The sequence below is a fragment of the Kitasatospora sp. NPDC002543 genome (genome assembly GCF_053594915.1).
The window spans coordinates 1-57,671 of sequence record NZ_JBSFWR010000014.1 but is presented as its reverse complement, the minus strand read 5'-3'; the positions used below and the strand labels follow the sequence as shown (position 1 = coordinate 57,671).

Here is a 57,671-nt window from a genome sequence, read left to right as displayed (position 1 = left end):
CTCGCTGCTCTTCATCCGGGTTCCGGAGGGCAAGTCGGTGAAGAACCGGGTCCACCTCGACCTCCAGCCGCAGGACCGCAGCCGGGACGAGGAGGTGGAGCGCCTGGTCGCCCTGGGCGCCACCGTGCTGGACGACCGCCGCGGCCCGGACGGCAAGGGCTGGGTGGTCCTCTCCGACCCGGAGGGGAACGAGCTGTGTGTCGAGCGCAGCGGGGCCGAGCGGATCGTCACCGGCGAGGCCTGAGCCCGCGGGACGCGCCCTGATCGGGCCACTCGCCCATGGCCGCCCGCCAGGTCCACGAGGACTTGCGCGGGCGGCCGTTCAGTTCCCCGCGCCCGGTGCACCAGAGCAGCACCCGCGCCGGGTGGGCGGCGGGCTCCTGCGGTGCGTGCGGGAAGAGCCGGTCGAGTGCGAAGCGGCAGAGTTCGGCGGGCGGCTGCCAGGGCAGGCCGAGGCCGCTGGTGATGTCGTGGGTGTGGAGCAGGGTCTCGGCGACGCCCATGGCGGCGAAGCCGAGCGGTTCGCAGGGGCCGTGGTGGTAGGCGCGCAGCTCGGGCGGGGCGGCGTCCAGGGCGGTGGCGAGGAGCCCGGCGGCGGCGGTGACCACGGTGAGCACCTGGGCCGGGTCGGCCTCGGGGCGGACGGTGAGGTCCAGCGGCAGGTAGCGGTCCCGGGGGCGGGCGGCGAGCTGGCCGGCGTAGGCGAGCAGGTCGTGGGCGATGTGGGCGGCGGTGTCGCGGCAGCTCCACTCCAGGAGTCCGGCGGGTGCGTCCCAGTCGCGGTCCCCGGCGTGCGGGGCGAGGACGGCCAGCGAGGCGTCCAGGGCGGCCCGTACGGCGTCTCCGTTGCGCACGATCACTCCTCCGGCGTCGGTTCATGCTGCGACGGAGCGTCACACGACAGGGCCGGTGTCCGGGCCCGCGCCGCGAGTTCGTCCGATAACCGACCCTGTCTGGCGCGACCCGTCCCGTCGGCGCCTGCCGGAGCGCATCGGCGGGCGCTTCATCTGCGGCTCCCGGTGACGGCCCCGGGCTCGGGGCCGTCACCGGCCGGCCGGGTTCAGCCCAGCTGGACGGAGCGCTTGGCCAGGCCCATCCAGAACCCGTCGATGACGCTGCGCTGGCTGTCCAGGTCGGCCTCGCCGGCGCCGAGGGTGACGAACAGCGGGGCGAAGTGCTCGGTGCGCGGGTGGGCCAGCCGCCCGGCCGGGGCCTTGTGCTCGAAGTCGAGCAGGGCGTCCAGGTCGTGGGCCTCCAGGGCGCGCCGGCCCCAGTCGTCGAACTCGGCCATCACCGAGGTGACCCGGCCGTCGTTGCTGAGCGCCCGCAGGTTGTGGGTGAAGAAGCCGCTGCCGACGATCAGCACGCCCTCGTCGCGCAGCGGGGCGAGCTTGCGGCCGATCTCCATCAGCCGCTGCGGGTCGAGGGTGGGCAGCGAGATCTGGAGCACCGGCACGTCGGCCTCCGGGTACATCTCCACGAGCGGGACGTACGCGCCGTGGTCGAGCCCGCGGTCGGGGATGTCCTGGACGGGCGTGCCGGGGGCGCGCAGCAGCTTGCGCACGCGCTCGGCGAGCTCCGGCGCGCCGGGGGCGGCGTACTGGACCTCGTAGTAGTGCTGGGGGAAGCCCCAGAAGTCGTAGACCAGGGGGAGGGTGGTGACGGCGCCGAGGGCGAGCGGGGCCTCCTCCCAGTGGGCGGAGACCATCAGCACGGCCTTGGGCCGGGGCAGGTCGGCGGACCAGGCGGCGAGCTGGCCCGGCCAGACGGGGTCGTCGGCCAGCGGCGGCGCGCCGTGCGACAGGTACAGAGCGGGCATGCGCTCGGGGGTCGCGGTGCTCATGGCGTCCTCCTCGGGACCGGTTCGACCTGTTTCGACCAGCAGGTAGTTCAAATTTGAACGTCTACTCCGATCGACGGTACACCTTTGTTCGAATTTGAACAACAGGAGTAGGCTGCAGCCATGTCCTCTCTGAACGAACCCCGCTGGCTCGACCCGGACGAGGCGGCCGCCTGGCGGGGCTTCGTCGTCGCGAGCAACCTGCTCAACCGGCGGCTGGAGCGCCAGCTCAAGGAGGACTCCGGACTCTCCCACCAGCAGTACGAGATCCTGGTGCACCTGTCCGCCGCCCCCGGCCACTCGCTGCGGATGACCGAGCTCGCCGACAAGCTGGTCACCTCCAAGAGCGGCCTGACCTACCAGGTCACCCAGCTGGAACGGACCGGCCTGGTCGCCCGCCGCTCCTGCCCCAGCGACATCCGCGGCGTCTTCGCCGAACTCACCGACCAGGGGCGGGAGGCGCTGCGCCAGGCCGCACCCGGACACGTCGCCCTGGTGCGCGAGCTGCTGATCGACGTGCTCACCCGGGAACAGCTCGCGGTGCTCGCCGAAGGCCTCGGCGCGGTCAGCGCCCGGCTGCGTCTGGAGGACTCCTAGGGCGTGTCTGACAATTCCCGCCGGGCGTGCGACGCCAATTGTCAGACACGCCCTAGGGATCGTCCCCGCCCTCCCGCCGGGCCGGACGGCCCTCAGCCGCCCCCGCCGAGCGACGCCGCCCGCTCCAGCAGCAGCTCCCGCTCCCGCTCGTTGCGGGTCAGCCCCGCCGCCCGCTCGAACTCCGCCCGGGCCTCCGCCGTCCGCCCCAGCCGGGCCAGCAGGTCGCCGCGCACGCTCGGCAGCAGGTGGTAGTCGCGCAGCGCCGGCTCCCGCGTCAGCCCGTCCACCAGTTCCAGCGCCACCGCCGGGCCCCGGGCCATCGACACCGCTACCGCCCGGTTCAGCGCCACCACCGGGGACGGCGACAGCGCCAGCAGCCGCTCGTACAGCGCGGCGATGGTCGTCCAGTCGGTGTCCTCGTAGCGCCGGGCCTTGGCGTGGCAGGCGGCGATCGCGGCCTGGACCGAGTACGGTCCGGTGCCCGCCCGCTGCAACGCCTCGAACCCGCGCCGGATCAGCAGCCCGTCCCAACGGGCCCGGTTCTGCTCGGCCAGCAGCACCGGGCGCCCGTCCGGGCCGGTCCGGGTGGCCGTGCGCGAGGCCTGGAGCTCCAGCAGCGCGGCCAGCCCGTGCGCCTCCGGCTCGGCCGGCATCAGCGCCGCCAGCACCCGGGCCAGCCGCAGCGCGTCCTCGCACAGCTGCGGGCGGAGCAGGTCGTCCCCCGCGGTCGCCGCGTAGCCCTCGTTGAAGATCAGGTAGATGACCTCCAGCACCGAGGAGAGCCGCCGCGCCCGGTCCTGCCCGTACGGGACCTCGAACGGCACGTCCGCCGTCGCCAGCGTCCGCTTCGCCCGGACGATCCGCTGCGCCACCGTCGGCTCGGGCACCAGGAAGGCGCGGGCGATCTCCGGGGTGGTCAGCCCGCCGAGCAGCCGGAGGGTGAGCGCGATCCGGGCCCGCGCCGACAGCACCGGATGGCAGGCGGTGAAGATCAGCCGCAGCAGGTCGTCGTCGATGGACTCCGGCCCGTCCGGCTCCGGGGGCGGCACGTCCCGCGCCGACCGGCCGACCTCGGCGAGCTTGCGGGCGTACACCTCCCGGCGGCGGACCAGGTCGACCGCCCGGTGCTTGGCGGTGGCCGTCAGCCAGGCGCCCGGGTTGTCCGGGACGCCCTCCCGCGGCCACCGCTCCAGCGCCGCCACCAGCGCGTCCTGCGCCAGCTCCTCGGCGATGCCGACGTCCCGCACGATCCGCGCGGCGGCGGCGATGATCCGCGCGGACTCGATCCGGAACACCGTCTCGACGGCCGTGGCCGCCTCCCTCTCCGTCACGGCCACCCATCAGAGCAGTCGGCGCGGGAGGAGGCAAACGCTGCCACGGTCGTCGACCGGGATGTCCGGGCCGCTACTTCGGCGGCTCCGGCATCTCGTCGATCCGCCGGACCTCCGCCTCGACCTGCCAGTGCGCGGGGTGGACCCGCAGGAAGCGCCGGGTCCACTCCAGGGCCTCGGCCTGGTCCTTGCACTGGAGGATGGCGTAGCCGCCGACGACCTCCTTGGTCTCGGTGAACGGCCCGTCCGTGCAGCCGATGTCCCCGTCCTTCCAGGTCAGCCGGGTGCCCTGGGAGGTCGGGGTGAGGCCGGCGGTCTCCAGCATCACGCCGGCCTTGGTGATCTCCTCGAACAGGGCCCCCATCCGCTGTTCGAAGCCGGGGTCCGGCTCCCAGCCCCCGCGGGCGTTCTCGTCGATGCGGATCAGGGTCATGAAGCGCGGCATGGTGACTCCTCGGTCGTGCGGGCGGGGCCCCTCCCCGCCTCTCACCCCTGCGTCGAACGGGCCGGTGCCGGATCGACATCCGCCGCGAAGAATTCTTCCGACTTTTCCCGTCCTTCGCCCGGAAGCCGCAGCTGCGAGCCGATGTCCACCATTTCCCTCGTATCTGCGAATGCCGGGGCGGTCGTTCGGGTAGTCCTCCTCGCGGGCCGCAGCGCCGCGGCCCGCGAGGAGGGAGCGCCCCCATGACCCCCATGACCCCCGTGACCCCCGTGAGACCCACCGTCCGACTGCACGGCCACCTCGACCGCCCCGCCGAACTGACGGTCGCGCAACTGCGCGACCTCCCCGCCCGCCGGGTGGAGGCCGGCTTCGACTGCCGGACCGCGGGCGAGCGGCGCCACGGCTACGAGGGCCCGGCGCTGCTGGACGTGCTGCGCTCGGCCCGGCCCCGGATCGACTTCTCCGGCCGCAAGCAGCGGCTGCGCTTCCTGCTCTCCGTGGTCGGCGCCGACGGTCACCGGGCGGTGGTCTCCTGGGCCGAGATCGACCCGGACTTCGGCGGCCAGGAGATCCTGCTCGCCACCAGCGTGGACGGCGCCCCGCTGGACGCCGCGGGCCCGCAGCTCGTCGTCCCCGACGACCACTGCGGCGCCCGCTACGTCAGCGCCGTCACCGCCGTCTGGCTCGGTCCCCTCGGCGATCCGTCGCGCCCCGCGGCCTGATGCCCGGGCGCCCGCCCGGCGGGCTGGCCGCCGCCCTGCCGCCCCGGCCCCGGGTCCGCACGCCGGAACCCGTCGGAAGGGGCCGGACGGCGGTTCGAAAACACTCGCCGGAGCCGGGTTTCCGTGCCAACATGCCCCATATGGGGACGATTCTGCACGGCACCTTGGTCACGCTCCGCCCGGCCACCGGCGAGGACATTCCGGCACTGGCGGCCATCCGCGGAACGCCCGAGGTGTTCTCCCGCTGGCGGGGCGGCGACGACCTGGCCGGCGAGGTCGCCAACGACCTGGAGTCGCCCGGCACCGAGACCTTCGCGATCGACCTCGGCGGCAAGGTGGTCGGCGCCATCCAGTGGTACGCCAACAACGACGACGAGTACCGGCACGCCGGGATGGACCTCTACCTCGACCCGACGGTGCACGGCCTCGGCCTCGGCACCGACGCGGTGCGCACGATGGCCCGGTACCTCGTGCACGAGCACCACTACCACCGGCTGGTGATCGACCCGGCCGCGGACAACCTCGCCGCGATCCGCTGCTACACCAAGGTCGGCTTCCGCACCGTCGGCACCATGCGCCAGTACGAGCGCGGCGCGGACGGCAGCTGGCACGACAACCTGCTGATGGACCTGCTCGCGGACGAACTGCTCGAAGACTGAGGGGGGTGGCGCGCCGGCCCGGGCGGCAGGCCCGCCCCACGCCCGGGCCCGGTGCCGGACCGGGCCCGTGCCGCCCGTCAGCCCCGCTCCACCGCCGGCGGGCAGCCGCAGGAGCGCCGGACCACCAGGCGGGCCGGGAAGATGCGGGCGCCCCGGGCACGGCGCTCCGGCCCGCCCAGGACGAGTTCCACCGCGGCCCGGGCCATCTCGTCCTGCGCCGTGGTGACGGTCGTCAGCGCGGGCCCGGCGATCACCGCTTCGGCGATGTCGTCGAAGCCGGCCACCGCGAGGTCCTCCGGCACCCGTATGCCGAGGTCGTCGGCGGCCCGCAGCAGGCCGATCGCCTGGTCGTCCGTCGCGCAGAACACGGCGGCGGGCCGGTCGGGCCGGGCCAGCAGGGCGAGCGCCTCGGCGTGCGCCCGGACCCGGTCGAACGGCGCCGGGGTGAGCCGTCCCGCGGTGGACAGCCCGGCCTCCTCCATCGCGGCGACCCAGCCGGCCGTCCGCCCGGTGACCGGGTCGTGCGGGCTGAGCGCGAGGGTGCCGCCGAAGCAGTGCACCTCGGTGTGCCCGTGCCCGAGCAGGTGGCGGACCACCTCGCGGGCGCCGCCCTCGTCGTCCGCGACCACGGCGACGCCCTCGGTGGTCTCCGCCCGGTGGTGCAGCAGCACCACGGGGGTGCCGTCGGCCACGTCGAAACCGGTCAGCCCGGGGGTGGCCGGGTCCTGGGTGACCAGGATCAGACCGTCCACCTGCATCCCGAGGAAGGCGCGGATGTAGTGCGCCTCGCGCTCGTCGGCGTAGTCGGAGTTGCCGATCAGCAGCAGTCGGCCGTGCTCCGCGGCGGCCTGCTCGACGGCGTGCGCGAGCCCGGCGAAGAAGGGCTGGCGGGCGTCCGGGACGACCATCCCGAGCAGGTCGGTCCGCCGTCGGGCCATCGCCTGGGCGACCCGGTTCGGCCGGTAGCCGAGCTCCTCGACCGCCGCGAGCACCCGCGCCCGGGTCGCGGCCGCCACCGGCCGCGGTCCGTCGTTGATCACATAACTCACGACCGCCGTGGACGTCCCCGCCACCCGCGCCACATCGTCCCGCGTCACCCTCGCCATGACCGTTGAGCCTACACAGCCCCTCCGACCAGCGTATTTGTCGAGTCTCCGGCGGCGCCACCGTCCGTTCACCCGCCCGTGCGGCCGGGCCCGCGCCCCGATCGGCCGCCTGCGGTTGCGCACCGGCCGCGCCCACCCGGAGGGTGGCTGGACAGGCGGCCCCGGAGCCGCCACCGCCGAGCGTGGGAGCAGGCCGATGAGCGCGCCGCCGCACCGGCGGGCCGTCCGGCGCACACGCCCGGCGGCCCGGCCGCGGGTCCGCATCCACGCCCGGGTGCGGGCCGCCCGGGCCGCGCCGCCGGTGCCCAGGGTCGCGCCCTGGCGCCCGTACGCCGTGCTGGCGGTGATCCTGCTGTTCTGCGCGGCCGGGCTGCTGCTCTACCTCAACGAGCGGTCCAGCCGCAGCCACGCCCAGGTGGTGGGCGCCGCGCCCGGGCCGGACGTCCTGGAGGTGGACGTGACGCTCCAGCGGGTGGACGCGGCCTCGCAGACGCTCACCGCGAAGATCCTGGTCCAGCCGCACGGCGCGCTGGCGCGGCCGGAGAGCCTGCTGGTCCCGGCGGGGGACGTGGTGCTGGAGACCACCTCGCTGGAACAGACCACGCTCAAGTACCCGGCCGGCCAGCAGATCGGCTCCAGCGTGGTGACCTTCAACCTCCTCGACGGGCGGGTCTCGGACTACCCGTTCGACCACTACAACGCGTACGTCGGGTTCCAGGCCACCGTCGGCGGGCAGCCGGCCCCGGTGGTGATCGGCCTGACCGAGGCCGACCCCTTCTTCGTCTTCCGGCGGGCGAACGAGGAGGACGACGGCCTCGGCGTCGTCGTGACCGAACGGATCAGCCGCTCCCGCAGCACCTTCATCCTGGCCTGGTTCATGATGGCCGCGATGTGGGCGCTGGCGCTGTCCGTGCTGGTCGCGGCCTGGCTGATCGTCCGGCAGCGGCGCGGCATCGTCTGGCCCGCCCTCGGCTGGATGGCGGCCACGCTGTTCGCCCTGGTCGGCATGCGCAACGCCGCGCCCGGCAACCCGCCGATCGGCTCGCTGCTGGACTACGCGGCGTTCTTCTGGGCGGAGCTGCTGGTCGCGGTCGGCCTGACCATGGTCGTGGTGCGCGGCGCCCGCGTCGAGGGAGGGCACAAACAGTGAGCGGGCCTCAGTACGCGTAGTCCGCGGTGACGTCCGCCGACAGGCCGAGGGCGCGCTCGGCGCGGGGCCCGCGCAGGGCGAGCAGGGTCTGGGCGAGGGCGTCCACGGCGGCCAGGTGGGCGAGCCGGCTGGCGGTGGTCTCCAGCCCGAAGACCAGGTCCTGCCCGCCGGCGACCAGGGCCAGGGTGGACGTCTCGGTCAGCGGCGAGCGGGCGTAGCTGGTGAGCGCCAGCACCTCGGCGCCGGCCTCGCGGGCCAGGCGGGCGGCGTCCACCACGCTGCGGGTGGCTCCGGTGTGGCTGACGGCCAGGCAGGCCGTGCCCGGGCCCAGCCCGGCGGCGGCCAGCTGGGCGGTGATCGGGTCGGCCGGGGCGTCCACCAGCAGGCCGAGCGCCCGCAGCCGGTACGCGAGGTCGAGGACCACCGCGCCGGACAGGCCGGCGCCGAGCAGCACCACCCGGCTCGCGTCGTCCAGCGCCGCCGCGGCCGCCCGCAGATCGGCCGCGGAGAGGGTGGCGGTGAGGCCGTCCAGGGCGGCCCGGGCGGCGCGCAGCGTCTCGGCGAGCGCCCGGGCCGCCGGGTCGTCCTCGTCGCCGGCGGGGGCGGGCGCGGGGGCGGGGGCCTGCCGGGCGGCGGCGATCTTCAGCTCCTGGTAGCCGCGGAAGCCCAGCCGCTGACAGGCCCGGACCACCGAGGAGGGGGCGGTGCCGGCCAGCGTGGCGACGTCGCTGACGCTCAGGTGCACCAGGTCGGCGCCCCGGTCGAGCACCACCTGGGCGACGCGGGCCTCGGTGCCGCGCAGCTCGCCGAGCCGGGCCCGGATCTGCGCGGCCAGCCGGGATTCCAGGGGCGTGAAATATTCGGAACGCTCTTCCATGGATCCAGGGTATCGTGGAATCCGGTTCCAGGCCTGCCGATTCCGGGCGGGCCGTTCGAGGGGAGGTCCGTGATGGTCGGAGGCGTCCCGGCGGTGCCCGTGGCCGTGTTCACGGCGGCCGTGCTGCACGCCGTCTGGAACGGGCTGGCGCACCGGATCCCGGACAAGCTGGTCGGCTTCACGCTGATCAACCTGACGTACACGGCCTGCGCGCTCGTCCTGGTGGCGCTCAACCCGCTGCCGGCGGCCGGCGCCTGGCCGTACCTGCTGGCCTCGGTCGCGGTCCAGGTGACGTCCACGGTGCTGCTGCTGCGGGCCTACCAGCTGGGGGACTTCGGCCAGATGTACCCGATCGCGCGGGGCAGCGCGCCGCTGCTGGTCGCCCTCCTGTCGGCCACCCTGCTCGGCCAGCGGCTGGGCCCGGGCGAGCTGCTGGGCGTGCTGGTGATCTCCTGCGGGCTGTTCGGCCTGGCCTTCGCCCGGGGGATACCCGGGCGGGCGCAGCTGCCCGCCCTCGGGGCCGCCGCCGGAACGGGCGTGATGATCGCGGTGTACACGGTGCTGGACGGCAGCGGCGTGCGGGAGTCCGGGACGGTCGGCGGCTACGTGGCCTGGCTGTTCCTGCTGCAGGGGCCGGTGCTGGCGCTGATCGTCCGGGTCCGGCGCGGCCCCGGCCTGCTCGCCGGGGCGGGCCGTGCGGTGCCGCTGGGCATCGTCGGCGGTGTGCTCTCGCTGACGGCGTACGGGCTGGTGGTCTGGGCCCAGGCCCGGGGAGACCTCGCGACGATCGCGGCGCTGCGCGAGACCAGCATCGTGATCGCCGCACTGATCGCCGCGGTGGTGTTCCGCGAGCGCCTCGGCAGGCTGCGGCTGACGGCGGCGTTCACCGTGCTGGGCGGGATAGCCGTCCTGGAACTCGCCCGGCCCTGAGCCGCCGGGTCGCGGCCGGGCTCAGGGGTGCGGGCGCGGGCGAGGTCCGGGCTCGGACCTACTCGGCGTCGGGCACGACCACCGTCAGGGAGGTCTCCTGGTGCAGGAAGCCCAGTGACTCGTAGAGGCGGCGGGCCGGGTTGCCCTCGGAGACCACCAGGGTCATGTCGGCGAGCCCGCGGGCGGCGGCGTCGCCGACGGTGCGGCGCAGCAGGTCGGCGCCGAGGCCGCGGTAGCCGCGCTCCGGGTGGCGGAAGACGTCGGCGATCCAGGGGCGGCCGTCGCGGTCGGTGAGGACCAGCCCGGCGACCACCCGGTCCTCGGTGTCCACCGCGAGCAGGCTGGACGGCAGCACCGGGCCGATGACCTCGCCGGCGAGCAGCGGGAGGAGGCGCTCGGCCAGCACCTGGGCGTCCTCGCCGGGGTAGTGGTCGACGTGGTCGACGGGGAAGGCGGCCCGCCAGGCCTCGTACAGCTCCTCGGGCGCGCGGTCGCAGGGCACCGCCCGCAGGCCCTCGCGCAGCGGCGTGGCCGCCCAGTCGGCGGGCGGGGGATCGGCGCGCAGGTCACGGCGGAAGGTGTGGGCGTGCCGCAGCACCCGCGCACCGTCCGCCACCAGCTGCTGCCCGAGCCCGGGCGGACCGGAGACCACCCAGCCGGGCAGCTCGGCCCGGATGAAGCCGGCGGCGTCCGCCGACTCGTCCAGGACCTCCAGCAGGTCGGCCCAGGGACGCCCCTCCCGTTCGTCCAGCAGGTAGCGCAGTACCGGCTTGCCGTCGGCGTCCTGCCTGACCACCCAGTCCTCGGCCATGGCCCACCCCACAATCCTGTGATCGTTCGTCGGCGGCCCATGCTCACCGAGGCCCTGCCCTCCGGCAACCGGTTATTTCCGGCCACCAGGGCGCCTGGTGCGCTGCGCACCGCACCCCGCGCCCCGCGCCCGGCCTTCCCGCCTCAGGCCACCACCGCGGCCCGGAGGCAGAGCACGTCCGGCAGGTGGGAGACCAGCAGTGACCAGCTCTCGCCCTCGTCCCGGCTGCCGTACACGTCGCCGGTCCGGTTGCCGAAGTAGATCCCGGCCGGGTCGGCGTCGTCGGTGCGCAGGGCGTCCCGCAGCACGATGCCGTAGTGGTCCTCGCCCGGCAGGCCCTGGGCGAGCTGCTGCCAGCTGGTGCCGCCGTCGGTGGTGCGGAAGACCCGGCAGCGGCGCCCGGGCGGGATGCGGTCGTCGGCGCCGCCGAGCGGGAAGAGGTAGGCGGTGTCGGCCCGGCGCGGGTGGGCGGCCACGGCGAAGCCGAACTCGGCGGGCAGCCCGTCCACGATCGAGCGCCAGCTGCCGCCCCAGTCGTCGCTGCGGTAGACGCCGCCGTGGTTCTGGAGGTAGAGCCGGTCCGGGTGGACGGGGTCCGGCGCGATCTTGTGCACGCACTGGCCGAACTCGGGGTACTGGCGTTCCTCCGGGAAGAACTCGGCGCGCAGGCCGGTGTTGGAGGGCTGCCAGCTGTCGCCGCCGTCCTTGCTGCGGTAGACGCCGCCGCTGGAGACGGCGACCAGCAGCCGCTGCGGGTCGCGCGGGTCGGTCAGGATGGTGTGCAGGCCCTGGCCGCCGTAGCCGGAGCCCCACTGCGGCCGCTGCGGGTGGTTCCAGAGCGGCTCGACCAGCGCGAAGGTCTCGCCGCCGTCGGTGGAGCGGAACAGCGCGGCCGGCTCGGTGCCCGCGTAGACGACGCCGGGGGCCTCCGGTCCGGCGGGCTGGAGCTGCCAGACCCGGGTGAGCGAGGCGCCGGTGGTCTCGGGGAAGCGGATGGCCGGCCGCGGCGGTTCGAACCAGCTCTCGCCCAGGTCGTCGGAGCGCCAGACCGAGGGCCCCCAGTGGCTGCTGTCGGCGCCGGCCAGCACTCTGGTCCGGCCGTCACGGCGGTCGACGGAGACGGAGTAGATCGCGTTCATCGGGAAGTGCGGCCCGCTGAACTCCCACGCCAGCCGGTCGCGGCTGCGGCCGAGAAAGAGGCCCTTCTCGGTTCCGACGGCCAACAGCACCTCGGTCATGCCTCACACCACCTGATCACGAGCACGGCCCCCCGGGACGGCCCCCGACTGCCAGTGTCCCGCCGTCCACCGGTGGTCACATCTCGCCGCGCCGGTCACCCGGGCAGCCGACGGGCGGCTTCGCCGCTCCCGCCGGCTGCCCGCCGCCCGCCCGGGACTACCCCCGGCAGTCCTCCAGCAGCCGCAGCCAGACCTCGCTGATCGTCGGGTACGAGGGCACCGCGTGCCAGAGCCGGTCGATCGGCACCTCGCCGACCACCGCGACGGTCGCCGAGTGCAGCAGCTCGGCCACCCCGGGGCCGACCAGGCAGGCGCCGACGAGCACTTCGCGGTCCAGGTCGAAGACGACCCGGGCCCGGCCGCGGTAGTCGTCGCCGTAGAGCGAGGCCCCGGCGACGGAGCCGATCTCGTGGTCGACGGTCTTCACCCGCAGCCCGGCCGCCTCGGCGGCCGCCCGGGTCAGGCCGACGGCGGCCACCTCGGGCTGGGTGAACACCACCTGGGGCGCTCCCGCGAGGTCCGCGGACGCGGCGTGCGCGCCCCAGCGCGCGGTGTCCAGCGGGCGCCCCTGGGCGCGGGCGGCGATCGCCGCACCGGTGATCCGGGCCTGGTACTTGCCCTGGTGGGTGAGCAGCGCCCGGTGGTTGACGTCCCCGGCGGCGTAGAGCCACTCCCCGTCCACGCCGAGCACCGTGCAGCTGTCGTCCACCTCCATCCAGTCGCCCGGCTTCAGGCCGACCTGCTCCAGTCCGACGTCGGCGGTGCGCGGGGCCCGGCCGGTCGCGTACAGCACCTCGTCGACGGTCAGCGTCCCGTCGCCGTCCTGGTCGCCCCGGGCCGCGAGGGTGAGGGTCACCGGTCCGGAGCCGTCCGCCCGCTCCAGCGCGGTGACCTCGGTGCCGAAGCGCAGGTCCACCCCGGCGGCCCGCAGGCCCTCCGCGACCAGCTCGCCCGCGAACGGCTCCATCCGCGGCAGCAGCGCGTCCCCGCGTACCAGCAGCACCACCTCGGAGCCGAGCGCCCGCCAGGCGGCCGCCATCTCCACCCCGACCACCCCGCCGCCGACCACCGCCAGCCGCCCGGGGACGGTCTTCGAGGCGGTCGCCTCCCGGTTGGTCCACGGGTGGGCGTCGGTGAGCCCGGGTACGTGCGCGGGCAGGACGGGGCGGCTGCCGGTGCACACGACGACGGCGTGCCGGGCGGTGAGCACCCGCTCGCTGCCGTCCTCGGCCTCCACCGTCACCGTCCGCACCCCGGCCAGCCGGCCGTGGCCGCGCACCAGCTCGATGCCGGTGTCCCGCAGCCACTGCACCTGGCCGTCGTCCTTCCAGTCGGAGGCGAAGGAGTCGCGCCGGGCCAGCACCGCGGCCGGGTCCAGTCGCCGGTCGCCGACCGCCTCCCGGGAGCCCGCCACCGCGCGGGCGTCGGCCAGCGCGGCCACCGGCCGCAGCAGCGCCTTGCTGGGCATGCAGGCCCAGTACGAGCACTCGCCGCCGACCAGCTCGGCCTCCACGATCACGGTGCGCAGCCCGGCGGCGACCGTCCGGTCGGCCACGTTCTCGCCGGTCGGACCGGCTCCCAGGACGATGACGTCGTACTCCTCGGCGGTGCTGGTCATGCCCTGTCCTCCGTGGTCTCGATGGCCGCCCCGGCCCGCCGGGCGGGGGTGGCGGGCGTGTGCTCGCGGATGCGGATGCGGAGCGGCTGGAGCGGCCGGGCGTGCCGGGCCCGGTCGCCGGTCGGGGCGGCCTCGCGGGGGAGCGTGCTGCGGCCGCCTCCGGCTCCGTACCCGAGCCTGGCCCGGACCACCCGTCGCGGCCACTTCGCGTGCTCGCCGCGCGCCTGCGGGGCGAGCGGGGTGAGCGGGGCGCGGGGGCCGGACGGCCCCGGACCGTGGCCCGGCCGGAACTCCGGCACGGTGTCCGGCGGTTCGGTACGGCTGGGCTGCTCGGGCACGGGTCCTCGCTCGTCGCTCGGGTACGGCGTGGGCCCCATCCTGCCCGTCCGCGCGCGGTTGCGCGACGGACGGACACGCGGAGGGCGCCGTCGGGCGAACGGCCGGGCACTGTCGGGACAGGGCCCGGCCGGAGCCGAGGGCATGGAGCCGAGGGCATGGAGCCGAGGGCATGGAGCCGGCGGGCCGACCGGGCCCGCCCGGTGCCCGCGCAGTGCCCGGGTGGGCTCAGAGCGCGGCGAGCTCCGCCAGCAGCGCCGCCGTCTCGGCCGGGCTGGAGAACATCGGCCAGTGCCCGGTGGGCAGTTCGCGCAGCTCCCAGTTCGGCCCGGACATCCCGGCGAAGTACGGGTGACCGGCGGCGATCAGCTCGCGCACCTGGGCGAGCGGGAAGGAGCAGGAGACCAGCGCCTGCGGCAGCGCGGCCCCGGCGCCGGTCAGCCGCAGCGGGTCCCGGAAGGCCCCGGCCGGATGCGGGGTGGCCCGGGCGCGGACGCGTGCCAGGGCGGCCTCGTCCAGGCCCGCCGTGCTGGTGCCCTGCTCGGCCAGGTACTCCCAGGACGGCAGGGGGAGCCGGCCGTCGACCACCGAGGCCTCGGCGGTCTCCCGGTAGCCGGGCTGCCAGAGGTCGCGGACCGCGATGCCGTCGGCGAGCGGACCGCTGTCCAGGTAGACCACCCGGCGGATCCGCTCCGGCATCCGGTCCGCGAGCCCGCCCACCGGGGCGGTGGCGCCGCTGTGCGCGACCAGGACGACGTCCGACAGGTCCTCCCGGACCAGCAGGTCCGTGAGGTCGGCGATGTGCTCCTCCAGGCCGAACTCGCCCTCCTCGGAGGCTCGTTCGGCCACTCCGGGCAGGCTGACGGCGTACACGCGGTGCCCGGCCTCGCGCAGCGGCGCGGCCACCTCGTCCCAGGCCCAGGCGCCGATCCAGAACCCGGGGACCAGTACGAACGTGCTCATGGCGGATCACTCCATTCGTCGGGGGATGGCGGGGGAGGCACACCGGGCCGCGGAGGCCTCGACCGGCCCGCGGGGGGCTCCGCCGCGGTGGGGCCTCCTCCACCGCCGACTCTAGGATCGGATCAGGACAGAAGTCGCCCGGATTTCCTCCGCCCCGCCGCCGGGCATCCCGTAGGGCGGCGTGGAGACGGAAAGGAGTACGCGGTGGAACACCCGGTCAGCCGCGTCCTCGCCCTGCTGGAACTGCTCCAGGACCGCCCCGGCCTGACCGGCGCCGAACTGGCCGCCCGGCTCGACGTGGACGAGCGCACCGTCCGCCGCTACGTCGCCCGGCTGGCCGACCTCGGCATCCCCGTCCAGGCCGACCGCGGCCGTTACGGGGGCTACCGGCTGCGCCCCGGTTACCGGCTGCCGCCGCTGATGCTCAACCCGGACGAGGCGGCCTCCGTCGTGCTCGGCCTGCTGGCCGGTCGCAGCTCCGGCCTGTCGGTGGGGGAGGGGGCGACCGAGACCGCCCTCGCCAAGATCCAGCGGGTGCTGCCGCCGCCGCTGCGGGACCGGGTCTCCGCCGTCGAGCAGACCCTCGGCCTCACCGCCGTCCCCGCCGCCGGCCCCGGCCCGGCCGCCGCCGCGCTGTTCACCCTGGCCGAGGCCGCCCGCCGGCGGCGCCGGGTGCGGCTCGCCTACCGGGACCGCGAGGACCGGCCCAGCGAGCGCGAGTTCGACCCGTACGGGCTGGTCTTCCACTCCGGGCGCTGGTACACCACCGGGCTCGACCACCGCAGCGGCGAGTCGCGCACCTTCCGGCTGGACCGGATCACCCGGGTCGAGCAGGGCCAGGTGGGCTTCGAGCCGCCGGAGGACTTCGATCCGGTCCAGCGGGTGGTGGAGTCCCTGGCCGGGGCGCCCTGGCGGCACCGGGTGGAGGTGGAGCTGGAGACCACGCTCGCCGAGGCCCGCCGCCGGCTGCCGCCCGCCGCCGGGACGCTCACCGCCCTCGCCGGGGACCGGGTGCTGCTGCGGGCCCGGGCGCAGAACCTCGACGGCGTCGCGGTGCTGCTGGCCGGTCTCGGGTGGCCGTTCACCGTCCGGGAGCCCGCCGCCCTGCGCGCCGAGGTGCGGGCGCTCGCGGCCAGGCTCGCCGCCTGGGGCGCCGAACCGGAGTGACGGCGGGCGCAGCGGGTGCCGGAGGCGGGCGCGGTGCCGGGCCCGGGGGTGCGCCCGGCGGGCGGCAGGTGGCGGGCCGCGGGCACGGCGAGGGCCCGGGGAGACGGTGCTCCCCGGGCCCTCGGGCGCCGGTACCGGGCCGGGATCAGGCCTGGCCGCCGGCCGCCTTCTCCTCGGCGACCTTGCGCTTCACCTCGGTCATGTCCAGGTTGCGGGCCTGGCCGATCAGGTCCTCGAACACCGCCTCCGGCAGCGCTCCGGGCTGCGAGAAGACGACCACGCCCTCGCGGATGATCGCCAGTGTGGGGATCGACCGGATGTCGAACGCGGCGGCCAGCTCCTGCTGGGCCTCCGTGTCCACCTTGGTGAAGACCAGGTCCGGGTGGCGCTCGGCCGCCTTCTCGTACACCGGGGCGAACTGGCGGCACGGCCCGCACCACCCGGCCCAGAAGTCGATGAAGACGAAGTCCTTGCCCTCCGGGCCCGGGACGATGTCGTCGAAGTTCTCCTTGGTCAGCTCGACCGTGCTGCTCATCTCGTGATTCCTTCCCTTCCGGAGGTGGCGGTTCAGGCCATGTGCCCGCCACAACGGTCCCGGTCGGCGGGGTATTCCGAGGTGGTTCCCGGGGCGTTTCCCGAGGTGGTCCCGGTTCTTCCCGGTGCCCCGGTTGAGCAGCAGGCGGTCCCCGCACGTACTGCGGGGTGTCCGGTCCGTCCCGACCCCTTCCCCCGCGGGAGGCACCCCATGCGCAGCACACGCCGCACACACCGCACCCGCCGGACCGTCGCGCTGACCGCGTCCGGCGTCGCGGCGGCCGCCCTGATCGCCGGCTGCGGCGCGTCGGGCGGTTCGTCGCACCCGTCGAGCGGTCCGAGCGCCCCGGCGGGCGTCACCATGCAGACCGCCCAGGACCCCAAGCTGGGCACCATCGTCACCGACAGCGCCGGGTTCACGCTGTACCGCTTCGACCAGGACCGGAACAGTCCGCCCGAGTCCTACTGCAACGGCGGCTGCGCCACCGTCTGGCCGCCCGAGCATGCCGACGGCAACGTCACGGTGAAGGGCATCGACAGCAAGCTGGTCGGCACCGTCACCCGCGACGACGGCACCAAGCAGGTCACCCTGAACGGCTGGCCGGCCTACCGCTACTCGCCGGACGCCAAGCCCGGCGACACCAAGGGCCAGGGCGTCGGCGGCACCTGGTTCGCGCTGACCCCGACCGGCGGCAAGGCCGGCGTCGCGGCCGGCTCCACCCCGATGCCCGGCACCCCGATGCCCGGCACCCCGATGCCCGGCACCCCGGGCTACTGACCGGTTCCGACCGTCCTCGACCGGGAGGCCCGGGTGCGCGACGATGAAGTGGTGACCGAGGAGCACCCCGTCGGCCGCGCCGGTGGTCGCGCCGGCGGCCGCGGCACGGGGGCGGCGGACGAGGAACTGATGCGCGCCCTGTACCGGGAGCACGCCGGCCCGCTGTTCGGGTTCGTGCTCCACCTGGTCGCCGGGGACCGGCAGCGGGCCGAGGACGTCGTGCAGGAGACGCTGGTCCGGGCCTGGCGCAACATCCACCGGCTCGACCCGGAGGCCGGCTCGCTGCGGCCCTGGCTGGTCACGGTCGCCCGGCGGATCGTGATCGACGGCCACCGCGGCGCCCTGGCCCGGCCCCGGGAGGTGGACGCCTCGGCGCTGGAGCAGCTGCCCGCCGAGGACGAGACCGACCGGGCGCTGCGGATGATGACGGTCGCGGACGCGCTCGGCGACCTCTCGCCCACGCACCGGGAGATCATCGTCGAGACCTACCTGAAGGGCCGTACGGCCAAGGAGGCGGCCGCCGTCCTCGGCATCCCGGCCGGGACGGTCCGCTCGCGGGTGTTCTACGCGCTGCGCGCGCTCAGGATCGCACTGGAGGAACGGGGAGTGACATCGTGACCAGGCACCCCGACCCCGACCGGACGCCAGACCCCGACCGGATGCCCGGCTCCGACCGGCCCCCCGGCCTGCCCCGCGACGCCTCCACCGGCCCGGCGCACACCGACGTCGGCGCGTACGTCCTCGGCCTGCTGGAACCCGCCGAGCGCGCCGCCTTCGAGCGGCACCTCGCCGACTGCCCGCAGTGCGCCGAGCAGGTGGCCGAACTGGGCCCCGTGGAGCCGCTGTTGGCCGAGTACGCGGCCACCGCGCGGGCGGCCGGAACGGACCCGGCCGGTCCCGCCCCGCAGCCGGATCCGCGGCTGCTGGACCGGCTGGTCGCCGAGGTCGCCACCACCCGGCGGCGGGGCCGGGTCCGGCGGCTGGTGCTGGCCCTGGCCGCGACCGCGATGGTGGCGGCCGGCCCCGCCGTCACCGCCGCGGTGCTCACCGCCGACCACGTGCCCGCCGTGGTAGCGGCGGCCGAGCAGTTCAGCGCCACCGACCCGAGCACCGGCGCGCACGCCACCGTCGGCCTGGACGGCACCACCTGGGGCACCCGGGTCGGCCTGCAACTCTCCGGTGTCCACGGCCCGTTGACCTGCAGTCTGGTCGCCGTCTCGCGCACCGGCGAGCAGCAGACCGTCACCACCTGGTCCGTCCCGGCGGGCGGCTACGGACGTGCGGACGGCACGGTGCGCACCACCGGCGGCACGGCGTTCCAGCCGGGCGACATCGACCACTTCGAGGTCAGGGTGCAGAGCGGCGGCGCCCTCCTGGTCGTGGTCCCGGCGCACCACGGCTGAGGGTCCCGGTGGACCGGGTGCGTCACGGGCGGGCGTCGGTCAGTCGGCCGGCCTGTGCCGCGATCCGGGTCAGGACGCGTCCGCAGTGGCGGGCGAAGGCGCGTTGGGCGAGGGGCAGCAGGGGACCGGCGAGGCGGGCGTACCAGGCGACGGGGCGACTGAAGGCGGTGACGGAGAACCGGACCGCGCCGTCCGGGGCGAGTTCGACCAGGAAGGTCTCCTCGCCCCGGGCGAGGTGCCCGGCCCTGGTGCCGTAGGTGAAGCCGTACCGGTCCGGGCCGTCGACCGCGGCCAGGACCCGGTTGGGGGCGCCGGCCCGCAGCGGGCCGAGGCCGATGGCGCAGCGCACGGCGACACCGGGGGCGGCCCGGTCGGCCGTGGCGTCGATCCGGACGCCGGCGAGCCGGTGCATCCGCCAGTCGAGCAGGGCGGCGCCGGCGGCCTCCAGCGCGGGGCGGCCGTGGCCGATGAGCGCGCTGTGCCGCAGGTGGTTGTAGCCGGCGGGCAGTTCGCCGGTGCGGCTGGCGCCCTGCTCGGGGTAGCTGTAGTCGTTCATCGGGCGGTCCTTCCCGGGCCGGTTCGGTCCGCGGCGATCCGGCGCCAGGCGAGCAGGGCGCAGAGCGCGAAGCCGAGTGCGTTGCCGACGCCGTGGGTGGCGGCCATCCAGGTCAGGGTGGGGTGGGGGAGTCCGGCGGCCCGGCCGAGCGCCCACCACAGGGCGAGCAGCATGGTGAGCGCGAGGACGGCCGAGGAGACGGCGAGCAGCCGGGCGGTGGCGGGGTCGGTGCCGCGGGGGCGCAGTTCGCGCCAGGTGACCAGGCCGACCAGCCACATGCCGGTGGTGAGGACGGCGGCTCCGGCGAACTGCCACCAGTCGCCGAGGAAGTACCCGGCCAGGACGAGCAGGGTGCCGGCCGGGACGCTGAGCGCGGCGCAGCGGGCCGCGGCCGAGCCCGGGCGGGCGGTGCGGCAGACCAGTCCGGCGACCAGGGCGGCGGCGAACCCGGCGTAGTGGAAGTGCGGGACGGTGAGGGCCAGGATGTGCGGTTCGAAGCCGAACAGCGGGTAGCCGGAGCGCTCGGCGACGAGTGCGGTGCCGGCCACCGAGGGCGCGGCGAGTGCGGTGAGCACCGCGACCTCGGCGGGTGCGAGGGAGCGGGTGCGGGCCAGTCGCAGCGGTGCGTGCAGGGCGACGGCCAGGGTGCCGAGTGCGTAGAGCGCCGCGCAGCCGGTGGCGAGGCCGCCGCGCGGCAGCCAGAGCGAGAGCGCGCCGGGTACCGCGGCGAGCGGCCAGAGCCGGCGGACCCGGGCCAGGCCGGGTTCGCCGACCAGCGCGAGGCCGAGCGGGACGACGGCGCCCATGCCGAGCAGGATCAGTAGGTCGACCAGTTCCGTGGTGCCCTTCCCCATGGTGGGCACACCCCCCTTGAACGCGTTCAAATGCTTTCGCCGCCGACTCTACGCGGCCGTGTTGAACGCGTTCAACTTGCCCTCGGGGTCGTGCCCGGCCCGGCCGGCCTGGTGTTCACGGTGGGTGCGGCGCACTCTGGAGGGGTAACCGATGGAGGTGATCCGCCATGCAGACTCTGGTCGGTTGGCACATCGAGATGGAGTTCCGCGAAGAGGGGGCGCGGACCAGCGCCGCCGCGCTGCTGAGGCTCGGCGACGGGAGTGAACTGCGCGCCCACGGCTACAGCAGCCGTCACCCCTCGGACCCGGAACAGCTGAGGGTCGGCGAGGAGATCGCGGGCGCGCGGGCGCTCAACGAGCTCGCCTCGCAGCTGCTCACCAAGGCCCACGGCGAGATCCAGGAGGTCAGCCCGGTCCCGACCCACCCCCTGGCCTGACGGGCCCCCGCGGCCTGCCGTCGGCCCCGCGACCGGCTGCCCGCCGCCGTGAGCGGCCCCGGGCGCGCCGGGCGCCGGGGCCGCCTCCGGGGCCCCGGCGCTCGGCCGGCGGTGCTCGGCCGGTGGTGCTCGGCCGACGGCGCCGGCTCAACCGGCGCGGCCGGTAGGTCAGTTGACGCAGTACCCGGCCGGCGGCAGCCACTCCGGACCGACCAGCCGCTGTTCCGGCTCGTTCAGCGTGATCCGGATCCCCACCGTCCCGGCCAGCCCGACCCTGAACCGGCTGCGGGCCAGCGCGATCAGTGCCGTCAGGCCGTACTTGTTGATCAGTGAGGTGCGGTAGCGCGCGGTGTCGTCCGCGTCGCAGAGCCGTGCCCGGGCCGGGACCTGGCGGCCGGTGGGGCGCCCGTGGGCGTCGCACGGGCCGATCAGCACCCGGGGCCGGCGGCGGATCCGTTCGGCCTCGCCGGAGTGGGCCGGGGCCCAGACTCCGAGGGCCGGGCCGTCCGGCACCACCCAGAGCGGTGACTCCAGTCGGCTGCCGTCCTCGTCGAAGGTGGTGAGCAGGAGGTACCTGCTGTCGGCGAGCCGGTCGGTCGGGTCGGTCCGTCGGGCCCGGTGGGTCCGGTCCGTTCGGTGGTGCACCTGTCCTCCCTGTGCCGTCGGGGGGCGGGTCGGTGCCCGTGGCCCTCGGTGGTCTCGCGGAACTCCTCGGCGGTGGGCTCGGGGATCCGGCCGTTGTCGCCGTGGAACCCGCGGGAGAGCCGGGTTCGGGTGCGGGTGAGCACCCCCGCCGGGCGGGCCACTTCATTCTCGTCCACCGGGGCGGGCGGTTCGAGGGGAGCGGGGCTGTTCGTGCGCCGGCGAGCCGGCGCGGTCCGTACGCCCGGATCGGGCCGACGGCCGCGATCGCCGCCACCCGTGGGGCGGCATCCGGGGCGGGGACGCCCCGAGCGGGACGTACGAGTCGTCGTGGACCGCCTCGCCCGGGCCGGACCGGCACGGCGGATTCGGCCGGACACGTTCGCGGGAGGGCCGTCCGGCGCGCGGCGCCCGGGAGGGGCGGTGCGGCCGGGACAGGCGGAGGCCGCCCCCGGAGCGCCGGGGGCGGCCAGGGGCGGTACGAGGGCGCCGGTGGCGGTGCGCCCCCGGGCCGCTCAAGGCGCGCCCTAGGGCGTGTCTGACAATTGGCGTCGCACGCCCGGCGGGAATTGTCAGACACGCCCTAGTAGAGGAACTCCTCGATCTCGGCGATCAGCCCGCCCTCGAACCGGAAGTAGACGGTGGCGTGGACCCGGCTGTCGGTGCCGTCCGGTGCCACCAGGTGCAGGACGTGCTGCTGGAGCACCTCGCCGGGCCGGTGGAACCGGCGCACGACCTCGAACCGCAGCGAGTCGACGCCGTCGAGGAACGCGGTGATCTGTTCCAGCCGGGCGTCGATCGTCCGGGTGCCCTCGCCGTCGTTCTGCCACACCGTGGCGCCGGGGGTGTGCAGGGCGCGGAAGCCGGCGAGGTCGCGCGACTCCATCAGTCGCAGCCCCGAGGTCAGGACCGCGTCGATCTCCCGCTCCGTGCCGGGATCCTGTGCCATGGGTTCTCCGTTCGACGGGAACGGCGGTCCGTGGACCGCCGGTTGACGGTGCGTCGATGCAGTCGGCGCAGTCGGTGCAGTCAGGCTACGTCGGCCCCTGGGGCCGCGTCAGGGGCGTGCGTCCAGCAATCCGAGGCCGCGCAGGTCGGTGACGTACTTGGTGACGAGGCCGGGCGACAGCCGCGGCACGTCCCGGTCCGGCCCGATCCCGGCCGCCCGCACCGCGGCCCGGAACCGCGGCGCCGGGGCGGGGCGGTCGCCGCCGGGCCGCTCGAACGCGTGCAGCAGGGGCAGCAGCGAGTGGGTACGCTGCCGTTCCGGCAGGGCCCGGACCGCGGTCGTGAAGCGGGCGAACCAGTCGTCGTAGTCGTCGATGCGCCGGATCGGGTGGCCCTCCTCGACGAGCCGGTCCACGAAGGCGTCCAGCGAGGCGCCGTCGGGGTGCGGGTTCCAGGCGTTGAAGGTGCGGTGGGTGCGGTGGCCGTCCGGGCCCGGGGCGCCCAGCGCGGTGACCGCCTCGGCGAGGAAGTCGACCGGGAGGCCCTCGTGGGGCACCGGCACGCCGTCCGGGTGGAAGGACCGGGGGGCGATCCCGGTGGCCACCAGGCTGAGGACCAGCCGGGTGAACACGTCCGGCACGTTCAGCTGTCCGGGGTAGCTGCCGTGCGCGAGGATCATGCCCGACCGGAACGTGCTGACCGGGAGGCCGTACCGTTCGGCGGCCTCCCGCAGCAGCACCTCGCCGGCCCACTTGCCGGCGGCGTACCCGTCGGCGTAGCCGCGGCCGAGGCGGCGGTGCGGGATCGTCTCCCGGACGTCGGCGTCCTCGTCGAGCACGTCCGGCCCGGCCGTGCCGCGCACCGCCACCGTGGACAGGTAGGTGAAGGGCTTGAGCCGCTCGGTGAGCGCCAGCCGGACGAGTTCGGCGGTCCCGGCGACGTTGGGTCCGAACAGCTCCGCGTAGGGCAGCACGTGGTTGACCAGCGCGGCCGGGTGGACGATCCGGTCCACCGACCCGGCCAGCCCGTTCCACACCGCCCGGTCCAGGCCCAGGCGCGGCTCGGCGAGGTCCCCGGCGAGGACGGTCAGCGTGCCCGGAGCCAGCTCCCGGTACAGCCGGGACGCCTCGCCCCCGGGGCCGAAGGCCCGGTCGAGCCGGTCGGCCGCGTCCGCCGGTGTCCGGCCCCGGACCAGGCAGACCAGCCGTCCGCCGGACGGGGCCAGCCGGCGGAGCCACTCCAGGCAGAGGAAGCGGCCGAGGAACCCGTTGGCGCCGGTGAGCAGGACGGTCCGCGGGGACTCCGCGGGGCCCGGCAGGCCCGGCGCGGCGGCCAGCGTCGAGGCGTCGACGAACCGGTCGGGGGTGAGGTCGCGGGCCCGGACCTCGGTCGCGCCCGGGCCGTGCACGGAGGCGGACGTGGGCCTGGCCTCCGGGGCGGTGCGCCGGGCCTCGACGTACGCGGCGACGCCCGCCAGGTCGGTGGTCGGGCCGATGACGACGCCGACCGGCACCTCGACGTCCAGGACCTCCTTCAGGAGGGTGGTGAAGGACAGCGCGGAGAGCGAGTCGCCGCCGAGGTCGGTGAAGCGCGCGCTGCCGTCCACTCCGGTGTCGGCCCGGCCCAGGACGGCGCGCACGGCCCGCGCCACGGTCTCCTCGACCGGCCGGTCGGCGCCGGTCCGGCGCAGTTCCCGCAGCTGCCGGCCCTGTTCGTCGGCGAGTTCGGCGTAGCGCCGTTCCAGTGCCTCGCCGTAGCGCTCCAGGAGCTTGGGGCGCAGCAGTTTGTGGCTGTCGGAGAGCAGGCCGTTGGCCGGGCTGAAGGGCTCGGTCTCCACCAGGAAGTCCCGGGGCACCTCGTACGGGTTGAGGCCGCTCTCGCCCGCCGTGCGCCGCAGCTCCCGGTCGACCAGCCGCTTGAGTTCGCGCGGATCTCCCGCGGTGCGGGCGATCGCGTCCGCGGTGGGCACCACCACGGCGAGCAGGTGGGAGCGCTCGCTGCTGCCGTACACGAACACCTGCCGGATCAGCGGACTGCCGAGGAAGACGCCCTCCAGCCGGGAGACGGTGACGAACTCGCCCTGGGACAGCTTGAGCACGTCCTTGGTGCGGCCGACGTACACCAGCCGGTCCGGGCCGACCTCGGCCATGATGTCGCCGGTGCGGTAGTAGCCGTCCTCGTCGAAGACGGCCGCGGTGAGTTCGGGCCGGCGGTAGTACCCGGGGATGGCGGCGCTCGTCCTGAGCAGCAACTCGCCGCGCGGGTGCGGCAGGTCGGTGGTGAAGCAGCCCAGCTCCGGGACGTCGGCCAGCTTGTAGTCGAGGACGGGCGGGCGCTGCACCACGGTGTCGAGCAGGACCCCGCCGGCCTCGGTCGAGCCGTACCCGGTGTACAGGTGCAGCCCCAGGCAGGATTCGACGAACTCCGCGACCTCGGCGGACAGCGGCGCCGTCCCGCAGAAGGCCTTCGCCACCCGACCGCCCAGGACGGTCTCCCGCAGGTGGGCCTTCACGGCCGCGTCGACGTCGCCGTCCTCGCCGGCCCGCCGGTCGAGCTCGCTCCGGTACTGCTGGAAGAGCATGTCGCAGATCCGGGGCACCATGGTCAGCTCGGTCGGGCGGACCAGCGCGATGTCCTCGAACAGGCAGGACAGGTCGCTCCTGGCGGTGAAACAGCCCAGCCCGCCCCGGGCGAGCGTGCCCAGCACCGACATCCGGCCGGCCTGGTGGCTCTGCGGCATGTAGTGGACGACGACCGACGGCACGTCGGCGGGCCCGTAGACGAACCCCCACCAGGCGTTGCGGGCCAGCCGCTGCGGGTACATCGCCCCCTTCGGGGCGCCGGTGCTGCCGGAGGTGTAGAGGAGCAGGGCCAGCGGATCCTCGCCCGGGGCGGGCACGTGCAGCGGGGGCTCGGGCAGCAGGGCGCCGCGCCCGACCGCCGCGGTGAGCGTGTCGAGCACGGCGGTGCCGCCGGCCTCGGCCAGCCGCCGGGCCGCGGCCTCCACGGCCGCGCGCTCGTCGGGGGCCCCGGGGCGGTGGTCGAACACCAGGAGGTGGCGGACCGACGGCTGCCCGAGCACCGCGGCGACGGCGGTCTCCAGCCGTTCGACGCTGGTGGCGAGGACCCGGGGCTCGGTCTCCGCGACGATCGGTGCCAGCTGGGAGAGCGGCGCGCTGGCGTGCAGCGGCACGGAGACCAGGCCCAGGTGGACGCCGGCGAGGTCGACGGTCGCGTAGTCGGTGCTGCTGAAGCCGAGGACGCAGATCCGGTCGCCGGGGGCCAGCCGGTACCGGGGCTCGTGCGCCCACGCGCCGGCGAGCGCCCGCACCCGGGCCCACAGCTCCCGGTAGCTGACGGTCTCGTACCTCGGCAGCAGCCGCCCCGTCGCGCCGTCGCGGGCGCGTTCGCCCAGGGCGGGCCGGTCCCCGTAGGCCGCCATGACGGTCGCCATGATCTCGGCCGGGCCGGTGCCCGGATCGGCGAGCGCGGCCCGGACGGCCTCCGACTGCCCCGTCGTGCCGGGCCCGGTCGTGGCGGGGCTCACCAGGCGACCGGCAGGGCTTCCGCCCCGCGGATCAGGCGCTCGGTGCGCCAGCTGATCCGCTCGGACGGGACGGCCAGATGCAGCCCCGGCAGCCGGCGGACCAGCGAGTCGAGCACGGTGCGCAGCTCCATCCTGGCGAGCTGCGCGCCGAGGCAGTGGTGCACGCCGTGTCCGAAGGTGACGTGCGGGGCCGCGTCGCGGTGGAAGTCGATCACCTCGGGCCGCTCGAAGACCTCCGGGTCCCGGTTGGCCAGCCCGAGTTCGGCGACCACCGCCTCGCCCTTGCGGATGGTCTGCCCGCTGAGCTCGATGTCCTCCAGGGCGATCCGGGTGAACCCGGCGGTGGCGCTGATCGGGACGATCCGGGAGAGTTCCTCCACCGCGTCGGGGATCAGTCCGGGATCGGCGACCAGCGACCGCCACAGCTCCGGGCGGGTCAACAGGGTGTAGACGAAGTTGCCGATCTGGTTGGCGGTGGCCTCCTGGCCGGCGGACAGCAGGCTGACCCCGAGGCCGACCAGCTCCTCCTCGGTGAGCGAGTTCTCCTCGCCCTCGACGGAGGCCAGTTCGCCGAGCAGGTCGGAGGTGGGGTGCACCCGCCGTTCGCCGACCAGGCCCGCCAGGTAGTCGTTGAGGTGCCCGCGGTCGCGCGCGGACAGCTCGGGGTCGGAGAGCGTCAGCAGGCCGTCGACCCAGGAGTTGAAGCGGTCGCGGTCGGCGACCGGCACCCCGAGCAGTTCGCAGATCATGGTGACCGGGAGCGGCCAGGTCAGGGCGGTGGTGAGGTCGGCCGGCGAGCCCGAGGCGATCATCGCGTCCAGCAGGTCGTCCACGATCTCCTGGGCACGCGGCCGCATGGCCTCGACCCGGCGCAGCGTGAACGGGTTGGCCACCCGGCGCCGCAGCCGGGTGTGCTGGGGCGGGTCCATGCTCAGCATCGAGGTGCGGGGCAGGCCGGCCGAGACCGTGCGGGGCACGTGGTCGCCCACTGCCTGCGCGCGGCTGAACCGGGGGTCGGCCAGCACGGCGCGGACGTCGGCGTAGCGGGTGACGAGCCAGCCGTCCCCGCCGAAGGGCAGCCGGACCCTCAGTACGGGCTGCTCGCCGCAGACGGCGGCCAGCTCCGGGTCGATGTCGAGCCGGTGCGTCGGGCCGAACGGATAGGCCCGGGGCCCGTCGTCCGTCGCGGTCATGATGTCTGTCCTTCCGGTCCCGGGGGCGGTCACAGTGCCGCGATCCGCCCGCCGTCGATGACGAGGTTGCTGCCGGTGATCCAGGAGGCGCGCGGGGACACCAGGAACCCGACGGCCTCGGCGATGTCCTCGGTGCGTCCGATCCGGCCGAGCGGGATCCCCTCGGCCCAGTCCGCGGTGTCCGCACCGAGCCCGAGGTAGTCGGCGATCCCGTCCCGGGCCTCGTCCGCGCCCGGCGTCATGACGTTGCCGGGGGAAAGCGCGACGACCCGGATGCCGTCCGGTGCAAGCTCGGTCGCGAGCCCCTTGTGGTAGACCTCCAGGGCGGCTTTCGCGGCGGCGTAGTGCAGGATCACCGGATAGGACGAGACGGTGGCGATCGAGGACATGTGGACGATGACGCCACCGCCCCCCGAACGCATCACGGGGACGAGTGCGGAATTGAGCCGGACGGCGGAGAGGAAATTGATGTCAACGGTGTACTGCCAGTCCTTCTCGATGTCCAGGGCGCTCTGGAAGGTGCGGCAGCCGCCGGCGTTGTTGACCACGATGTCCACGCCGCCGAGGATTTCCAGCGCGGTGTCGGCGAATGCGCCGACACCGGCCGCCGTGCTGAGGTCGGAGGGCACGAAGGCGGCCTCGGCCGGCGTGTCCGCGGTCGGGTTTCGCGCGGTGACGACGACCGTGGCGCCGCTCTCCAGGAGCTTCCGGGCGATGCCGGCGCCGATGCCGCGGCTCCCACCGGTCACCACCGCTCGCTTTCCCGCCAATTCCCGTTCCATTCCGGTCCCGTCGCCTTTCCCTCGTCGGAAACCTGTCCGCGACGCTTTCGGTGACGGGTGCGCATGGTCCGGTGTCGATTCGAAAGGGCGGCGCGGAACCACTGCGGACCACTATCCGCGACCGCCTTCCGCACGGTCAAGAAGATTGTGTCGATGCAGTGCATCGCCTGATGCGCTGCACGGGAGTCCGGGGTGGCGGGCGGGGGAAGTGGCGCTGGACGCCGGGAACGGCGGTGCCGAATAATTGCCGATTGCCGACGCGCGGGCTCCGGTATTCGGCGGGAGGAAACGTCGCCGTGCCGCGGCGAAATATCGCCCGGGGTGTTCGGCCCGGAATGCAGACGAACTCGGGAGGAACAATGGCGCGTTTGGGAGAGCCGTTCACCGTGGGCGGCCTGACGGTCCCGAACCGGATCGTGATGGCGCCGATGACCAGGATGAAGTCCCCCGGAGGGGTGCCGGGCCCGGACGTCGCCGAGTACTACGCCCGCCGTGCGGCGCACCGGGTGGGGCTGATCGTCACGGAGGGCACCTACATCGGCCGCGACGCCGCGGCGGCCTACGACGGGGTGCCCCACTTCCACGGCGACCGGGCCCTGGCGGGCTGGTCCCGGGTGGTGGACGCGGTCCACGCGGCCGGCGGCCGGATCATCCCGCAACTGTGGCACACCGGGGTGCAGCGCCCGGGCGCCGAGGCGACCGCCGAGGGGCCCTCCGGGATCGGGCTGGACGGCGGCCCTGTCGGGCGGGCGATGAGCCAGCAGGACATCGACGACACCGTGGCCGCCTTCGCGCGCGCCGCCGCGGACGCCGAGCGGCTCGGGTTCGACGGGGTCGAACTGCACGGGGCCCACGGCTACCTGATCGACGACTTCCTGTGGCGGGGCACCAACCGTCGCACCGACCGCTACGGCGGCGACCCCGCCTCCCGGGCGCGGTTCGCGGCCGAGATCGTCCAGGCCGTCCGGGCGGCGGTCGGGCCGGGCTTCCCGGTCTTCTTCCGGCTCTCCCAGTGGAAGGTCGACCGCTACGACGCCCGCATCGCGGAGAGCCCCGACGAACTGGAGCAGCTGCTGGCCCCGTTGGCGGACGCGGGGGTGGACGCCTTCCACGCCTCCACCCGCCGCTACTGGCTGCCCGAGTTCGAGGGCAGCGCCCTGAACCTGGCCGGCTGGGCGCGCGAGCTCACCGGCAAGGCCGCCGTGACGGTCGGCTCGGTCGGGCTGGACCGCCAGTACGGCGAGGGCGAGTTCGTCGACGGCTTCACCCGGCCGGCCGGGCTCACCGGCATCGAGGGGCTGGTGGAGCGGCTGGACCGCGACGAGTTCGACCTGGTCGCGGTCGGCCGGCCGCTGCTGGCCAACCCCGACTGGGCGGAGCGTGCCCTCGGCGGCGACCTGGCCGGGGCCGCCCCCTACGACCCGTCGGTGCTCGCGACGCTCGTCTAGGGGGCAGGACGGCCGGGGCGCGTCTCCACGGGACGCGCCCCGGCCGTCTTCCCCGGGGGAAGGCCGGTGGGCGGGGCTCCCCGCCCACCGGTCCCGTTACCCGGCGGCCACCACGGTCCGCAGGGCGGCCAGCCACTCGTCCGCCATCCGCCGGGCCGTGGCCTCCTCGAACAGCTGGGTGTCGTACTTGAGGAAGGCCTTGTAGCCGTCCTCCTCCCGGTAGACCTCCAGCGCCAGGGGGTACTCCCCGGGGTAGGGCAGGTCGTCGAAGGGCCGGAGGTCCAACTCGCCGGGGCCGGCGGGGGAGCCACCGGTCAGCAGTTCCGCGCCGTCGAAGTTCTGGAACAGGAAGTTGGTCCGCACCAGCGGCTCGTCCCCGTGGCCCAGGGCCCGGGCGATCTCGGCCAGCGGGTAGGCGCCGTGCTCGATCCCGGCCACGACCCGGCGGTGCACGGCCCGCAGCAGCTCGGCGACGTCCTCGGTGGCGGTGGAGCGGATCGGCAGGCAGTTCGCGAACTGGCCGACCACGTCCTGGAACCGCTCCTCGTAGCGCGCGGCCGTGGTGACCCCGGCGACCAGGTCGTCCTGGCCGGTCACCCGATGGAGGAACCGGGTGTAGGCCGCGAACAGCACGGTCGAGACGCTGACCCGGTGGCTCCGCGCCGTCCCCGCGACCGCGGCGGCCAGCTCCCGCGGCAGCCGGGCCACCACCACGTCCGCGCGCGGCAGCCGCCCCGGCACCGGGGGACGGTCGTACGGCAGGTCCAACCTCCCGTCCGCACCCGCCAGTTCGGTGAGCCAGTGGTGGCGGTGGCGCTGTCCCCGCGGGCCGGCCAGCAGCTCCTCCTCCCAGGCGGTGTAGTCGCCGAACTCGGCGTCCCGCAACCGTCCCCGGCCGCGGTAGGCGTCCTTGAGCGTGCGGACCAGCAGGGCCGTGGAGGTGCCGTCCAGCAGGATGTGGTGGGCGGTCACCAGCAGGAGCCGGCGGCCGTCGTGGAGGGCGACCAGGTGCGCCCGGACCAGCGGCCCCTTGGCCAGGTCGAAGGGGGCGCCGACCAGTTCGCGCAGCCCGGCCAGCCGGCCGGCCCGGGTGCCGGGCGTGAGGACGACCCGTTCGAAGGACGGCCCCCGGGCCGGGTCGACGTCCAGGTACGGGGTCCCGTCCCGCCCGGCGACCACCGCGCCCAGCAGCGGGTGGATCCGGGCCAGCTCCCCGACCGCGCGCTCCAGTGCCGCCTCGTCCGGGTCGCCGTGGACCTCGAAGAGCACCGGGAGGTGGTAGGCGACGGAGTCCGGGCAGCGCAACTGGTCCCGGTACATGGTCAGCTGGCCGCGGGACAGCGCCCACCGCCGGCCGGGGGCGCCGGCGAGCCGGTCACGGAGCGCGTCGATGGTCTCGGCCTCGAACAGCAGGGTGGGGGAGACGTCCTCGCCGAAGTCCTCGCGCAGGGCGTTGGTGAGCTGGAGGACGAGGATCGAGTCCAGGCCGTAGTCGGTGAGCGGGGCGGCGGTGTCGATCCGCTCGGCCGGGATGCCGAGGACGGCCGCCGCCTTGGCCCGGATCAGCTCGGCCGGGTCGGCCTGTGGCCGGGCGGGCAGGGTGTCCACCGGCCGGGCGGCCGGGACGGCGGCCGGGGTGTCGGCCGCCGCGGTCCGCGACGGTGCGGACGGTGCGGGTGGCGCCGACGGAGTGCCGACGGCCGGCGCGGTGGTCCGCGGTGCCGCCGGTGGTGCGTCCGCCGGTGCGGCCGGTGACGCCGGTGCGGCGGGTACGGCCGGTGCGAGCGGCGTGACCGGTGCCGCCGGCACCCGCTGCCTGGTCACCCCGTCGCTCTCCGCCGCGATGACCTGCTGCCCCAGCGGGAGCGCCCGGGACACCGGGAACACGATGGTGCGGAAGCCCTCACCGGCCAGCACCTCCCGCCAGCTCTCCGGCGACAGCGCCGGTGAGCCGGGGATCCGCAGCGACCGGTCGTCGAACAGCCACCAGCCCTCCAGCAGGCCGAAGGTCACGTGGCTGAACAGGTCGAACGCCGAGAGCTCGTTCAGCAGCAGCCAACCGCCGGGCCGCAGCGCGGCCTTGGCGTTGCGGAGGGTGTTGCGGGTGTCCTTGGTCGCGTGCAGCACGTTCGCGGCGATGACCAGGTCGAAGGTGCCCTCGGGGACGTCCTGCCCGGCCAGCGGGCGCTCGATGTCGAGCAGCCGGTAGTCCAGGTAGGGGACCTCCGGCCCGTACGAGGCCCGGGCGTGGTTCAGGAACGCCTTGGAGAGGTCCGTGTAGACGTAGCTCTCGATGCCGTCCCGGTACGGCTGCAGGGCCGCGAACATCCCGACGCTGGTGCCGCCGGTGCCCGCGCCGACCTCCAGGATCCGCAGCCGGGTGCCCGGTTCCCGGCGCAGCCGGTCGGCGGCCAGCAGGGCGGCCGTCCCGGACATGGCCCGGTTGAACAGGTCGGCGGCGCGGTTGTCGCGGTAGCAGCCCTCCACCAGCTCCATGGAGCCGCGCGGGAACATCACGTCGGTGGGCCGGACGCGGCCGGTCAGGATCCCGGGCAGGGCGCCGAGCATGGCCGAGGCCAGCCGCAGCTCCGCCGCCCGGTCGGGGTCCGCGGACCACCGGGCGCACTCCCGCTCCCAGCGGTCCAGCACCTGGTCCGCGGGTTCGGCCGGCACCAGGACCCGCTGGGCGTGCTCCCACCACTGCGCGTACTGCGGCAGGACGGCCGCCCGGTCCAGGCCGGCCAGTTGGGCGGTGAGGACCTTGGCGAGCCACGGGTCCCGCTCGGCCCGGCGCCACCGGACGACCTCGTCCAGTTCGGCGTCCGGCCCGTCCAGGTCGGCCGGCAGGGTGCCGGGCGGCGGCAGGACGGCCGGGCCGGGAGCGGCGACCCTGGTGGCGCGGTCGAAGTTGGGCAGGGTGTTGCGCCGGTCGGTGCGGACGTAGGCGAGCTGCCGCTGCGCGCCGCCGAGCAGGGCGTCCAGGGCGGCGAGCCCCTCCGGCGGTTCGATCGACACCAGTCCGACCCGGGTCATCCGCTCCCGGTAGAACTCGGAGGTGACGCTTCCGAGGCCGCCCCACCAGCCCCAGTTCATCACCCGGACCGGGGTGTCCCAGTGCCGGCCGAGGGCGTGGGCGTAGGCGTCGCTGAAGGTGCATCCGGCCGCGTAGTTGCCCTGGCCCGCGGCGGTCGTGAAGGACTGCATGGAGGACAGCAGGACCGCGAAGTCCAGCGGCTCGCCGTCGAAGGCCTCGGCCATCGCGGTGGTCACGTCGACCTTGGCGGCCAGGGCGGCCCGCAGGTCGGCCTCGTCCATCCGCGCGACGGTGCTGTCCCGCAGCACCAGCGCCGCCTGGACGACGCCGTGCACCCGCGGGTGGTCGCGCCGGACCTCCGCCAGGGCCCGGCGCAGCGCGGCCGGGTCGCCGGCGTCGGCCTGGAGGTAGCGGACGTGGTCCGGTCCTCCGGCGGAGCGGATCCGCTCCGCCACAGTGGCGTCGTGCGCCCGGCGGCCGATCCAGGTGACGTGGGCGCCGTGGTCGCGGACGACCTGCCGGGTCCACGCGGACCCCAGCCCGCCGGCCCCGCCGATGACGACGTACACGCCGCCCTCCCGGTACACCGGGCGCCGCGGGGCCTCGCACGGCGCCCAGCGGCGGGTCAGCCACTGGCCGGTGCGGTGGACCCAGGAGTCGTCGGGGGAGTGGGCGGGCAGGGCCGTGAGGTCGGCGGGCCAGCCGGAGCCGTCCAGGTCGACCCGCCGGACGGTCCAGTTGCCGTACTCCCGGCCCAGCGAACCGAACAGGCCGTGCAGCCCCGCGTGCGCGGGCTGCACCGGGTCGTCCGCGTGGGTGGCCAGCGCCCGGGTCGTCACCAGGGTGATCCCGAGCGGTCGGGCGTCGTAGCCGGCCGCGATCAGCGCCTTCACCAGGCGGAACGCCGCCACCACCCCGTCGTCCTGCGCGGCGGTGTATCCGGCGGCGTCGGTGGGCGCGAGCCGGGTCTCGGGGGCGGTCCACACCAGGTGGTCGACCGGTCCGAGCCGGTGCAGGGCGGCGGTCGCCTCCTCGACGCTCGCCGAGGCCGGCAGCGGCCAGCCGAGCGCGCCCGCGATCGGGGCCGGGGCGCCGACCACCAGGACGCGGTCGGCGTCGGACGGCACCGGGGGGCCGTCCGCGGGGATCGGGTCCCAGACCGGGGCGTAGAGGGCCGGTTCGACGGCCGCTTCGACGGCTGCTTCGACGGCCGTTCCGTTCCCGTCCCCGGTCGACGGCTCGGGCCGGTCCGCGGCCGGCGGCGCGGTGCGGGAGGCAGCGGGGGGCACGGCCCGGCGGTCGGGGGCGGGCCCGGTGCGGCGGGAGCTGTAGCCGACCAGCCGGACCCGCACCTCGCCGTCCTCGTCCACCAGGTCGATGTCGAGCTTGCCGAGCGGCCCGGCCGCCAGTCCCCGCACCACGGCCGTCATCACCGGCGCGCACGGGGCGAACAGGTCGAGCCGCTCCAGCGCGAACGGCACGGCGGTGTCCCGCAGTTCGGTCAGGTGCGCTGCGACGGTGGCCTGGATCGCCGAGTCCAGCAGGGCCGGGGCGAGCGCGCCCGGCTCGGCCGAATCGGGCAGGACCAGTTCGGCGAGCACCGTGTCGGAGCCCACGTGCGCCCGCCGCAGGGCCCGCAGGCTCGGGCCGTGTTCGATGCCCATCGACCGCAGGGCCTGGTGGATCCGTTCGCCGGTCACCGTCTCGCGGCACCGTGCCCGCAGCGCGGCGAGGTCCACCCGGGCCGGGCGCGGGGCGTCGGAGTCGGCCAGGGTGCCCTCGCTGCGGACCGTCCCCCCGGTCGAGATCGAGAACCGCCGGGCGCCCCGGGCGTCGGTGCGCAGGTCGACCAGCACCTCGACGGGGTCGGTCCCCACCTCCAGCGGCTGGACCCACGTCACGTTGGCCATCCGGACGCGGGTGCCGCCCAGCGCCCGTCGGGCCAGCTCCAGGTGGGCGACGGCGGGCAGGATGTGGCGGCCCTGCACGACGTGGTCCCGCAGCAGGCCGTCCTCGCGGGACAGCGTGACGCGGTCGCGGCCCCCGGCGGGCCCGTGCCGGTCCGGGGCGAACGGGTAGGTCGGCAGCGGGACGAGGCGCCCCCCGGCCGGGACCGGGGCGTCCCCGGCGGTCCGGGCCGGCCGGGTGCCGTCGAGCACCGCGATCAGCTCGGCGAGGTCGCCCGCCAGGCAGTCGAAGCGGTGCTCGAAGCGCTTGCGGCCGATCCACAGCGTGTGGGCGAGGTCGCGCAGGTCCACCGAGGGGTGGGCGCGCAGGTGCGCCGCGAGCCGGCGCCGCTGCTCGGCGAGCTGCCGCTCGGAGCGGGCCGACAGCACCACGAGGTGATCCGCCCGCGGCGCCGGCGGCCGCTCCACGGGCGGAGCCTCCTCGATGACGACGTGCGCGTTGGTGCCGCTGGCGCCGAAGGAGCTCACCACCCCGCAGCGCGGGCCGTCGGCCGGCGCCGCCCAGTCGACGGTCCGGGTGTTGACGTAGAACGGGCTGCCGGCCAGCGGGACGGCCTCGTTGGCGGCCTCGAAGTTCAGCGCGGCGGGAATCCGCCGGTGCCGCAGCGCCAGCAGGACCTTCAGCACGCCCGCGATACCGGCGGCGAACTGGGCGTGCCCGATGGTGGTCTTCACCGAGCCCAGCGCGCAGTACCCGGCCCGGTCGGTCCGGGCGCGGAAGACCCGGTCGAGGGCCCGGAACTCGATCGGGTCGCCCAGCGGCGTGCCGGTGCCGTGCGCCTCGACCAGGCCGATCCGTTCCACGTCGACGCCGGCCCGCTCGTACAGTCCGCTGATCAGGGCCTCCTGGGAGACCGAGCTCGGGGCGGTGATCCCGTTGGTGGCGCCGTCCTGGTTGACCCCGACGGCCGAGATCACACCGTGGACGTGGTCCCCGTCCGCCAGCGCGTCGGCGAGGCGTTTGAGCACCACGACCCCGACCCCCTCGCCGGGGACGAAGCCGTCCGCCCGGTGGTCGAAGCTGTGGCAGCGCCCGCTCGGGGAGAGCATCCCCGCGCGGCCCGCGAGCCCGTACAGCCGCGCCGTGGACTGGACGAACACCCCGCCGGCCAGGGCCATCGACGTCTCGCCGGACCAGAGGTCCTTGCAGGCCAGGTCGATCGCCACCAGCGAGCTGGAGCAGGAGGTGTCGACGGCGATCGCCGGGCCCTTGAGGTCCAGGGCGTAGCTGACCCGGCTGGGGATCACCGAGGCCATGTTGCCCCACAGGGCCTGCGCCGGCGCGTCCCGGCCGAGCAGGTCCAGGTAGTCGCCGGCCCAGGCGCCGACGTACACGCCGCACCGGCGCCGGTCCATCCGGCCGGCGTACCCGGCGTCCTCCAGGGCCCGCCAGGACTCCTCCAGCAGCAGTCGCTGCTGGGGGTCCATCACGGCGGCCTCGGTGCCCGAGATGTTGAAGAACAGCGCGTCGAACTCGTCGATCCGGTCCAGGAACCCGCCCCTGGTGCACGGGCTCACGCCGTCGAGGCGGAAGCGGGTGGCCTCGGTGACCAGGTCGTCCCCGTTCTCCATCCGTGTCCACAGCTCGTCCAGCGAGCCGGTGCCCGCGAACCGGCCGCTCATGCCGACGATCGCGATCGGTCCGCGCTCGGTCCGCTCGGGAGCGGCTGCGGTTGCGGCTGCGGGGGTGGGGGCGGGTACGGGGGCGGGTACGGGCGTGGGCGTGGGAACGGGGGCGGGTTCGGGTGCGGCCGGTGCGGTCGTCACCGGCGGTGCGGCCGGCGCGGGGTGCTCGGTGCGGGCGGGGACGATGGCGTCCCGGTACTCGGCGAGCAGGTGCGCGGCCAGCCGGTCGGGGGTGGCGTGGTCGAACACCACGGTGGTGGAGAGGTCCAGCGAGAGCGCGGTGTTGAGCTCGTGGACCACCCGGACCGCGAGGATGGAGTCCAGGCCCAGGTCGGCGAACGCCAGCCCGTCGAGGACCTCGCCGGCCTCCATCGCGAGGGCGGCGGCGACCTTCTCCCGGACCAGCGCGGGCACCAGTTCGTCCAGGTCCGCCGGAGCCGGGGCCGGGGCCGGGGCCGGGGCCGGGGCCGGGGCCGCGAGGGGCGGGGGAACGGGCGTCGGACCGGGTGCGGCCACTCCCACGGTCGCGGGTACCGGTCGCGGTTCCGGCGCGGTCGCGGGTTCGGCCGCGGGTTCGGCCGCGGGCGAGGCCCCGGAGCGGGGCAGGTCGCCGATCCAGTACCGCTCCGCGGCGAACGGATAGGTGGGCAGGGCGATGGTCCGCCGCGCCCCCCGGTGCAGTCGGCGCCAGTCGATTGCGATGCCGGAGGCCCACAGGGCGGCGATCTTGGACAGCTCCCCGGCGGCGCTCCACCGCTGGACGAGCAGGTCCTGGAGCTCGCCGTCCGCGGTGAGTTCGGCGAGCAGCCCGCCGGGTGCCGCGCCCGCGCCGCCCCGGTGTCCCCGTCCGTCGCGCAGCGCGGCCCGCAGGTCCGCGGTGGAGGCGGCCACGACCGCGTACCGCTCGGCCATCGCCTCCCGGCCCACCTGGAGCGTGTACGCGAGGTCGGTCAGCGGGGTGTCCGGGGCCCGGTCCAGGAAGGCGGCCAACCGGTCGACGGCGTCGGCGAGTCGGTCGGGGGTGCGGGCCGACAGGACGACGACCTGCTCGGTGTCGTCCGCGGGGCCGTCTGCGGGCTGCACGGGGTACTCCTCGACGATCACGTGCGCGTTGGAACCGCCGGCACCGAAGGAGGAGACCGCGGCGATCCGCGGGCCCTCGCTGTGCCAGGGCGCCAGTTCGCGCTGGAGCCGGAAGGGGGACGAGGCGAAGTCGATGTTCGGGTTGGGCTGTTCGGCGTTCAGGGTGGGGACCAGCTCCCGGTGCCGGAGCTGGAGCAGCACCTTGGTGAGGCCGGCCACGCCGGCGGCGGCCTCCAGGTGCCCGATGGCGGACTTCACCGAGCCGATCGCGCAGTACTGCCGGTCGTCGGTGTCCTGCCGGAACGCGCCGGCCAGGCCGGCGATCTCGATCGGGTCGCCCAGTTCGGTGCCGGTGCCGTGCGCCTCGACGTAGCCGACCCGCCGGGCCGGGACGCCGGCCCGGTCCAGGACCTCGCGGATCAGCGCGGCCTGGGCGGTCGGGCTCGGCACCGTGTAACCGGTGCTGCGCCCGCCGTGGTTGACACCGGTGGCGCGGATCAGTCCGAGCACCCGGTCCCCGTCGGCCAGTGCCCGGGACAGCGGCTTGAGCAGGACGCAGCCGACCCCCTCGCCCGGTACGAAGCCGTGGCCGCCGGCGCCGAAGCTGCGGCAGTACCGGTCGGGCGAGAGCATGCCGGAGCGGCACAGCTCGACGTAGTCCAGCGGGTGGGCGTAGACGTTCGCACCACCGGCGAGGGCGACCTCGCAGGCGCCGCTGCGGAGTTGCTCGCAGGCCTCGTGGATCGCGGTCAGCGAGGCGGAGCACATGGTGTCCACGGTCAGGCTCGGGCCGCGCAGGTCGAGCAGGTAGGAGACCCGGGCGCTCAGTGAGGCGAACGAGAGCCCGGGGACGACGAGTTCGCCCGAGGGCAGCCGGCCGGCCTCGTGCCGGGCGTGTCCGACCTTGGTCACGCCGGCGAACACCCCCACCCGGTGGCCGTGCTGTTCGGCGAGGCGGGCCCGGGTGTACCCGGCGTCCTCCAGCACTTCCCAGGCGGACTGGACGAACAGCCGCTCCTGCGGGTCCATGGCGTAGGCGTCGCGCGGGGCGATGCCGAAGAACCTCGGGTCGAAGTCGGCGAAGCCGTCCAGGAACCCGCCCCACTTGCTGTAGCTGTGTCCGGTGGCCACGGCGGTGTTGCGGTCGGGTTCGAAGAAGCCGTCCAGCGGCCAGCGGTCGATCTCCCGGACGGTGTCGCGGCCGGCCCGGAGGTTCTCCCAGAACTCGTCGGGGTCGGCGGCGCCCGGGTAGCGGCCGCTCAGGCCGATGACGGCGATCGGCTCGTCGGGGGTGACGGGCCGTCCGGCGGCGGGCTGCCCGGCGGGGGCGGCGCGTCCTGAGGGGGCCGCGGTGACGGCCTCGGCCGCGGGGGTCGGCGGCGCGGGTTCCGCCGCGGGCCGCGACGGTCGGCCGGTGCCGAGCCGGACGGCCACCGCGCGCAGGTTCGGGTGCTCGTAGAAGAGGGTCGACGGGGCCTCGGGGTAGAACGGCGCCAGCGCGCGCCTGAGCTGGATCACCATCACCGAGTCGAGACCGATGTCGACGAACGGCCGGTCGGGGTCGACCGCCTCCGGGGGCAGCTTGCTGACCTCGGCGAAGACCGCGCGCAGGTGGTCCAGCACGGCCCGGTCGGCGGCGTCGTCCAGGGCCCTCCCGGACGGTGCTCCGGACGACGGGGGCAGGGGCCGGGACGTGGACGCGCTCGGGCTCGGGTTCGGGCCCGGGTTCGGGTTCGGGCTCGGGCTCGCGGTGGGCGAGCCGCTGCCGGCGCGCTCCGGCGCACCGTGGTGCACCCACACCCGGTCCGCCCCGGTGCGCCAGGCGTCGGCCAGGGCCGTGAAGCCCGTCTCCGTCGGCATCGGGACCAGCCCGCGGTCCTCCCGCAGGTAGGCCAGGGTGCGGTCGTCGACGGCCATGCCGCCGTCCCGCCACAGCGGCCAGGCGACGGAGAGCGTCCGCCCCCGCCGTTCCCCCCGGGCGACGGCCGCGTTCCGGGAGACGGCGAACCCGTCCAGGAAGGCGTTCGCGGCCGCGTAGTCGCACTGCCCCGGGTTGCCCGTGACGGCGGAGCCGGAGGAGTAGGCCAGGACGAACTCCAGCGGGCAGTGCGCGGTGGCCCGGTCGAGGTGGACGAGGCCGTCCGCCTTGGCGCCGAGGACCTCCTCCCACTGGGCCGCGGTCTTCTCGGTGTACAGGGCGTCGCGCACCGTGCCCGCGGCGTGCACCACCCCGGTGACCTCGCCCGCCTCGGCGACGAGGTGGCGGACCTCCTCCCAGCGGGAGAGGTCGGCCCGGACGTAGCGGGCGACCGCTCCGGTCCGTCGCAGGTCGGCCAGCAGCGCCTCCACCCGCTCGTCGGCCGGCGAGCGGCCCGCGAGGACGAGGGTCGGGCGCCGGACGTCGGCGGCGATCCGGCGGGCCGTCGCGGCGCCGATGGCGCCGGCGCCGCCGGTGACGAGGTAGACGCCGCCGTCGCGCCACGGCGGGGCGGAGCCGGTGGCCGGGGGAGCGACGGCGGTCCAGACGGGGGTCTGCCGGAGTCCGTGGTGGTAGCGGACCAGGTCGTCCGCGCCGTCGGCGTTCTCCGCGACCGCGGTGGCCGGGGCGATGTCCGAGTCGCCGTCCAGGACGATCACCTGGCCGAGCACCCCTGGGTCCTCCTTGGCCACCGAGCGCAGCAGGCCGGCCAGGGCCGGGGTGTCCGTGACGGCCTGGACCAGCACCGTGCCGCCCTCGGCCGCCAGGCCCCGGACGGTCTCCAGCAGCTTCCAGGACAGGTCGCGGAACCGGCTCTCCGGCCGCTGCTTGGCGGTGTCCAGCCGGATCGCGCCGGGGACGTCGCCGTCGACTCCGCACAGCACGACCGCGCGCCGGTCGTGCCGGCGGCCCGACGCCGCCGGGGCAGTGGCGGGGGCCCAGCTCGGGACCGACAGGGTCGTGACGGCCGCCCGGGCGCCGCCGGGTGCGGCCCCCGGTTCCGCCCCGGGCCCCGCCGCCGCTGCCACGGCTCCGGCCGGTTCGGCCGCCCCGGCCGTCGGCGGGACGGGTCCCGCAGCCGACGCCGTCGACGGGACCGCTTCCGGGGCGGGTTCGCCCACGGGGTACCAGAACCGGTCCCGGGCGAACGGGTATCCGGGCAGGTGCAGGCGTCCCGGAGTCGCCCCGTCGGGCCACCCGGACCGGTCGAGGGCCTCCCCGGCGAGCCAGCGGGCCGCCGGGCCGGAGGCCCCGCCGCGGTCGCCGGTGGACACGAACTCCCGGAGGCGGTCCCGCAGTTCGGCCAGGGAGGAGACGTTCCAGGCGGCCCGCTCGGCCATTTCCTCCCGGCCCGTCACGAGGGTCCGGGCGACCGAGCGAAGCGAGACCCCCTCGGAGCGCTCCAGGAAGGCCAGCAGGTCGCCGGCCCGTGCCGTCAACTGCTCCGGGGTGCGCGCCGACAGCGGCACCAGGACGTCCCCGGCGGGTTCGTCCCGGTCGGAGCGGACGGGCACGTACTCCTCGACCACGACATGGGCGTTGACGCCGCCGAAGCCGAAGCTGCTCACTCCGGCCCGCCTCGGCGCGTCCCGGCCGTCGCGGTCGCGCGGCCGCGGCCAGGGCTCGTTCTCCCGGACGAGGTGGAAGGGCCCGTCGGCGAGTTCGACGAACGGGTTGACCTTGCGCAGGTGTCGGGTCGCGGGCAGCACCCCGTGCCGGAGCGCGAGCAGCACCTTCAGCAGCCCGGCGATTCCGGCCGCGGACTCCAGGTGCCCGATGTTGGTCTTGACCGAGCCCAGGCCGCAGGAGCCGTCGTCGCTCCGGCCGAGCCTGCGGAAGGCCGTGCGCAGCGCGCGGACCTCGACCGGGTCGCCGAGGGCCGTTCCGGTGCCGTGGGCCTCGACGTAGCCGATGGTGTCCGGGTCGAGGCCGCCGACCGCCGCGGTGATCAGCTCGGCCTGGGCGTCGGCGTTCGGCGCGGTGAGCGAGTTGGCCCGCCCGCCGTGGTTGTACGCGCTGCCCCGGAGCACGCCGAGGATCGCGTCGCCGTCGCGCTCGGCCGCCGCCAGTGGCTTGAGGACGACGGCTCCCACGCCCTCGCCGCGCACGTATCCGTCGGCGTCGGCGTCGAAGGTGCGGCACAGCCCGTCCGGGCTGAGCATTCCGGCCCGGTGGGCGCTGACGAAGGTTCCGGCGTCGAGCAGGACGTTCACCCCGCCCGCGATCGCCAGGTCGCAGGTGCCGGACCTGATGGCCTCCATCGCGCGGTGCACCGCGACCAGTGAGCTGGAGCAGGCGGTGTCGACGGGCTCGCTCGGGCCGCGCACGTCGAGCAGGTAGGAGATGCGGTTGGCGAGGATCGCGTGGTTCGTGCCGGTCGCGGTGAAGGCGTCCGGCCGCACCCCGCCGGTGCTGAGCAGCGTCGCGTAGTCATTGCCGGTGACGCCGATGAACACGCCGGTGTTGGTGGGGAGTTCGCTCGGGCGGTGGGCACTGTCCTCCAGCGCCTGCCACACCGTCTCCAGCACCAGGCGGTGCTGGGGGTCCATCAGTTCGGCCTCGCGCGGCAGGATCCGGAAGAACGCCGCGTCGAAGGCGTCGACGTCGTCGAGGACGCCCATCCGGCGGGGGAAGTCCAGGGCGGTGACGGCCCGGCGCTGCTCCTCGTCGTACCGGTCCAGCGGGAAGTCGGTGACGGAGTCCCGCCCGGCCAGCAGGTTCGCCCAGAACTCGGTGAGGTCGCGGGCGCCGGGGAAGCGTCCGGCCGCGCCGATCACGGCGATCGGCTGGTCCGCGGCCGTCCCGGTGCCGGTCGGCCGGGGTCGCGACTCGGCGACGGGCGGTGCCTCCCGGGTCGCCGGGGCGGTCGTCGGGGCGGTCACGGCGGCGGCCGCGGGTCCGGTCGCGGGTCCGGTCGCGGTGACGACCGCGGCGCGGCCCGGACGCGGCGCGGCTGAGGCCCCGTGCTCCTCGACCAGGTGGGCGCCCAGCGCCGCCAGGGTACTGAGGTCGAAGAACACGGCCGGGCTGACCGTGACGCCGAAGCGTTCCTCGATCCGCTTGGCGAAGGCGACCAGGGAGATGGAGTCGAAGCCGAACTCGTCCAGGCCGGTCCGGGGGTCGAGTTCCGCCGGCTCGAACTTCAACAGCCCCGCCGCGATCTCGCGCAGCCCGTCCACGACTCCGTCCACGACGGCGTCCACGACCCCGTCCACGACTCCGTCCACGGCCGCGACGGCCCGGGCGGACCCGGTGGCGCTCGTTCCGGCGGTGTCGGGACCGGTGGTGTCGGGACCGTCGGTGCCCGGCCCCGGGCGGACGGCGGCCGGCCGGGTGGCCCGGCGCACGGTCGGAGCCGTTCCCCCGGTGCCGCACAGCACGCCCTCCAGCGCTCCGAGGACCTCGCCGGCCTCGTCGGCCAGCAGGATCCGGTCGGCGCCGAGCAGGACGTACCCGACCGGCCCGCCGGCGCGGACCGTGATCTCGCCGATCCGGTTGGGCGCCATGTGCTGCCAGTCCGGGTGCCCGGCCCGCCGGGCGGTCCACTGCACTCCCAGGGCGATCGCCGCGAGCACCGCGGGCTCGATGCCCACGTGCCGCCGGGCGTGGTCCTGTTGGACGTCGGGGCGGGCCAGTCGCAGGACGGTGCCGCCGTCCGGCGCGGCGGACACCCCGGCGACGGCGCACGAGGCGGCCCGGGGGACGACACCGCCCTCGGCCAGTTCGGCCAGGAAGCCCGCCCGGTCCAGCACGGGCCGCAGTCCGGCGAGGTCGATCCGGCCGACGGGCGTGCCGCCGGCCCGGACGGTGAACTCGACGGCGGGCGGCCCGTCCCCGGCCCGCACCAGGCCGTGGCCGTCGGCGAACTCGGTGACGAGGCGTCCGGTGGCGGACCAGTCGATCGGTCGCAGCACCCGCAGGTCGTGGACGGCCGGTTCGGCCGCGAAGCCGCTGACCTTCCCGGTGGCGAGTGCGAGGTCCACGGCGAAGGTGGGCACCACGACGGGGAGCCCGTCCTGCCGGTAGGTGTAGTCCCGGAGGTCGTCGAGGCGCAGGTCCGCGGTGTAGCGCAGGCCGTGGACGTCGGACTCGTTGCGTCCCAGGAAGGGGTGCAGCCGGTCACGGAAGGCCAGCGGGGCGAGGACGGACGGTGCGTCCTTGTCCACCTCGACCCAGCAGCGCACCCGGTCGAAGGGGTACGCGGGCAGCGGGACCCGCCGGGCCGCGGGCAGTTCGTCCCAGTCGACGCTCCGGCCGGCGAGCCAGGTCCGGGCCGTCCCGTGTTCCGGAACGTCCCGGCGGCCTGCCAGCCAGCCGTCCACGGCGGCCAGGGCGGCGGCCCGGTCGGCCGCCACGAAGGCCCAGCGGTGCGGCAGTTCGTTCTTGCCGACCCGCAGGGTGAAGGCGATGTCGGGGAGGTCGGCCTCGCGGGCCCTGGCGAGGTGGTCGCGGAAGAGGACGAGGTAGCGCCCGAGGGCGTCCTCGTTCATCGCGGAGAACACGAACAGCTGCTCGCCGAAGGGTTCCCGGCGCACCGGCCGCGGCGGGTACTCCTCCAGGATGATGTGGGAGTTCATGCCGCCGGCGCCGATCGAGGTGAGGCCGGCCCGGCGCGGGTGGGCGACCTTCCGGCCGTCGACGGTGGTGACGGCCGGCCGCCAGTCGGCGAGGGTCTGCTGCACCCGGAACGGGGTGTCGGCGAAGTCGATGTCCGGGTTGAGCTCCGAACTGTGCAGGGACGGCGCCAGCTTGCCGTGCCGCAGCTGGAGCAGCACCTTCGACAGGCCCACCATCCCGGCGGCGGCGAGCAGGTGGCCCATGTTGGCCTTGACCGAGCCGAGCGCGCAGAACTGCTTGTCCGCGGTGTACGTCCGGTAGGCGGAGGTGAGGGCGCGGACCTCGATCGGGTCGCCCAGGGCGGTGCCCGAGCCGTGGCCTTCGACGTAGCCGATCGTCCGCGGGTCGATCCCGGCGTCCTCGACGGCCTTCTCGATCGCACGGGCCTGCATGGCGGGGCTCGGCACGGTGAAGCCGTTGCGCACCCCGGCGTTGGACAGGGCGGTGCCCTTGATGACGGCGTACACGTGGTCGCCGTCCCGCTCCGCGTCGACCAGCGGCTTGAGCACCACCGCGCCGACGCCCTCGCCGAGGATGGTGCCGTCCACCCCGACGCCGAAGCTGCGGATCACGTCCGAGGTGCCGGTGGTGAAGTGCTCCTGCGAGGAGGTGATCAGGTTGTACGGGTGCAGCAGCAGGTTGACGCCGCCCGCGACCACCATCCGGCACTCGCCGGCCCGCAGCATCTGCACGCCCTGGTGGATGCAGGTCGAGGAGGCCGAGCACATGGTGTCCAGGAAGATCGACGGCCCGGTCAGGCCGTAGAAGTAGGACAGCATGTTCGGGATGGTGCCGGTGTAGCTGCCGCTCTGCGGCGCGCCGCGGGTGAGGCTGTTCTGGAAGCCGTACAGGTTGTAGTGGTTGCTCATCGTCCCGACGAGCACGCCGACGTCGCCCTGGTAGCGGCGCCGGATGGTCTCCTTCGAGTAGCCGGCGTCCTCCAGCGCCTGCACCCCGGCCTGGAGGAACAGCCGTACCTCCGGGGACATCTGTTCGGCCTCGCGCTTGGAGATCCGGAAGTAGCGGGGGTCGAAGGCGTCGATGTCGCGCAGGAACGTTCCGGTCCGGATCACGGTCTTGCCGGGCACGGACCGGTCGCCGTCGAGGACGGCCCGGTGGTCCCAGCGTTCGGCGGGGACCTCGGTGAAGCTGTGCCGGCCGTCCGCCAGCAGTTCCCACAGCTCGTCGAGGGTGTCGGCGCCGGGGTAGCGGCCGGAGATCCCGATGATCGCGATGTCGTGCCGGTCGTCCCGGCCCGCGCCGGACCGTTCCTCGCGGGCCTCGCGGGCCTCGCGGGCCACGACGGACCCGACGGCCGCAGGGGCGGGGGCGGGGGCGTCGTCCGCTCCGACGGCCCCGGGGGCCCCGGTGGGCGCCCCGACGGCTTCCGGTGCCGGCTCGGCCCCCGCCTGCGGCTCGGCCCCGCCGAGGACGGCCGCCAGCTGCTCCCGCCGGGACTCCACGAAGTGGGCGGCGACGTCGGCGATGTTGAGGTACTCGAAGAAGATGGTCTTGGAGAGCGGACCGAACAGCTTCTCCAGTTCGGCGGTCACGCCCATGATGCTCAGCGAGTCGATGCCGTACGCGCCGAGGTCGGTGCCCGGGTCGAGGTGCTCCGGGGGGTGGTGGAGGACCTCGGCGACGATCCGCCGCAGCAGGTCCTCGGCCCGGGCGGTCAGCTCCTCGTCGCCGATCCCGGCCGCGGCCGTGCCGCTCGCTCCGGCCGGTGCGGCCGGACGGGCCGGCGCGGCGGGCCGGGCGGTGAGGGTGGCGCCCGCGCCGTAGCCGACCACGAGGTGCGCCGGGGCGTCGGCGCTCAGCGCCCGGCCGAGCGCGCGCAGCCCCGCCTCGGTGGGCAGCGGTTCCCAGCCGCGCTCGCGGCGCATCGCCTCCCGGCCGGCTTCGTCCATGGTCATGCCGCCGTCGGCCCACAGCGGCCAGCTGACGGCGACCGTACGGCCGTTGCGCTCGCCGGCGTCGACCAGCGACTGCCGGTGCCCGGCGAACGCGTCCAGGAACGCGTTGGCGGCGGCGTAGTCGGACTGGCCGGGGTTGCCGTACACCCCGGCGACCGACGAGAAGAGCACGAAGTGGTCCAGGTCGAGGTGGCGGGTGGCGGCGTCGAGGTTGAGCGTGCCGCGGATCTTCGGCGCGCCCACCGCGCGGACGTCGGCGAGGTCCTTGCGGACCAGGTACTGGTCGCGCAGGACGCCGGCCGCGTGGACGACGCCGTGCAGCGAGCCGTGGTCGCGCAGGATCGTCTCGACGGCGGCGCGGACCGCGTCGGCGTCGGCGACGTCCACCGGCAGGTAGTGCGCGTCGACGCCGTCGGCGCGCAGGTCGGCGAGCGAGCCGGTGGCGGCGCGGCCGCTGAGCACCACCGTGGCCCCGGCCCGGCCGAGGTAGCGGGCCAGGTGCGGGCCGAGGCCGCCCAGGCCGCCGGTGACCCAGTACACGCCGCCGGTCCGCAGCTGCGGGACGGCGGGGCCGTCCCCGAGCGGCGCCGCGACGGGCTCCAGCACCTGCCGGACCCCGTCGGCGCGGCGGCGGACCTCGCTGTCGGAGCCCCCGTCGGAGCACTCCTCGTCGACGATCCGCTCGACCGTGGCCCGGTCCGCGCCCTCCAGGCCGTCGACGCGCACCACGCGGCCGGAGACCAGCGGGTTCTCCAGGGCCACGGTACGGAACAGGCCCGCGAGCGGCCGGTGGAAGTGCGCCGGGACCCGCCCGTCGACCAGCACCACGAACCGGTGCTCGGTGGTGGGGCGGGTGAGCAGCAGCTCCCGGACGGCGGCGAACACCGTGTCCGTCACGGCTTCGATGCCGTCGGCCGGGGCCGCCGGGGGGACGCCGGGCAGTTCCGGGGTGTGCGGGGTGCGGGCCGGTCCGCCCGGGGCGGCCGGCCGGTCCGTCCACCGGGTGGTGGCGGTGACGACGTGCGGGCCCGTGCCGGTGGCGCGCTGGGTGAGGCCCCGGATCGTGGCGTGGACGGCGCCCTCGCCGTCGCACAGGTCGATGTCGAAGGTGGCCGCGGCGCCCGAGCCGCCGGTGCGCCTGACCCACGCCCAGCTCTCGGCCGGGCACGGCCGGTGGACCACGGCCTCGTCCAGGGCGAGCGGGAGGGTGGGCCCGGCGGTGTCCGCCATCAGCGCGACGGAGACCTGGAAGGCCGCGTCCAGCAGGCTCGGCGGCAGCCGGTGTCCGCCGTCCCCGGGTTCGGTCGGCCGGATGCGGGCGAGTGCCTGGTCGGTGCCGGTGCGCAGTTCCCGCAGCGCGCGCATGGCGGGGCCGTACTCCAGGCCCTGGGCGCGCAGCCGCCGGTCGACGGAGTCGGGGTCGGCCCGGTCGGGGCAGGCGGCGCGCAGCGCGTCCAGGTCGAGCGGGGCCGGCGGTGCGGGCGGGACGAGCTCGGCGTGGCCGGTGCCGTGCTCCGAGCCGTCCTGGCGGAACGCGACGGCGATCCCCCGTTCCCCGGGCGTCAGTTCGACCCGGACCTCGACGGGCTCCCGCTCGACGGTGATCGGCCGCAGCCAGGCCAGGCCGTGCAGCCGTACGTTCCCCGTGCCGGTGGCCGCGAGTTCCACGGCGGCCCTGGCCATCTCGACGTAGGCGGCGGCGGGCAGCACCCGCCGGCCGCCGACGCGGTGGTCGTCGAGGAAGGGCTCGGCGCCGGTGAAGGTCGAGGTGTAGCGCTGTTGCCCCAGGTCGGAGGTGTTGCGGTGGACGAGGGGGTGCAGCTGCCCGGCGCCGGTACCGGCGGGGGCGGAGGGCTCCGGCACGCGGTACCAGTGCCGGTCCCGGGCGAACGGGTAGGTGGGCAGCCGCACCCGGTGGGCGCCGGGCAGCTGCGGCCACCGGGCGTCCCCGCCGTCCAGCCAGTCGGCGACCGCCGTCATGAGCTCGGGTCCGGCGCCGGCGGGGTTGGCGCTGCCGCCCGCCGGGAGCTCGCCGGACGCCAGCGGTTCCAGCGCGGCGACGAGCTGTTCCCGGTCGGAGACGACGAGCGCGGCCCGGGCCGCCAGCGGTTCGCGGCCCACCCGCAGGGTGTGGGCGATGTCGGCCGGCGACTGGTGCGGCCGCAGCGCGGACTCCGGCGCGAGCAGGTGCTCCCGCAGCAGCCCGGCGAGCACGCGCAGCCGCTCGGGGTCGCGTGCCGACAGCGGCACGACGTAGGGGCCCGGCGTGTCGGGCGACGCGGCGCGCGGGGCCGGTTCCTCCAGCAGGACGTGGGCGTTGGTCCCGCCGAATCCGAAGGAGCTGACGCCCGCCCGGCGGGGCGCGTCCGTCCCGGCCGGCCAGGGGCGGGTCCCGGCCACCACGTAGAAGGGGGTGCCGTCCAGGTTGATCAGCGGGTTCAGGGTCTCGAAGTTGACGGTCGCGGGCAGCACCCCGGCCGCCATGGCGGCGACGACCTTCACCACGCCCGCCACCCCGGCGGCGGATTCCAGGTGCCCGATGTTGGTCTTGACCGAGCCGATGCCGGTGGTGCCCGGGGTGGGCTCGGTGCCGGCGGCCCGGTGCAGGTTCCGGAAGGCGCGCTTGAGGCCGACGACCTCGATCGGGTCCCCGACCGGGGTGCCCGGCCCGTGCGCCTCGATGTAGCCGACGGTTCCGGGGGCGACGCCGGCCCGGGTGTGGACCTCCTCGATCAGCGCGGCCTGGGCGGCCGGGCTGGTCACGGTCAGAGAGTTGGTCCGGCCGCCGTGGTTGGTGCCGACGCCCTTGATCACCCCGTGGACGGGGTCGCCGTCCTCGAGCGCCCGGGCGAGCGGTTTGAGCAGCAGGACCGCCCCGCCCTCGCCGCGGACGAACCCGTCGGCACCCTGGTCGAAGGCGTTCGCCCGGCCGGTGGGCGAGAGCATGCCGGCCTTGCTGAAGGCCACGAAGTGCTTCGGGGACCAGCACAGGTTCACGCCGCCGGCCAGGGCCAGGTCGCAGTCCCCGTTGTTCAGCGCCGTGACGGCCTCGTAGACGGACACCAGGGAGCTGGAGCAGGCGGTGTCGTTGGCGATGCTCGGGCCGTGGAGGTCGAAGTGGTACGAGAGCCGGTTGGCGATGATCGAGTAGGCCGTGCCGGTTGGGAAGTAGGCGTCGGTCGGTACGTCGTCGCGCTCGATCAGTTCGGCGTAGTCGGCGTGGCAGACGCCCATGAAGACGCCGGTGCGACTGCCGGCGAGTTCGCCCGCCCGGTATCCCGCGTCCTCGATCGCCTTCCAGGCGAGTTCGAGGGCGAACCGCTGTTGCGGGTCCATCGTCTCGGCCTCGCGCGGGGAGATGGCGAAGAAGGCGGCGTCGAAGCGGTCCGCGTCCTCGATGAATCCGGCCCAGACGCTGTTGGTCCGTTCGCCGCCGCTGCGCGGGTCGCCGAAGTAGCGTTCCTTGGACCACCGTTCGGCCGGGACCTCGGTGATCAGGGAGCGTCCGGCGGCGAGGTGGTCGAAGAGCGTGGCGAGGGTGTCGGCCCCGGGGAAGCGCAGGGCGAGCCCGATGATGGCCGTGTCGTCGGTGGTCACCGGGCCTCCTTGCCGGTCCGGACGGCGTGACGCCGGTCCACGGTCACCTTCAGGTCGAGTGCCTCGGTTCGGGTCGTGCCGGCCCGGCCCGCGCCGTCGAGCACGAACTGCCGGTGGAGCACGGCGGTGGTGAGCAGGTAGACGAAGGCCTGGTCCTCCTTGGTGCTCACCTCCTCGGCGGGCGACTCCATGATCCGGTCCGTCAGGCGCCGGGCGAACCGCTGGTCCAGGAAGTCGAGCTTGCCCAACTCGGCGTCGGACAGGAGGAGTTCCAGGTAGTCCGGGCGGCGCTCGGTGAACGCCTCGCTGCCCGGAGCGCGGTAGGGCTGCTTGGGGCGGCCGGTGGTCCAGGCCGGGAGCTCGGCGCGGAACGCCTTCTTCAGCACGGCCTTCTCGTTCCACCCGTCGTCGAAGCGGAGGTTGACGGAGGAGGCGGCCCGGACCACCGCCGGGTCGAGGAACGGGCAGCGGTTCTCCACGCTGTGCGCCAGCGCGACGCGTTCGCCCTGGGTCGAGAGCAGGAACCCGGGCAGCAGGGTCTTGTACTCCAGCCACTGGGCCTTCTGCACCGCGGACATGGCCTGGTAGCCCGGTGTCCGGGCGACCAGGTCGAGCAGGTCGGCGAACGGGTCGTCCCGGGAGGCGATCAGCCGAGCCGCGAACCGGCCGTTCTGGTAGCGCAGTTCGTGGGAGAACAGGCCGGGGAGCCGCTCGGTGGCGAACTGCTGGTACAGGCCGAGCAGATGGCTCTGGTGGGCCGGGCCGAAGTGCTCCAGCTCCGGGTGCAGGGTGGCGAGGCCGGCCCGCCGCGCGTCGTCCGTGAGCTCGTGCCAGCGTTCGCGCAGCATGGTCTCGCGGAACAGCGAGTAGCCGAGGAAGGCCTCGTCGGAGCCCTCGCCGCTGAGCACGGTCTTGACGCCGGCGTCGCGGACGTGGCGGGAGAGCAGGAACATCGGGACGAAGGACGTCCGGAAGGCGGGCACCTCGGCGTGGTACACCGCCGCGGGGAGGTTGTCGGCGATGTCCGCGCGGGTGACCGGGAGGGCGGAGTGCAGGGTGCCCAGGTGATCGGCGACCAGGAGCTGGCTGTCGGACTCGTCGAAGTGCTTGTCCCGGAAGGCCACCGAGAAGGTGCGGACCCGGTGCCCGGACAGCCGGGTGGCGAGGGCGGTCACCACGGAGGAGTCGAGACCGCCGCTCAGGTAGACGCCGACCTCCACGTCGGAGCGCAGCCGCAGCTCCACCGCGGCGCGCAGGCTCTCCCGGACGAACTCGACCGCCTCGCGCTCGGTGCCGTCGAAGCCCGGGGCGTCGAAGGAGAGTTCCTCGTAGGCGCGCAGTGAGCGCCGGTCGCCGTCGATCTCCAGGAACGAGCCCGTCGGCAGCTGGCGGACGCCGACGAACGGCGTGCGGTCGGGCAGTGGCGTCCACACCGCGTAGATCGCGGCCAGGTCCTTGGGGGAGAGCTCGAAGCGGAAGCCGGGGAAGGCGCCGAAGGCCTTGGCCTCGGAGGCGAACAGGAGGGCGCCGTCGTGCTCGGCGTAGTACAGCGGGCGCTTGCCGTAGCGGTCGCGGGCCAGGACGAACCGGCCGGTCACGGTGTCCCTGATCGCGAGCGCGAACGGGCCGTTGAAGCGGGCGAAGCAGTCCGGTCCCCACTGGATCCAGGCCTGCAGGGCGACTTCGGTGTCGGAGTGGTCGGTGCGGAACGGGCGGCCCAGGGCCTCCAGTTCCGCGCGCAGTTCGACGTGGTTGTAGATCTCGCCGTTGAAGCAGATCCAGTGGCGCTCGGTCGGGTCCGACATCGGCTGCGCGCCGTCGGCGGGATCGACGATCGCCAGCCGTACGGCTCCCATCGCGAGCCCGTCGTCCAGGTAGTAGCCGGCCTGGTCCGGCCCGCGGTGGCGGATGGCGGAGAGCATGGAGGTGATGACCTCGGTGGTCGCTCCGGACCATGGTGGGTTCGCGAGGAACCCGGCGATTCCGCACATGACAGTCCCCTCGGCTCTCGGCTCAGTTCTCGGCGAGCTTCTTCTGGATGAACGCGTCGATCGCGTTGAGCGAGACGAGGACGTCCATGAGGATCTCGTCGCTGTCGAGGACCACGGAGAACTCGGATTCCAGGAATTTCATCATCCGGACGTAGCCGAAGGAGTCGATCACGCCGGCCTTGAACAGGTCGGTGTCCGGGGTGATCTCGTCGTCGAATTCGAAGAGGAAGCGTTCTTCCAGGTACGTCCGGATCGTGCCGGTCGTCGTTTCCATCGTTCAGGCTCCAGACGTGATTTTGTCGACCATGCGGGTGAGGGCGGTGCCCCCGATCTCGGTGAACTCGACGGCGGCGTCGGCTTCGAGGAGACTTCGTACGCAGTCGGTCCAGCGCACCGGGGCGACGAGCTGTTCGGCCAGCAGCCGGGCGGTGTCCTCCGGGCGGTGCGGCCGGGCGGTGACGTTGGAGACCACGGGCGTCACGGGCGCGGCGAAGGTGAATCCGGTGAGGAACTCCGCGAACCGCACCCGGGCCGGCTCCATGTAGCGGGAGTGGAAGGGCGCGCTCACCTTCAGCCGCGCCACCCGGATCCCCTGCTTCTCCAGGCAGTCGACCGCGGCGGCCAGCACCGGGGGAGTGGCCGCGATGACGAGTTGTGACGGGGTGTTCAGGCCGGCGATGTCGACGCCGTCGACGCCGTGGTCGGAGAGGATCCCCAGCAGGCGCTCCTCGGGGGTGTCCAGGACGGCGGCCATGCCGCCGTCGGAGGCCGCGGCCATCAGCGCGCCGCGCTCGGCGACCAGCCGGAGCCCGGTCTCGAAGTCGAAGACCCCGGCGGCCAGCAGGGCGTTGTACTCGCCGAGGCTGTGCCCGAGGTACACGTCCGCCGGGCGGTCCTCCCGGTGGACGTGTTCGAAGGCGTGCAGGGCGTTGACGACGAAGATCGCCGGCTGGGTGTACTCGGTGCGGGAGAGCAGACGGTCGGGGTCCCGGGTGCACAGGGCGGCCAGGTCGTATCCCAGCAGGTCGGAGGCGTACCCGACCAGTCCCGGATAGCGTTCGAGGACCTCGGCCCCCATTCCCTTGTGCTGGCTTCCCTGACCGGCGAAGAGCATGGCGAACACGGCATTCCTCCGGCGTGTGTCGCGTGGATGAGGGGGTGGGGCGGAAGGGGTGTGCCGCGGCGTCACAGACAGCTGGCCGGGACCACCGTCCTGAGCACGTTCAGGACCGCCCGGCCGCGCCGGTCGAGGGTGAGGCCGGGCGCGGCGGCCACGCCGAGCGACGCGGTCGGCGCGTCCTCGGCGAGTTCCACCGGGCGGATCCGGCCGCCGTCCGGCGCCGTGGCCCGGTGGGCGCGCTGGTGGACCAGGGCGAAGCCGCACCCGGCGGCCACCAGGCCGCGGACGGTCTCCGGTCCGGCCGCGGTGATCACCGGCGGCAGCGGAACACCGGCGTCGGCGAAGAACTTCTCGAAGTGGAGCAGCAGCGGAGGGTCGTCGAGGGCGACGAACGGCCGCTCCGCGAGCTCGGCCAGGCGGACGGGGCCGCCGCGGCCGCAGGGGTCGTCGTCCGCGAGCAGTGCCCGCATGGGCAGCTCGGCCAGCGGGACGAAGCGGGCGTCACCGCTCAGGAAGTCGTAGGTGACGGCCAGTTCGCACTGCCCCTCCCGGAGCAGTGCCAGCAGCCGGTCGGCCGGCTCCTCGCGGGTGGCCAGCCGCAGGCCGGCGTGCCGTTCCGCGGCGATCCGGTGGGTCCGGGGGAGCAGCAGCGGTGCGACCGGGGCGAGGAACCCGAGTCCGAGCCGGCCCTCGACGCGGCCGGCCAGCGCGTCCCCCTGTTCCTGGAGGCTCCTGGCCTGGCCCAGCAGCGCGCGGGCGCCGAGCAGCAGGTGCCGTCCGTTGGGGGTGAGGGTGACACCGCGGGCGTGGTGGCGGAGCAGGAGTTGCACGCCGAGTTGGCGTTCCAGCCGCATGATGGCCGAGGAGACGGTCGATTGCGAGGCTCTGAGCTTCTCGGCCGCTTCCGAGATGTTGCCGAGTTCGGCCGATTCCACGAAGTAGCGCAGCTGCGTGAGGCTGAAGTCCAGGCGGTCGGTCATTCTTCACGTCCGGAGAAGTCTTCTGGGGTGATCGGATCGTGGGGTGCGGTTCGTGCGTGGCTCCGGTCGTGTCAGGCCGGGTGTGCGTCGTGCCGGGAGCGTCTCGGCGCGCGGGGCGCGCTTTCGGCGCCGGGACGGCGGAACTCCGGTCGGCGGGACCGGTCGTGCGGGAGCGATGGCGACATGGCGGAACCCTTCGCTGGTTCGGGAGCGAGGAGGCGGCTGTCGAGCGGCGCGGGAAAAAATTCGTGTCGTGAGCATGTCAGACACGTAAAAAGCGCAGTCCCGAGGGGTTTCGGGTCGAGCGCGGGGAAGGGTGCACACGGAACGAAGTGCTTCGCTCACCTTAGGCGACAGGCCGACCGCCGAACAAGGTCGCCTTGGGGCCGGGATGTGAGGAACTCGCGAGTGCGTCCGGTGGCACGGGTTCCGGTCGTGGTGCGGCCCCGGCCCGGCACTCCGGGGCTCCTCCGGTGCCGCCTCCGCCCCCGGTCCGCCCCGCGGAAACGGCGAACGGCCCGCCCGGTGTCGGAAGGACACCGGGCGGGCCGCGTACGCACCCGAGCAACCCCTGCGCGTCAGTGCACCAGCACCGGCACGTCGTTCTCCTTCGCCGCGCCCGTGCCCGAGCCCGCCGCGGCGTCCGGCCGGCCGGCGTTGACGAAGGTGAAGGCGACCGCGCCGGCCGCCACCAGGATCCCGAAGGACACCCAGATCGCGGTCGAGAAGCCGTGCACCATGCCCTGGAACTGCAGCGCCTTGGCGGCCTCCGGCGAGGCGACCGCGGCGGTGGCGTGCGAGGCCAGCCAGCCCGTGGTCGCGCTGGCCGCGATGGTGTTCAGCAGCGCGGTGCCGATGGCGCCGCCGACCTGCTGCGAGGTGTTGACCATCGCCGAGGCGACGCCCGCGTCGCGCGGCTGGACGCCGTGCGTGGCGAGGCTCATGGCCGGCATGAACGCGGTGCCCATGCCGAGGCCCATCAGGACCAGGCCCGGCAGGATCAGCGCCGGGTAGGAGGTGTCCAGGCTGATGTGGGTCAGCAGGAACATGCCGATCGAGGCCACCAGGAATCCGGGCGCCATCAGGTAGCGGGCCGGGACCTTGGTCATCAGCCGGGCGCCGATCTGGGTCGAGCCGGTGATCATGCCGGCCACCATCGGCAGGAAGGCCACGCCGGTCAGCACCGGGCTGTAGCCGAGCACGATCTGCAGGTAGTAGGTCAGGAAGAGGAACAGACCGAACATGCCGATCACGGCCATGCCCAGCGACAGGTACACCCCGCCGCGGTTGCGGTCGAGCACCACGCGCAGCGGCAGCAGCGGGGCCTTGACCCGGCGCTCCACCAGCACGAAGGCGGTCAGCAGCACGGCGGCCGCGACGAACAGCCCGATGGTGCTGCCGGAGGACCAGCCGTCGGACTCGGCACGGGTGAAGCCGTAGACCAGCGCGACCAGGCCGGTGGTCACCAGCAGCACGCCGGGCACGTCCAGCTTGTTGCGGTTGCGGCCCTCGGCGGGCTCGCGGATCACCAGCACGGCGCCCACGGCGGCCACGATGGCGAACGGGATGTTGACGAAGAAGGTCCAGCGCCAGTTCATGTACTCGGTGAGCAGGCCGCCGAGGATCAGGCCGATGGCGCCGCCGCCACCGGCGATCGCCCCGTAGATGCCGAAGGCCTTGGCGCGCTCCCTGGCCTCGGTGAAGGTCACCGCGAGCAGCGAGAGCGCGGCGGGCGCGAGCAGTGCGCCGAACACGCCCTGGAGCGCGCGGGCGCCGAGCAGCATCGCGGTGTTGGCCGCGGCGCCGCCGAGCGCGGAGGCGAGGGCGAAGCCGGTCAGGCCGACGATGAAGGTCCGCTTGCGGCCCCAGAGGTCCGCGATCCGGCCGCCGAACAGCAGCAGGCCGCCGAAGGCCAGCGCGTAGGCGGTGATCACCCACTGGCGGTTGCCGTCGGAGATGCCCAGGTCACGCTGCGCGGACGGCAGGGCGATGTTCACGATGGTCGCGTCGAGGACGACCATCAGCTGGGCGAGGCCGATGAATATCAGCGCCTTCCAGCGCCGGGGATCGGGCAGCGTCGCCGGTCGGGCGTCGGTTTGAGGCATGGGGGTACTCACTTCACGGTGCGTGTGGTGTGCGTGAACGGTTGGCGTGAACGGTCAAGTTCCGTACGGGAACGGCATGTTGCCGTACGGCGAACGTTCAGCGGTGGTGTGCGGGAGAGGTCGGTGGAACGGCGTGCCGGAGCGCGACGGGGCGCGGCCGGCCGGTCGGTACTGGTGGTCGGTCAGTTCTGGGGCTGGAAGTCCTCGAAGGTCGCGGCCCGGCCGGGCAGGGCCGATCGGGCCGGCGCGTGAAGGCCGTCCAGGAAGATCTGCAGGTGCCGGTGGACGAACTCGTCGTGCAGCCGGCAGGCGGTGTTCGGCAGCGGGCGGGTCAGCTGGCTCATCGCGATGAACAGGTCACCGTTCTCGACGTCCGTCCGCAGCTCGCCCGCTGCCCGGGCGCGCTCCATCAGGCCGCCGACGGCGGCCTGCAGGCGCTCCCGGATCTCGGTCAACTCCGGGTCGTACGGGTCGACGTGGTTGCTGAACAGGGTGCAGAGCCCGCCGACCTTCTCCCCGACGGACGCGTGCACGAACCGCTGGAGAGCGTTGAACGGGCCGTCGCCGTCAGGAGCGTCCGCCTCCGCCGTCGCCGTCTCGGCGAGGGCGAGGACGCGGTTCTTGACGAGCACCGCCACCTCGTGGATCAGTGCCACCCGGTCCGGGAAGTTCCGGTACAGCGTGGCGTTGCCGACCCCCGCCCGCTTCGCGATCTCGTCCAGCGGCGCGTCCGCACCGTGCTCGACGAACGCGTCCCGGGCCGCCAGCACGATCCGCTCCCGGTTCCGGCTCGCGTCCGCACGCAACTTCGGCGTACGCGCGCTCCCCGCGGGGCGGACCGACTCGGCGGTGGTGGTCACGACGACTGCTCCTCATCAGGATACCGGGGAAATTCTCCCCGCTTCTTCCAACGTACTCGCAAACGGGGAATCCGTCCCCGGAATTTCCCCCGCCACTGTGACCTGCGTCACCTGTGGGTGGTCGGGCCCTGCTCGGCTATGGTCGGGACCGGACGGCCCGTAACCGCTCGCCGGGGAAATCGTTCACCCGGAGGGTGTCCAGGCGGAGGAGGAAGGCCCGTGACCGCGATCTCCGAGCGCCCGCAGATGCTGCCCGAGCAGTTCGAGGAGTTCGCCCGTCATCTGGGCCGGACCGTCGAAGGCATCCGGCTGGAGTTCATCAACGGGAAGTTGGGGATCAAGCCTGTGCCGGACGGTGATCACGGCCGTATCGTCCAGTGGCTCCTGCGGATCTGCATCCAGGCCAGGCCGGATCTCTACCTGCACGATCAAGGCCTGAGGCTCGCGGGCTACCGAGACGGCCGTGCCCGCCCTGACGGCACCCTCGCGGATGCCGACGCCTTCGTCGGGTACGGGGACTGGGCTCCGACCAGCGGGGTCCTGATGGTCGCAGAGGTCACTTCCTACGAGTCCGACACCGACCGTCGTGACCGTGTGGAGAAGCCCCGCGCCTACGCCGAGGCGGGGATTGCGATCTACCTCCTGATCGACCGGGACTCCGCCGAGGTCATCGTCCACAGTCAGCCCGACGGAGTCCGTTACGAATCCGTTCGGATCCTCCCCTTCGGGAAGACCGTCCGCCTGCCCGAGCCCGTGGGCATCGTCCTGGAGACGGAGCCCCTGAAGAACTGGGTGCGCTGATCCCGGGCATGGCTTCCCCGGGGAGGTACGGGTCTCCGCCTAGGCTGTGGGCGTCCCGGGCGGCCGGTGGGCCGTCGGAGTCGGGAGGGGCCCGGCGGCCGGGCGGGTGGAGGAGGTTCGCGATGGGCAGCGGTGAGACGGTCGCCAGGGTGCGCTGTGTGGCGGCCGTACCGTGCTGGGTGAGCCTGATGGCCCGGAGTCCGGAGGACGCCGAGGAGTTCTACGGGCCGCTGCTCGGCTGGGAGTTCGAACCCGGACCGGACCGCTTCGGCCCGTACGCGCACGCGGTGGCCGGGGGAGAGGCGGTGGCCGGGCTGGGCGTCGCCGGGGTCGGCGCGATCCCGCTCGCCTGGACCGCCTACTTCGGGACGGAGAGCGCCGATGCCGCCGCCGACGCGGTGCGTGAGCGCGGCGCGACCCTGGCGGTCGGCCCGCTGGCCTTCGACGCCGGCCGGGTGGCCTTCGCGGCGGACCCGGCGGGCGCGGCGTTCGGCATCTGGGAGGGTCCGCCGGGCCGGGCCCGGAAGCTGGACGTGCCCGGGGCGCCGGTCTGGATCGAGCTGCGCACGCCGGACCCGTTCGCGGCGGCGCTGTTCTACGGCGAGGTGTTCCGCTGGGACGGCCGCGATCCGGAGCGCTTCGACGTCCGCTGGGAGCACGACCGGGTGGTGCTGCGCGCCGAGGGCCACAGCGTCGCCGCGCTGGCCAGGGAGCAGGCCGCCGGTCCGGCCGGGACGCCGCCGCACTGGGAGGTGTCCTTCTCCGTGCCCGACACCGACCGGGCGGTGGCCCGGGCCGTGGAGCTGGGCGGCGGGGTGCTCGGGCCGGCCTTCGACTCCCCGTACGGGCGGGTGGCCCGGCTGCGGGACCGCGAGGGCGCCCGGTTCGCGGTGATCAGCCCCAAGGGCTGACCGGGGCGGCGGCCCCAAGGCCCGGCCCGGCGCGGAGGGATCGGCCCCGGCGTCCCGGCGTCCCGGCGTCCCGGCGCCTCAGGGGGTCCTACGTTGTTGGTGGGTTGGACGGGCCGTCGTAAGGTCCAGAGGCCCAGAGACTCCGGGTATGGCTTTCAGGGGGTTGCCCTCGA

Annotated in this window: 40 protein-coding genes (1 of these 40 running past the window's edge); 14 read left to right on the top strand and 26 right to left on the bottom strand. The window is 74.9% G+C overall.

The window, feature by feature from the left end; genetic code table 11:
- Window positions 1-244: the 3' portion of a VOC family protein gene (locus ACWD4P_RS09100; RefSeq protein WP_449779127.1), read on the top strand. 143 nt of this gene lie to the left of the window's left edge; the window shows 244 of its 387 coding nt (coding positions 144-387); the start codon falls outside the window, past its left edge; it ends in the stop codon at window positions 242-244.
- On the opposite strand, the gene ACWD4P_RS09095 is transcribed toward ACWD4P_RS09100, so the two are convergent.
- A complete protein-coding gene (locus tag ACWD4P_RS09095) occupies window positions 228-854 on the bottom strand; it encodes a maleylpyruvate isomerase N-terminal domain-containing protein (protein WP_449779126.1) in 627 nt (208 codons plus the stop codon). The two genes, ACWD4P_RS09100 and ACWD4P_RS09095, sit on opposite strands and share 17 nt — an antisense overlap.
- Before the next feature lie 206 nt (window positions 855-1,060).
- Entirely contained in the window at window positions 1,061-1,843 is a 783-nt protein-coding gene (locus ACWD4P_RS09090; RefSeq protein WP_449779125.1) for a dioxygenase family protein, read from the bottom strand.
- 129 nt (window positions 1,844-1,972) lie between these two features.
- On the opposite strand from ACWD4P_RS09090, the gene ACWD4P_RS09085 reads away from it, so the two are divergent.
- A complete protein-coding gene (locus tag ACWD4P_RS09085) occupies window positions 1,973-2,437 on the top strand; it encodes a MarR family winged helix-turn-helix transcriptional regulator (protein ID WP_449779161.1) in 465 nt (154 codons plus the stop codon).
- Between the two features lie 92 nt (window positions 2,438-2,529).
- Here ACWD4P_RS09085 and ACWD4P_RS09080 read toward each other — a convergent pair whose 3' ends face one another.
- Together ACWD4P_RS09080 and ACWD4P_RS09075 are read right to left on the bottom strand one after the other, a co-directional pair.
- Window positions 2,530-3,768, bottom strand: a complete 1,239-nt coding sequence (locus tag ACWD4P_RS09080; protein ID WP_449779124.1) for an RNA polymerase sigma factor — start codon at window positions 3,766-3,768, stop codon at window positions 2,530-2,532.
- Between the two features lie 73 nt (window positions 3,769-3,841).
- Window positions 3,842-4,213 carry a YciI family protein gene (locus ACWD4P_RS09075; RefSeq protein WP_449779123.1) on the bottom strand — a complete coding sequence of 124 codons (372 nt, stop codon included), beginning with the start codon at window positions 4,211-4,213 and terminating at the stop codon, window positions 3,842-3,844.
- Between the two features lie 242 nt (window positions 4,214-4,455).
- On the opposite strand from ACWD4P_RS09075, the gene ACWD4P_RS09070 reads away from it, so the two are divergent.
- Both ACWD4P_RS09070 and ACWD4P_RS09065 read left to right on the top strand, forming a co-directional pair.
- A complete protein-coding gene (locus ACWD4P_RS09070) occupies window positions 4,456-4,935 on the top strand; it encodes a hypothetical protein (protein WP_449779122.1) in 480 nt (159 codons plus the stop codon).
- 140 nt (window positions 4,936-5,075) lie between these two features.
- Complete coding sequence (locus ACWD4P_RS09065) at window positions 5,076-5,594, top strand: GNAT family N-acetyltransferase (RefSeq protein ID WP_449779121.1); 519 nt, start codon at window positions 5,076-5,078, stop codon at window positions 5,592-5,594.
- 77 nt (window positions 5,595-5,671) lie between these two features.
- On the opposite strand, the gene ACWD4P_RS09060 is transcribed toward ACWD4P_RS09065, so the two are convergent.
- Window positions 5,672-6,700, bottom strand: a complete 1,029-nt coding sequence (locus ACWD4P_RS09060; RefSeq protein WP_449779120.1) for a LacI family DNA-binding transcriptional regulator — start codon at window positions 6,698-6,700, stop codon at window positions 5,672-5,674.
- Between the two features lie 196 nt (window positions 6,701-6,896).
- Between ACWD4P_RS09060 and ACWD4P_RS09055 the strand changes: the two genes are divergently transcribed.
- The gene (locus tag ACWD4P_RS09055; protein WP_449779119.1) at window positions 6,897-7,850 is read left to right on the top strand and encodes a DUF4436 family protein; all 954 of its coding nucleotides are present in this window, start codon (window positions 6,897-6,899) and stop codon (window positions 7,848-7,850) included.
- Between the two features lie 7 nt (window positions 7,851-7,857).
- Here the strand turns inward: ACWD4P_RS09055 and ACWD4P_RS09050 are convergent, their stop codons facing one another.
- Window positions 7,858-8,727, bottom strand: coding sequence for a MurR/RpiR family transcriptional regulator (locus ACWD4P_RS09050; RefSeq protein ID WP_449779118.1), 870 nt, complete (start codon window positions 8,725-8,727; stop codon window positions 7,858-7,860).
- Between the two features lie 72 nt (window positions 8,728-8,799).
- Here ACWD4P_RS09050 and ACWD4P_RS09045 point away from each other — a divergent pair, with 72 nt between their 5' ends.
- Entirely contained in the window at window positions 8,800-9,657 is an 858-nt protein-coding gene (locus ACWD4P_RS09045) for an EamA family transporter (RefSeq protein WP_449779117.1), read from the top strand.
- Between the two features lie 58 nt (window positions 9,658-9,715).
- On the opposite strand, the gene ACWD4P_RS09040 is transcribed toward ACWD4P_RS09045, so the two are convergent.
- The 5 genes from ACWD4P_RS09040 to ACWD4P_RS09020 form a co-directional block, all read right to left on the bottom strand.
- Complete coding sequence (locus ACWD4P_RS09040) at window positions 9,716-10,468, bottom strand: GNAT family N-acetyltransferase (RefSeq protein ID WP_449779116.1); 753 nt, start codon at window positions 10,466-10,468, stop codon at window positions 9,716-9,718.
- A gap of 143 nt (window positions 10,469-10,611) precedes the next feature.
- Window positions 10,612-11,706 carry a WD40/YVTN/BNR-like repeat-containing protein gene (locus ACWD4P_RS09035; protein WP_449779115.1) on the bottom strand — a complete coding sequence of 365 codons (1,095 nt, stop codon included), beginning with the start codon at window positions 11,704-11,706 and terminating at the stop codon, window positions 10,612-10,614.
- Between the two features lie 157 nt (window positions 11,707-11,863).
- Window positions 11,864-13,324, bottom strand: coding sequence for a dihydrolipoyl dehydrogenase family protein (locus ACWD4P_RS09030; protein ID WP_449779114.1), 1,461 nt, complete (start codon window positions 13,322-13,324; stop codon window positions 11,864-11,866).
- Window positions 13,321-13,662, bottom strand: coding sequence for a hypothetical protein (locus ACWD4P_RS09025; RefSeq protein WP_449779113.1), 342 nt, complete (start codon window positions 13,660-13,662; stop codon window positions 13,321-13,323). Before ACWD4P_RS09025 ends, ACWD4P_RS09030 begins: the two co-directional genes overlap by 4 nt.
- 226 nt (window positions 13,663-13,888) lie before the next feature.
- Window positions 13,889-14,623: an alpha/beta fold hydrolase gene (locus tag ACWD4P_RS09020; RefSeq protein ID WP_449779112.1), complete on the bottom strand. Its 735-nt coding sequence runs from the start codon at window positions 14,621-14,623 to the stop codon at window positions 13,889-13,891.
- Between the two features lie 204 nt (window positions 14,624-14,827).
- Between ACWD4P_RS09020 and ACWD4P_RS09015 the strand changes: the two genes are divergently transcribed.
- Entirely contained in the window at window positions 14,828-15,790 is a 963-nt protein-coding gene (locus ACWD4P_RS09015) for a helix-turn-helix transcriptional regulator (RefSeq protein ID WP_449779111.1), read from the top strand.
- Window positions 15,791-15,935: 145 nt separating this feature from the next.
- On the opposite strand, the gene ACWD4P_RS09010 is transcribed toward ACWD4P_RS09015, so the two are convergent.
- Window positions 15,936-16,325 (bottom strand): thioredoxin family protein, encoded by a 390-nt coding sequence (locus ACWD4P_RS09010; RefSeq protein ID WP_359828724.1) that lies wholly within the window; start codon window positions 16,323-16,325, stop codon window positions 15,936-15,938.
- A 210-nt stretch (window positions 16,326-16,535) separates the two neighbouring features.
- Between ACWD4P_RS09010 and ACWD4P_RS09005 the strand changes: the two genes are divergently transcribed.
- From ACWD4P_RS09005 to ACWD4P_RS08995, 3 genes are read left to right on the top strand one after another with little or no spacing between them, the layout of a single operon-like run.
- Window positions 16,536-17,102: a hypothetical protein gene (locus tag ACWD4P_RS09005; protein WP_449779110.1), complete on the top strand. Its 567-nt coding sequence runs from the start codon at window positions 16,536-16,538 to the stop codon at window positions 17,100-17,102.
- Between the two features lie 33 nt (window positions 17,103-17,135).
- Complete coding sequence (locus ACWD4P_RS09000; protein ID WP_449779109.1) at window positions 17,136-17,720, top strand: sigma-70 family RNA polymerase sigma factor; 585 nt, start codon at window positions 17,136-17,138, stop codon at window positions 17,718-17,720.
- Complete coding sequence (locus ACWD4P_RS08995; protein WP_449779108.1) at window positions 17,717-18,505, top strand: anti-sigma factor family protein; 789 nt, start codon at window positions 17,717-17,719, stop codon at window positions 18,503-18,505. The genes ACWD4P_RS09000 and ACWD4P_RS08995 overlap by 4 nt, the downstream gene beginning before the upstream one ends.
- Before the next feature lie 22 nt (window positions 18,506-18,527).
- Here the strand turns inward: ACWD4P_RS08995 and ACWD4P_RS08990 are convergent, their stop codons facing one another.
- Together ACWD4P_RS08990 and ACWD4P_RS08985 are read right to left on the bottom strand one after the other, a co-directional pair.
- Window positions 18,528-19,061 carry a DUF1990 family protein gene (locus tag ACWD4P_RS08990; RefSeq protein ID WP_359828717.1) on the bottom strand — a complete coding sequence of 178 codons (534 nt, stop codon included), beginning with the start codon at window positions 19,059-19,061 and terminating at the stop codon, window positions 18,528-18,530.
- Entirely contained in the window at window positions 19,058-19,915 is an 858-nt protein-coding gene (locus ACWD4P_RS08985; protein ID WP_449779107.1) for a YndJ family protein, read from the bottom strand. The genes ACWD4P_RS08990 and ACWD4P_RS08985 overlap by 4 nt, the downstream gene beginning before the upstream one ends.
- 167 nt (window positions 19,916-20,082) lie before the next feature.
- On the opposite strand from ACWD4P_RS08985, the gene ACWD4P_RS08980 reads away from it, so the two are divergent.
- Window positions 20,083-20,352 carry a DUF1876 domain-containing protein gene (locus tag ACWD4P_RS08980; RefSeq protein ID WP_359828713.1) on the top strand — a complete coding sequence of 90 codons (270 nt, stop codon included), beginning with the start codon at window positions 20,083-20,085 and terminating at the stop codon, window positions 20,350-20,352.
- Between the two features lie 168 nt (window positions 20,353-20,520).
- On the opposite strand, the gene ACWD4P_RS08975 is transcribed toward ACWD4P_RS08980, so the two are convergent.
- The 5 genes from ACWD4P_RS08975 to ACWD4P_RS08955 form a co-directional block, all read right to left on the bottom strand.
- Window positions 20,521-20,997, bottom strand: a complete 477-nt coding sequence (locus ACWD4P_RS08975; RefSeq protein ID WP_359827494.1) for a PPOX class F420-dependent oxidoreductase — start codon at window positions 20,995-20,997, stop codon at window positions 20,521-20,523.
- 580 nt (window positions 20,998-21,577) lie between these two features.
- Window positions 21,578-21,943, bottom strand: coding sequence for a nuclear transport factor 2 family protein (locus tag ACWD4P_RS08970; RefSeq protein ID WP_449779106.1), 366 nt, complete (start codon window positions 21,941-21,943; stop codon window positions 21,578-21,580).
- A 108-nt stretch (window positions 21,944-22,051) separates the two neighbouring features.
- Window positions 22,052-25,489 (bottom strand): carboxylic acid reductase, encoded by a 3,438-nt coding sequence (gene car, locus ACWD4P_RS08965; RefSeq protein ID WP_449779105.1) that lies wholly within the window; start codon window positions 25,487-25,489, stop codon window positions 22,052-22,054.
- A complete protein-coding gene (locus tag ACWD4P_RS08960) occupies window positions 25,486-26,682 on the bottom strand; it encodes a cytochrome P450 (RefSeq protein ID WP_359827488.1) in 1,197 nt (398 codons plus the stop codon). Before ACWD4P_RS08960 ends, car begins: the two co-directional genes overlap by 4 nt.
- A 29-nt stretch (window positions 26,683-26,711) precedes the next feature.
- Window positions 26,712-27,452, bottom strand: coding sequence for an oxidoreductase (locus tag ACWD4P_RS08955; protein WP_449779104.1), 741 nt, complete (start codon window positions 27,450-27,452; stop codon window positions 26,712-26,714).
- A gap of 371 nt (window positions 27,453-27,823) precedes the next feature.
- Between ACWD4P_RS08955 and ACWD4P_RS08950 the strand changes: the two genes are divergently transcribed.
- A complete protein-coding gene (locus ACWD4P_RS08950) occupies window positions 27,824-28,912 on the top strand; it encodes an NADH:flavin oxidoreductase (RefSeq protein ID WP_359827484.1) in 1,089 nt (362 codons plus the stop codon).
- A gap of 96 nt (window positions 28,913-29,008) precedes the next feature.
- On the opposite strand, the gene ACWD4P_RS08945 is transcribed toward ACWD4P_RS08950, so the two are convergent.
- From ACWD4P_RS08945 to ACWD4P_RS08915, 7 genes are all read right to left on the bottom strand, one after another.
- On the bottom strand, window positions 29,009-48,730 hold the full coding sequence (locus ACWD4P_RS08945; protein WP_449779103.1) for an SDR family NAD(P)-dependent oxidoreductase: 19,722 nt from the start codon (window positions 48,728-48,730) through the stop codon (window positions 29,009-29,011).
- Window positions 48,727-50,721: an asparagine synthase (glutamine-hydrolyzing) gene (gene asnB, locus ACWD4P_RS08940; RefSeq protein WP_449779102.1), complete on the bottom strand. Its 1,995-nt coding sequence runs from the start codon at window positions 50,719-50,721 to the stop codon at window positions 48,727-48,729. Before asnB ends, ACWD4P_RS08945 begins: the two co-directional genes overlap by 4 nt.
- A 22-nt stretch (window positions 50,722-50,743) precedes the next feature.
- Window positions 50,744-50,995, bottom strand: coding sequence for an acyl carrier protein (locus ACWD4P_RS08935; RefSeq protein ID WP_359826194.1), 252 nt, complete (start codon window positions 50,993-50,995; stop codon window positions 50,744-50,746).
- 3 nt (window positions 50,996-50,998) lie between these two features.
- A complete protein-coding gene (locus tag ACWD4P_RS08930; protein WP_359826201.1) occupies window positions 50,999-51,835 on the bottom strand; it encodes an ACP S-malonyltransferase in 837 nt (278 codons plus the stop codon).
- Between the two features lie 71 nt (window positions 51,836-51,906).
- Window positions 51,907-52,821: a LysR family transcriptional regulator gene (locus ACWD4P_RS08925; RefSeq protein ID WP_359826192.1), complete on the bottom strand. Its 915-nt coding sequence runs from the start codon at window positions 52,819-52,821 to the stop codon at window positions 51,907-51,909.
- A gap of 578 nt (window positions 52,822-53,399) precedes the next feature.
- Window positions 53,400-54,926, bottom strand: a complete 1,527-nt coding sequence (locus ACWD4P_RS08920; RefSeq protein ID WP_359826189.1) for an MFS transporter — start codon at window positions 54,924-54,926, stop codon at window positions 53,400-53,402.
- A 182-nt stretch (window positions 54,927-55,108) separates the two neighbouring features.
- Window positions 55,109-55,786, bottom strand: coding sequence for a TetR/AcrR family transcriptional regulator (locus tag ACWD4P_RS08915; RefSeq protein ID WP_449779101.1), 678 nt, complete (start codon window positions 55,784-55,786; stop codon window positions 55,109-55,111).
- A gap of 219 nt (window positions 55,787-56,005) precedes the next feature.
- Between ACWD4P_RS08915 and ACWD4P_RS08910 the strand changes: the two genes are divergently transcribed.
- Window positions 56,006-56,587, top strand: coding sequence for a Uma2 family endonuclease (locus ACWD4P_RS08910; RefSeq protein WP_449779100.1), 582 nt, complete (start codon window positions 56,006-56,008; stop codon window positions 56,585-56,587).
- A 122-nt stretch (window positions 56,588-56,709) separates the two neighbouring features.
- Complete coding sequence (locus ACWD4P_RS08905; protein ID WP_449779099.1) at window positions 56,710-57,498, top strand: VOC family protein; 789 nt, start codon at window positions 56,710-56,712, stop codon at window positions 57,496-57,498.
- Window positions 57,499-57,671: the final 173 nt, after the last annotated feature.

What these genes read in the sequence shown, in the direction of transcription:
- ACWD4P_RS09090 (WP_449779125.1), bottom strand. Translation starts at nt 1,843, where the DNA reads ATGAGCACCGCGACCCCCGAGCGCATGCCCGCTCTGTACCTGTCGCAC.
- ACWD4P_RS09075 (WP_449779123.1), bottom strand. Translation starts at nt 4,213, where the DNA reads ATGCCGCGCTTCATGACCCTGATCCGCATCGACGAGAACGCCCGCGGG.
- ACWD4P_RS09070 (WP_449779122.1), top strand. Translation starts at nt 4,456, where the DNA reads ATGACCCCCATGACCCCCGTGACCCCCGTGAGACCCACCGTCCGACTG.
- ACWD4P_RS09065 (WP_449779121.1), top strand. Translation starts at nt 5,076, where the DNA reads ATGGGGACGATTCTGCACGGCACCTTGGTCACGCTCCGCCCGGCCACC.
- ACWD4P_RS09060 (WP_449779120.1), bottom strand. Translation starts at nt 6,700, where the DNA reads ATGGCGAGGGTGACGCGGGACGATGTGGCGCGGGTGGCGGGGACGTCC.
- ACWD4P_RS09055 (WP_449779119.1), top strand. Translation starts at nt 6,897, where the DNA reads ATGAGCGCGCCGCCGCACCGGCGGGCCGTCCGGCGCACACGCCCGGCG.
- ACWD4P_RS09050 (WP_449779118.1), bottom strand. Translation starts at nt 8,727, where the DNA reads ATGGAAGAGCGTTCCGAATATTTCACGCCCCTGGAATCCCGGCTGGCC.
- ACWD4P_RS09045 (WP_449779117.1), top strand. Translation starts at nt 8,800, where the DNA reads ATGGTCGGAGGCGTCCCGGCGGTGCCCGTGGCCGTGTTCACGGCGGCC.
- ACWD4P_RS09040 (WP_449779116.1), bottom strand. Translation starts at nt 10,468, where the DNA reads ATGGCCGAGGACTGGGTGGTCAGGCAGGACGCCGACGGCAAGCCGGTA.
- ACWD4P_RS09035 (WP_449779115.1), bottom strand. Translation starts at nt 11,706, where the DNA reads ATGACCGAGGTGCTGTTGGCCGTCGGAACCGAGAAGGGCCTCTTTCTC.
- ACWD4P_RS09030 (WP_449779114.1), bottom strand. Translation starts at nt 13,324, where the DNA reads ATGACCAGCACCGCCGAGGAGTACGACGTCATCGTCCTGGGAGCCGGT.
- ACWD4P_RS09020 (WP_449779112.1), bottom strand. Translation starts at nt 14,623, where the DNA reads ATGAGCACGTTCGTACTGGTCCCCGGGTTCTGGATCGGCGCCTGGGCC.
- ACWD4P_RS09010 (WP_359828724.1), bottom strand. Translation starts at nt 16,325, where the DNA reads ATGAGCAGCACGGTCGAGCTGACCAAGGAGAACTTCGACGACATCGTC.
- ACWD4P_RS09005 (WP_449779110.1), top strand. Translation starts at nt 16,536, where the DNA reads ATGCGCAGCACACGCCGCACACACCGCACCCGCCGGACCGTCGCGCTG.
- ACWD4P_RS08990 (WP_359828717.1), bottom strand. Translation starts at nt 19,061, where the DNA reads ATGAACGACTACAGCTACCCCGAGCAGGGCGCCAGCCGCACCGGCGAA.
- ACWD4P_RS08985 (WP_449779107.1), bottom strand. Translation starts at nt 19,915, where the DNA reads ATGGGGAAGGGCACCACGGAACTGGTCGACCTACTGATCCTGCTCGGC.
- ACWD4P_RS08980 (WP_359828713.1), top strand. Translation starts at nt 20,083, where the DNA reads ATGCAGACTCTGGTCGGTTGGCACATCGAGATGGAGTTCCGCGAAGAG.
- ACWD4P_RS08970 (WP_449779106.1), bottom strand. Translation starts at nt 21,943, where the DNA reads ATGGCACAGGATCCCGGCACGGAGCGGGAGATCGACGCGGTCCTGACC.
- ACWD4P_RS08960 (WP_359827488.1), bottom strand. Translation starts at nt 26,682, where the DNA reads ATGACCGCGACGGACGACGGGCCCCGGGCCTATCCGTTCGGCCCGACG.
- ACWD4P_RS08950 (WP_359827484.1), top strand. Translation starts at nt 27,824, where the DNA reads ATGGCGCGTTTGGGAGAGCCGTTCACCGTGGGCGGCCTGACGGTCCCG.
- asnB (WP_449779102.1), bottom strand. Translation starts at nt 50,721, where the DNA reads ATGTGCGGAATCGCCGGGTTCCTCGCGAACCCACCATGGTCCGGAGCG.
- ACWD4P_RS08935 (WP_359826194.1), bottom strand. Translation starts at nt 50,995, where the DNA reads ATGGAAACGACGACCGGCACGATCCGGACGTACCTGGAAGAACGCTTC.
- ACWD4P_RS08930 (WP_359826201.1), bottom strand. Translation starts at nt 51,835, where the DNA reads ATGCTCTTCGCCGGTCAGGGAAGCCAGCACAAGGGAATGGGGGCCGAG.
- ACWD4P_RS08925 (WP_359826192.1), bottom strand. Translation starts at nt 52,821, where the DNA reads ATGACCGACCGCCTGGACTTCAGCCTCACGCAGCTGCGCTACTTCGTG.
- ACWD4P_RS08920 (WP_359826189.1), bottom strand. Translation starts at nt 54,926, where the DNA reads ATGCCTCAAACCGACGCCCGACCGGCGACGCTGCCCGATCCCCGGCGC.
- ACWD4P_RS08905 (WP_449779099.1), top strand. Translation starts at nt 56,710, where the DNA reads ATGGGCAGCGGTGAGACGGTCGCCAGGGTGCGCTGTGTGGCGGCCGTA.